This window comes from Streptomyces spinosisporus, assembly GCF_022698145.1.
Lineage (GTDB): Bacteria > Actinomycetota > Actinomycetes > Streptomycetales > Streptomycetaceae > Streptomyces > Streptomyces spinosisporus.
In genome coordinates this window covers 1-57260 of record NZ_JALDAX010000005.1, presented here as the reverse complement: position 1 = coordinate 57260, position 57260 = coordinate 1, and the positions used below count along the sequence as shown (strand labels likewise).

Here is a 57260-nt window from a genome sequence, read left to right as displayed (position 1 = left end):
TTGGTCGTCACCGAGAGGCCGACCGGCGACAGGCACAGCTCGCCGACGGTCTGGATGAAGTAGATGCCCACCAGCCACATCGGGCTGACCGCGGTGCCGTTCGCCGCCATGGCGAGCGGGATCAGGAAGAAGAAGAACGAGACGCCGATCAGCACCAGGCCCATCGAGAACTTCACGATGGTGCTGGGCTCCTTGTCCTTGCGGTTCAGCCAGACCCACACCCAGGCGAAGACCGGGGCCAGCGCCATGATGAACAGCGGGTTCAGCGACTGGTACCAGGAGGTCGGGAAGTCGAAGCCGAGCAGGGACGTCGACGCCTTGCCCTCACCGAAGGCCTGGACGGTGGACGCGCCCTGGTCGTAGATCATCCAGAACACGGCGGCCGCGACGAAGAACCAGATGTAGCCGGTCATTTTCGACTGCTCGGTGGACGTCAGCTCCTTGTCCCGCTTGATGCGCAGCAGCACACCCGCCGGGATGACCAGACCGATGACGGTGAGCGGGATCATCGCCCAGTTCAGCGTGAAGTGACCGGTGAAGCCGACGACGCCGTAGAAGACCGTAGCCGCGATCACCCAGAGCAGGCCCTTGCGCAGCCAGGACGCGCGCTCCTCGGCCGCCAGCGGCTTCGGGACGACGCTGGACTGCGGGCTCAGATTGCGGGTGCCGAGCAGGAACGCGGCCAGACCGATCGCCATGCCGACCGCGGCCATGCCGAAGCCGAGGTGCCAGCTGACCTTCTGGCCGACGGTGCCGATGGCCAGCGGGGCGAAGAAGGCACCGACGTTGATGCCCATGTAGAAGATCGTGAAGCCACCGTCGCGGCGCGGGTCGTCCGGGCCGTCGTAGAGGTGGCCCACCATCGTGGAGATGTTGGCCTTGAGCAGACCGGAACCGGCCGCGACCAGCGCCAGACCCGCGAAGAACGGTGCCTGACCGCCGGGCAGCGCCAGCGTGAGGTGACCCGCCATGATCGTGACGGCCGCGATGGCCACCGTCTTGCGGGGGCCCCAGACGCGGTCGCCGAGCCAGCCGCCCGGCATGGCGAGCAGATACACCATGGCCGAGTAGACGGACACGATCACCGTGGTGGTGGCCACGTCCATGGCCAGACCGCCGCCCATGCTGCCCTTGCCGGCGTCGACGCCGCCGGACAGCAGATAGACGGTGAGCAGGGCCTTCATGCCGTAGTAGGAGAACCGCTCCCACATCTCGGTCATGAAGAGGGTGGCCAGGCCGCGGGGGTGGCCGAAGAAGGTCTTCTCGGAGCCGGGGGTGCCCGGGCGGACCGAGTCCTTCGTCAAGCTGGACGCCATGGGTCGTTCCTTGCTGGTGGGGGTTTACCGCACACAAAAGAGACCTTCAGCGTCAAGTGGTCGCCAAAGGTCCCCGCAGTGCTACAGGCGTGCAGTCACCATACGGCAGGACACTGCCGGATATGGAAGGACCTGAGACGCGGATCACAGGTGAACGCGGAACCCGGCACGCGGTTTCCAAGGTCTCTACCAGGATCGCACCCCATAGACACAGGTTCGCCCCGCCGCCGTCAAAGGTAAGAATCACGCGCACCGATCACACCCCAGCACCTGTCGGGAGCGGACTACCATCACCTCATGACCCGTGTACTGCTCGCCGAGGACGACGCGTCCATCTCGGAGCCGCTGGCCCGCGCTCTGCGCAGGGAAGGTTACGAGGTCGAGGTGCGCGAGGACGGACCCACCGCGCTCGACGCCGGAATGCAGGGCGGCGTCGATCTGGTCGTGCTCGATCTCGGCCTGCCCGGCATGGACGGCCTCGAGGTGGCCCGCCGGCTGCGCGCCGAGGGGCACGCCGTGCCGATCCTCATCCTGACCGCGCGGGCCGACGAGGTGGACACCGTCGTCGGCCTCGACGCCGGAGCCGACGACTACGTCACCAAGCCGTTCCGGCTCGCCGAACTCCTCGCCCGCGTCCGGGCCCTGCTGCGGCGCGGTGCCGCCGAGCCCGCGCAGCCGCCCGCGACGCACGGCGTGCGCATCGACGTGGAGTCGCACCGCGCATGGATGGGCGACGAGGAACTCCAGTTGACCGCCAAGGAGTTCGACCTGTTGCGGGTCCTGGTGCGGGACGCCGGCCGGGTCGTCACCCGGGACCAGCTGATGCGCGAGGTCTGGGACACCACCTGGTGGTCGTCGACCAAGACGCTCGACATGCACATCTCCTGGCTGCGCAAGAAGCTCGGCGACGACGCGGCGAACCCCCGGTACATCGCCACCGTGCGTGGCGTCGGCTTCCGGTTCGAGAAGAGCTGAGCCACCACCCGTAGGCCGACCCAGGTACTGAGGACATGCGCCGCCGCCTGATCCAGTCCACGCTCGCCGTGGTGCTCGTCGTGATCGCTGTCTTCGGCGTGTCCCTCGTCATCGTCGAGACACGCACGATCAGCAACAGCGCCCAGGAGCGGGTGAGCTCCGAGGCGCAGCGGCTGGCCAGCATCGTGGACAGCCGGCTCATCGGCGCGGGCGCCGTCAGCGCCGACGTCCTCGAAAGGCAGGTCACCGGTGATCGCTACGCCGTGATCCGGGTCCCGGGACAGCCGGTCATCGAGGTCGGCACCAAACCCGAGGGCGAGGTCATCCGCGGCCGGGCCACGGGCGAGGAGGGCGAGCAGGTCACCGTCGAGGAGCCGCACTCGACCGTGAGCCGCGAGGTCGGCCGCACCCTGCTGATCATCGGCCTGGTCGCGCTGCTCGCCGTGGTGGCCGCCGTGGTGCTGGCGATCCGCCAGGCCAACCGGCTCGCCTCACCGCTCACCGACCTCGCCGAGACCGCCGAACGCCTCGGCTCCGGCGACCCGCGCCCCCGCCACAAGCGCTACGGCGTCCCGGAGCTGGACCGCGTCGCGGACGTCCTGGACGGCTCCGCCGAACGCATCGCCCGGATGCTCACCGCCGAGCGGCGGCTGGCCGCCGACGCCTCCCACCAGCTGCGCACCCCGCTGACCGCGCTGTCGATGCGGCTCGAGGAGATCACCCTCACCGACGACCCGGACACGGTGAAGGAGGAGGCCAATGTCGCGCTCACCCAGGTCGAGCGGCTGACGGACGTGGTGGAGCGGCTGCTCACCAACTCCCGCGACCCCCGGGCCGGCAACGCCGTCACCTTCGACCTCGACGAGGTCATCCAGCAGCAGCTCGCCGAGTGGCGCCCCGCCTACCGCAGCGCGGGCCGGGCGATCGTGAGCTCCGGCAAGCGGCATCTGCAGGCGGTCGGCACGCCGGGCGCGGTCGCCCAGGTGCTGGCCGCGCTGATCGAGAACTCCCTGATGCACGGCGGGGGCACGGTCGCGCTGCGCACCCGCGTGACCGGCAACCAGGCGGTCGTCGAGGTGACCGACGAGGGGTCCGGTGTCCCGGCCGACCTGGGCGCGCGGATCTTCGAGCGCACCATCAGCGGCCGCAACTCGACGGGCATCGGGCTGGCCGTGGCGCGCGACCTCGCGGAGGCGGACGGCGGACGGCTGGAGATGCTGCAGACGCAGCCGCCCGTCTTCGGCCTGTTCCTGTCCCGCACACCGCCGCTGAAGCGGTCGCAGACGGACGACGAGCCGACGGTCAGGTGACGCCGGGCCGCGAAGGGACAGGCGCGTGCGGCCTCAGCTGACCCGCTGCTTCGCCTTCGGCTGCTCGACCACGTTCTTGGCCCCGGTCTTGGTCCCGGTCGTGACCTCGGTCTGCACCTCGGCCTCCTCCAGGAACGATTCCGCGTCCGGGAGCGCCTCACGGGCGGGCAGCGCACGGAACACCCAGGAGCGGTAGGACCAGAACCGGAACAGCGTGCCGAGCCCGATGCCGACGACCTTGAAGATGTTGCGCTGCAGCGAGCTGTCCCAGCCGAAGCCGTAGATCGCGGCGTACAGCACGCCGTTCTCGATCACCAGGCCGACGGCGCTGAACGCCAGGAACAGCGAGAGTTCCCTGGTCCGCGCGCTCTTGTCGCGGTCCCGGTAGGTGAAGTAGCGAAAGCCCAGATAGTTGACGCAGATGGCGACGACGGTGGCGATCACATTGGCCCGCACCGCCTGCAGGCTGGTCAGATGCCACAGCATGTTGGAGACGCCGAAGTTCACCACCGTGCCGAGCGCACCCACCGCACCGAACTTGGCGATCTCATGTGCGAGCCTTCGCAGCCCTGAGGAACCCTGTTCCATGGTCCTGAAGGCCCCCGTCCGGTAGGTGCGTGGTCGTTCGCGTCAACTCAGCCATGCTAACCACCACCCTTCATAAACTCCTGTGGATGCGCTCACGGGTCGGAAACAGGTCGCAAAGAACACGGGAAGAGTGGCAAACGTCCGGATAGAACCCGGTAAGAGCTGCGGCAAACGGCCGGAAACGGGTGGCGCCGGCGCGGCCGATACCCTGGGTGCGTGACGTTCCCGGTAGTCGGCATGGTCGGCGGGGGCCAGCTCGCTCGTATGACACACGAAGCAGGCATCCCGCTGGGCATCCAGTTCAAGCTCCTCAGTGACACCCCTCAGGATTCCGCGGCGCAGGTCGTCGGCGATGTCGTCGTGGGCGACTACCGCGACCTCGACACGCTGCGCGCGTTCGCGAGGGGCTGTGACGTGATCACCTTCGACCACGAGCATGTGCCCACCGAGCACCTGCGGGCCCTGGAGGCGGACGGCATCCCCGTGCGCCCCGGCCCTGACGCGCTGGTGCACGCCCAGGACAAGGGCGTGATGCGCGCGCGGCTCGACGCGCTCGGCATCCCGTGCCCACGGCACCGGATCGTGAGCGACCCGGCCGACGTGGCCGCCTTCGCGGCCGAGGGCGACGGGTTCCCCGTGGTCCTCAAGACCGTCCGCGGCGGCTACGACGGCAAGGGCGTGTGGGTCGTCGACTCCGCCGAGGAGGCCGCCGACCCGTTCCGGGCGGGCGTGCCCGTCCTCGCCGAGGAGAAGGTCGACTACGTCCGCGAACTCGCCGCCAACGTGGTCCGCTCCCCGCACGGCCAGGCCGTCGCCTACCCGGTCGTCGAGTCCCGGCAGGTCAACGGCGTCTGCGACACCGTGATCGCACCGGCCCCCGGCCTGGACGAGTCCCTGGCGCTGCGGGCCGAGGAGATGGCCCTGACCATCGCCAAGGAGCTGGGCGTCGTCGGTCATCTCGCCGTCGAGCTGTTCGAGACCCGCGACGGACGCATCCTCGTCAACGAACTGGCGATGCGCCCGCACAACAGCGGCCACTGGAGCCAGGACGGCGCGATCACCAGCCAGTTCGCCAACCACGTCCGCGCGGTCCTCGACCTGCCCCTCGGCGACCCCCGCCCGCGCGCGAGGTGGACGGTCATGGTCAACGTCCTCGGCGGCGACTACCCGGACATGTACTCCGCGTATCTGCACTGCATGGCGCGCGACCCCCAGCTGAAGATCCACATGTACGGCAAGGACGTGAAGCCGGGCCGCAAGGTGGGCCACGTCAACACTTACGGCGAGGACCTGGACGACGTGCTGGAGCGCGCCCGTCACGCAGCCGGCTACCTGAGAGGCACCATCACAGAATGAGCCCTGTTGTAGGCATCGTCATGGGGTCGGACTCCGACTGGCCCGTCATGGAGGCCGCCGCCCAGGCCCTCGACGAGTTCGAGATCGACTACGAGGTGGACGTCGTCTCCGCGCACCGCATGCCGCGCGAGATGATCTCCTACGGCGAGCAGGCCGCCGAGCGCGGACTGAAGGTGATCATCGCGGGTGCGGGCGGCGCGGCCCACCTCCCGGGCATGCTGGCCTCCGTGACCCCGCTGCCGGTGATCGGCGTGCCCGTGCCGCTGAAGTACCTGGACGGCATGGACTCCCTCCTGTCGATCGTGCAGATGCCGGCCGGCGTCCCCGTCGCGACCGTCTCCGTCGCCGGCGCCCGCAACGCCGGACTGCTCGCGGCCCGTATCCTCGCCGCCCACGACGAGGACCTGCTGGCCCGCATGCGCGAGTTCCAGCAGGAGCTGAACGACCAGGCCACCGAGAAGGGCAAGCGCCTGCGGTCCAAGGTCGAGGGCTCGGGCGGCTTCGGCTTCGGCTCGGGGAAGTGACGCGGATGACCTCGCTGGAGGAGGCCCGCTCGCTGCTGCGCGAGTTCCCGGTCGTCGACGGGCACAACGACCTGCCCTGGGCGCTGCGCAAGACCGGCTACGACCTCGACGCCCGGGACATCGCCCAGCACCAGAACGCCCATCTGCACACCGACATCCCGCGGCTGCGTGAGGGCGGCGTCGGTGCGCAGTACTGGTCGGTGTACGTCCGCTCGGACCTGCCGGACGCGGTGCCGGCGACGCTCGAACAGATCGACTGCGTACGGCAGTTGCTGGCGCGTCATCCGGCGGACCTGGCGCCCGCGCTGACCGCCGCCGACATGGAGCGGGCCCGGCAGGACGGCCGTATCGCCTCGCTCATGGGGGCCGAGGGCGGCCACTCCATCAACTGCTCGCTCGGCACCCTGCGCGGGCTGTACGAGCTGGGCGTGCGCTACATGACGCTCACCCACAACGACAACAACCCCTGGGCGGACTCGGCGACCGACGAGCCGAACGTCGGCGGGCTGTCCGCGTTCGGGCGCGAGGTCGTGCGGGAGATGAACCGGCTCGGCATGCTCGTCGACCTCTCGCACGTGGCGGCGACGACGATGCGCGACGCGCTCGACGCCACGTCCGCGCCGGTGATCTTCTCCCACTCCTCGGCGCGCGCCGTGTGCGACCACCCCCGCAACATCCCGGACGACGTCCTGGAGCGCCTCCCCGGCAACGGCGGCGTCGCGATGGTGACGTTCGTGCCGAAGTTCGTGCTGCAGGCCGCCGTGGACTGGACGGCCGCGGCCGACGAGAACCTGCGCGCGCACGGCTTCCACCACCTGGACACCAGCGAGGAGGCGATGAAGCTCCACCGCGCCTTCGAGGAGCGCACCCCGCGCCCGGTCGCCACGGTCGCGACGGTCGCCGACCACCTGGACCACATGCGCGAGGTCGCCGGCGTCGACCACCTCGGCATCGGCGGCGACTACGACGGCACGGCCTTCACCCCCGACGGCCTCGGCGACGTCTCCGGCTATCCCAACCTCATCGCCGAACTGCTGGACCGCGGCTGGTCGAAGGCCGACCTGGCCAAGGTGACCTGGCAGAACTCGGTACGGGTGCTGGGCGCGGCCGAGGACGTGGCACGCGAGCTGCAGGCGACCCGCCCGGTGTCCAACGCCACGATCGAGTCGCTGGACGGCCGCGAGGGCTGAGCCGGGCGGCCCGGAAGTCCTGAGAGGTGCGGCGTACGCCCGAACGCCGCACCCACCAGGAAGCCCCCGCGCCGCCGTGCGACGGTGAGCCGTACCCCCCTGGGGAAGAACACGAGGTACGGAGCGCGCCATGGCAGACCTCCAGGACGAACTGCACACCACCGGTGGACTCGACGCGGTGCCCGACCTCTTCGAGGACGAGCCCCGCGCACCGGTCTCCGATCCGGACGGCACCCAGCTGGAGCGCGCCCGCGCCATCCTCACGGCCCACCCCGTGGCCGACGGCTACAGCGGACTGCCGTGGGCCCTGAGGCATCTGCACTGGTACGACCTGGAGCTCGGCGAGAGCTCCGTCGACACGGACGTGCCGCGGCTGCGCGCGGGCCACGTCGGTGCGCTGTTCTGGTCGCTGCACCTGCCGGAGGGCATCGTGCGGGACCGTGCCGTCGGCGCGACCCTGGAGCAGCTGGACCTGGTCAAGAGCGTCGTGGGGGCGCACCCCGACGGCCTGCGGCTGGTGTGCACGGCGGGGCAGGCCACCGACGCCCGGCACTGCGGCCGCATCGCCGTCCTGCTCGGCCCCGCCCAGGCCGCCGCCCTCGACGACTCCCTCGGTGTGCTGCGCGCCCTGCACTCGCTCGGCCTGCGGGTCCTGACGCTGTCCGGGGTGTCCTGGGCGGGCGAGACGGGGCTCACCCGGTTCGGCGAGGAGGTGGTGCGCGAGATGAACCGGCTCGGTGTCCTCGCCGACCTCTCCGGCGCCTCCACGGACACCGTCGCCCGCGTCCTCGCGGTCTCCCGGGCTCCGGTGCTGTTCACCCGCTCCGCAGCCCGCGCCCTGCGCCCCCACCCGGCCAACCTCCCCGACGACCTGCTCGCCGGACTCGGCGCCGCCAAGGGCCTGTGCATGGTGCCGCTCACCCCGGAGCAGACGGGGCCGTCCGTGCGGGCGGTCGCCGACCATCTCGACCATGTGCGCGAGGTGGCGGGACCGGAGTGCGTCGGCCTGTCCGGCACCTTCGACGCCGGCACCGCCCACCCCCAGGACCTCGCCGACGCCTCCCGCTATCCGCACCTCATCGCCGAACTGCTGCACCGCGGCTGGACCGAGTCCCACATCGCCCTGCTCACCTGGGGCAATGTCCAACGCGTCCTGCGCGGCGCCGACTTCACCGCCCGCGCGGCCCAGCAACGCCGCCGGCCGTCGACGGCGAACATCGCCGACCTGGACGGCTGAGGCGGCCCCGGCCCCTGCCTACGGTTCCTCGATCCGGCACAGGCAGAACGGGTGGCCGGCCGGGTCGGCGTAGACCTGGAAGTCCTTCTTCTCGCGGTCCTCCAGGTCCAGCGGGCGGGCGCCCAGCGCCAGCACCTTCTCGTGCGCCGCGTCGATCTCCTGCCAGGTGGAGCCGGCGTCGAAGTCGACGTGGAACTGCTGCGAGCGGTCCGGGCGGGGCCACTCGGGCGGGGTGAAGCCCTCCGCCCGCTGGAAGGCCGGCCGCGGCCCGTCCGGGACGCGGAGCACGACCCAGTCGTCGTCCTCCGCCTGAGGGGTGCCGCCGCCGACCGCGGCGTAGAACCCGGCGAGCGCGAGCGGATCGGGGCAGTCGATCACGACGGAGCGGAAGCGGGCGACGGGCATGGTGTCCTCCTGGATCGCGTCAGCAGGCGCAGAGGCAGAACGGGTGCCCAGCCGGGTCGGCGTACACGCGGAAGGTGCGTGAGCGGTCGTCGGTGTCCAGGGGTTTCGCGCCGAGGGCGAGGACGCCTTCCTCGGCCGCGTCCAGGTCGTCGACGGTCAGGTCCAGATGGAACTGCTGCGAGCGGTCCGGGGCGGGCCACTCCGGCGCCACATGGCCGGGGGCGGCCTGGAAGGCCAGCGCGCGGCCGTCGGGGGTGGTGAGGTCCGCCCACCCGTCCTCCGTCTCGACGGTGCCGCCCAGGATCCCGGCGTAGAACCCGGCCAGCGCGCCCGGGTCGGGACAGTCCAGGACGACGGCGCCCAGTTTGGCGAGAGCCATGACTTCCTCCTCGAGTGCGGTTACCCATAGAAGTCGGTAACCGGTAACGGTTACTGCATACTGGCGCATTGGAGGTAACGTCGCAAGCATGAGTGAGAGATCCGCCGCACCCGGCGGTCTGGCCCTCGTCGAGTCGCTGGTGAACACGCTGGACGTGGAGACGGGCGCCGACGCGCTGGACACGGCGGAGGGCCGGGCGCCCTTCGGACTCGCTCCGGACGAGCTGGAGCAGGCCCGCGAGCTGCGCGAGTCGCTGCGCGCGGCGCTGCTCGCCCATGCCGGCCACCCGCCGCACCGCGCGGTGACCCCGCTGGGCGAGCTGCTCGCGCGGGCACCGCTGGTGGTGACGGTCGACCAACGCGACGGCACGGCCGCCCTCGCCCCCGCGGACCACGGCCCCCTGCTCTCCCGCGTCGCGGCCGCCGTCGCCGGCGCCCTGGTCGAGGGCACCTGGGCCCGCCTCAAGGCCTGCGAGGCCGTCACCTGCCACTGGGCGTACTACGACCGCAGCCCGGCGGGCCGCGGCCGCTGGTGCTCGATGCAGGTGTGCGGGGCGCGCGAGAAGATGCGCCGCTACCGCGCGAAGTAGTTCCCCCGCGGCCTCACAGGCGGGTGGTGCAGAATGCAACGAGACGCCGGTTCGGCCGACTGAGCCTCGGCCGAACCGGCGTCGTCCCGTACGTGAGGATCAGGCCGTCGGGTGTACGACGGGGATCAGGCCGTCGGGCGGCCCATCGCCCGGTACGTCCACCCGGCCTTGCGCCACAGCTGGGGGTCGAGCGCGTTGCGCCCGTCCAGGATCAGCCGGGTCGCCGCGACCGCGCCCAGCTCCGCCGGGTCCAGCTCCCGGAACTCCCGCCACTCCGTCAGATGCAGTACGACATCGGCGCCGCGCACCGCCTCCGTCGCGCTCTGCGCGTAGCCGAGCGTCGGGAAGACTCGGCTGGCGTTCTCCATGCCCTTGGGGTCGTAGACGGTCACCTGGCCGCCCTGGAGGTGGATCTGCCCGGCGACGTTCAGCGCCGGGGAGTCGCGTACGTCGTCCGAGTCCGGCTTGAAGGTGGCACCGAGCACCGCGACCCGCTTGCCCAGGAAGGAACCGCCGCCGAGCGCCTCCCGGGCCAGCTCCACCATCTGGCCGCGCTGGCGCATGTTGATCGAGTCGATCTCGCGCAGGAAGGTCAGCGCCTGGTCGGCCCCGAGCTCACCGGCGCGCGCCATGAACGCCCGGATGTCCTTGGGCAGACAGCCGCCGCCGAAGCCGATGCCGGCCCGCAGGAACTTCCTGCCGATCCGGTCGTCGTACCCGATCGCCTCGGCGAGCTTGGCGACGTCGCCGCCGGAGGCCTCGCACATCTCGGCCATGGCGTTGATGAAGGAGATCTTGGTGGCGAGGAAGGAGTTCGCGGAGGTCTTCACCAGCTCGGCGGTCGGGAAGTCGGTGACGACGAACGGCGTCCCCTCGGACACCGGCGTCGCGTACACCTCGCGCAGCAGCTTCTCCGCCCGCTCGCTGCGCACGCCGACCACGATCCGGTCGGGGTGCAGGGTGTCGTCCACGGCGAAGCCCTCGCGCAGGAACTCCGGGTTCCAGGCCAGCTCGGCGTCCTGCCCGGCCGGCGCGTGCCCGGCGAGATAGGCGGCGAGCCGGTCCGCGGAGCCGACCGGCACGGTGGACTTGCCGACGACCAGCGCGGGGCCGGTCAGATGCGGGGCGAGCGAGGCGATCGCGGCGTCGACGTAGGACATGTCGCAGGCGTACTCGCCGTGCTTCTGCGGGGTGTTCACGCACACGAAGTGCACATCGCCGAAGGCGCCGACCTCCGCCCAGTCCTGGGTGAAGCGCAGCCGCCCGCTGGAGCCCTCGAACCCGGCCACGTGCTTGCGCAGCAGCTCCTCCAGGCCCGGCTCGAACATCGGCGCCTCGGCCCGCTGGAGCTTCTCGATCTTCTCCCGCACGACGTCCAGGGCGAGCACCTCGAAGCCCAGCTCGGCCATGGCCGCGGCGTGGGTGGCGCCGAGATAGCCGGTGCCGATCACGGTGATCTTGAGGCTCATGGATGCTCCATTGGGGGTACGGCGTTCGCTGCGGTGCCCGAGCATATCCGGGGCGTGCCGCGGCCCTTCGGTGGGCACATTTCCCGCTGTCGCCAAGCTCACGTATCACTGACGTGAGCCGCCCCCTAAAATTTGAGTTACTTAACGGTAATTAGCGTTATCACCACCGTTCGTCATCAAGCGTCCTTGGAGCGTGAGAGACCTTGGCCGGATCGGCTGACTTCGACCTGTACCGCCCGTCCGAGGAGCACGACATGCTCCGCGACGCGATCCGTTCACTGGCCGAGGCGAAGATCGCGCCGTACGCCGCCGCGGTGGACGAGGAGGCCCGCTTCCCGCAGGAGGCGCTCGACGCCCTCGTCGCGGGCGACCTGCACGCCGTGCACGTCCCCGAGGCGTTCGGCGGGGCGGGCGCGGACGCGCTGGCCACCGTGATCGTGATCGAGGAGGTGGCGCGCGTGTGCGTCTCCTCCTCCCTGATCCCGGCCGTGAACAAGCTGGGCTCGCTGCCCGTCATCCTCTCCGGCTCCGAGGAGCTGAAGAAGAAGTACATGACCCCGCTCGCCAAGGGCGAGGGCATGTTCTCCTACTGCCTGTCCGAGCCGGACGCCGGCTCCGACGCGGCCGGCATGAAGACGCGCGCGGTCCGCGACGGCGACTCCTGGGTCCTCAACGGCGTCAAGCGCTGGATCACCAACGCCGGCGTCAGCGAGTACTACACGGTCATGGCCGTGACCGACCCCACCAAGCGCTCCAAGGGCATCTCGGCCTTCGTCGTCGAGAAGTCCGACGAGGGCGTCTCCTTCGGTGCCCCGGAGAAGAAGCTCGGCATCAAGGGCTCCCCGACCCGCGAGGTCTACCTCGACAACGTCCGCATCCCGGCCGACCGCATGATCGGCGAGGAGGGCACGGGCTTCGCCACCGCGATGCAGACCCTGGACCACACCCGCATCACCATCGCCGCCCAGGCCCTCGGCGTCGCCCAGGGCGCCCTCGACTACGCCAAGGGCTACGTCCAGGAGCGCAAGCAGTTCGGCAAGCCGATCGCCGACTTCCAGGGCATCCAGTTCATGCTCGCCGACATGGCCATGAAGATCTCGGCCGCCCGCGCCCTGACCTACCAGGCCGCTGCCGCCTCCGAGCGCGGCGACAAGGACCTCACCTTCCAGGGCGCCGCCGCCAAGTGCTTCGCCTCGGACGTCGCGATGGAGGTCACCACGGACGCCGTCCAACTCCTCGGCGGCTACGGCTACACCCGTGACTACCCGGTGGAGCGCATGATGCGCGACGCCAAGATCACGCAGATCTACGAGGGCACCAACCAGGTCCAGCGCATCGTCATGGCGCGCAACCTGCCGTAACCCGCGGCCTCGTGGCGGGCGCGGGCAATTCGTAGGGGATTGTTCGTGTCCGCCCGATGGCGTCCGGTCCCGGGCGGGCGTAGGACGGAAGGGCACGGGGCCCACCCCGGGCCCTCTTCCTCCTTGGAGGAGCCATGACCCAGACCGGACCCATGAGCGCCATGAGCAAGGAGATGCAGGACTGCGTCGCGGCCTGCATGACGAGCCACAGCATGTGCGAGGAGACCATGAGCTCCTGCATGCAGAGCATGGGCGGCCAGGCGCAGATGCAGATCATGCGCGCGCTGATCGACTGCTCCGAGACGACCCGGATGTGCTCGGACATGATGATGCGCCGCTCGCCCATGTCGGCCGAGATGTGCGGGCTGTGCGCCAAGGCGTGTGACATGTGCGCCGAGGCGTGTATGTCCATGCCGGACGATCCGCAGATGATGCGCTGTGCCGAGGCGTGTCGCCGCTCGGCCGAGACCTGCCGGGCGATGGCGGGCGCGACCATGTGAGCACGGAACAACTCGGCTCCGCGGACCGGCGTTCAGGCGAACAGCGGCGCCAACGCCCGTTCCAGGTCCGCCGGTTCGCGGAAGTGCACGGCGCGCATGCCCAGGGCGGCCGCCGCCTCGACGTTGTCCTCGCCGTCGTCGACGAACAGACAGCGCTCGGGCGGGGTGCCCGCGAGCTCCGCCGCCAGCCGGTAGATGCGCGGGTCCGGCTTGGCGAGACCCACGCGGGCACTGTTGACGACATGGTCGGCGAGGTCGCTCAGACCCATGGAGTCGAGGTCGGACTCCAGCTCCAGGGCCGCGTTGGAGACGAGGACCAGCGGCACCCGGACGCGGGCGCGGCGCAGCAGGGCCACGACCTCCTCGTCGGCGTGGAAGGGCGATTCGATCAGGGCGAGAGCCAGGTCGTACGCCACCTGCTGTTCCGCCACCAGACCCGCGAGGCCCTCCGCGATGGCCTCCGCCCACTCCTGCGAGGTGATCTCGCCGAGCAGCAGCGGCTCGACCGTTTCCTGGGCGAACGCCACCTTCTGCGTGGTGCCCTCGGCGATCCCCGCGACGCGCTCCAGCGCCTGGAGGCGGGAGGAGTCGAAGGTCCGGATCACATTGTCCACATCGCACAGAACCGCCCCGTAGGGCGGTCTGCGGCCGTTGCTGCCGTCACTCACTCGAGACCGTGACCTTCTGGTCGTTGTTCAGTTCGTTCACCAGCGTCTTGACCTTGGCCTTGTCCCAGACGAGGTTGCCGCCGGTGGAGCCGGAGATCGGCATGTTCATCGAGACACCGTCACCGCCGCTGACGCCCTTCATCGCCCAGAACATCGAGGCCAGGTCCCACAGGCTCATGTCCTTGTCGACGATCAGGGAGTCCAGGCCCGCGCCCAGCGTGGGGTAGAGCTTGAAGGGGTTGAGGACCGTCGACGGGGTCGCCACCTGGTGTGCCAGCGCGGACAGGAACTTCTGCTGGTTCTTGGTGCGCTGCAGGTCGGACTGGGCGAAGGCGTGCCGGGTGCGGACGAAGGCGAGGGCCTGGTCGCCGTTGAGCTTCTGCTTGCCGGCCTTGAAGTCGGCGCCCGAGTACTTGTCCTTGAAGCCCTTGTCGATGTCGATGGTCACGCCGCCGACCGCGTCCACGATGTTCGCGAAGCCGGCGAAGCCGATCTCGACGTAGTGGTCGATGTGCAGGCCCATGTTGGCCTCGATCGTGCGGACCAGGAGGGTCGGGCCGTCCTCGGCGTACGCGGCGTTCAGCTTCGTCTGGCGGCCCGTGGCCGGGTAGGTCTTGCCGGAGGTCGAGCCCTTGTAGGAGGGGATCGTCACATTCGAGTCGCGCGGCAGCGAGATCAGGGTGTCGCCGTTGTCGCCGACGTGCAGGATCATCATCGAGTCCGTGCGCTTGCCCTCGGCGGAGCCGGTGTGCAGCTTCTTCTTGTCCTCCGCGGACAGTCCTTCGCGGCTGTCGGAGCCGACGATCAGGTAGTTCGTGCCGTCGCCGGTCGCCGGGCGGTCGATGACCTTGGACAGGTCGACGTCGCGGTTCAGCTTGGAGTCGGCCCAGAAGTAGGTGGCGACCGACGTCACGACCAGCACCGTGACCAGGGTGATCGCGGTCCACTTGATACGGCGCCGCCAGTTCGGCCGCGGCCGCATGTCCTGGCCGCCGGGGCCGCCCGGGCCGCCGGAGCCGCCGTAGACCTGGCCCGTGTTGTAGCCGCTGTCATAGCCGTCGTCGTAGCCGCCGTGTCCCTGGCCGTCGACGTAGGTGGGCTGCTGGGGGACACCGCCGTACGGCGGCGCGGACCGGCCGGGGCCGCCGTAGGCACCCGAGGCGGGCCGGCGGACCTGCCGCATCGCGCGGGCACCCTCGGGGTGCGCGCTCGCGCTGCCGCGTCCGTACCGGTTGCGGTTGTCGTCGGACCATGCCTCGGGCCAATCGTTCATGGGCCCCAGTGTGCAGGTAGCTGCGGTGCCCTTTACAAGGGTCGTCGGAAAATCAGGTCACGGCTGTTGCGAACCCAACACAAAGTCCGCAGATGTCACCTCGGCATAAGGTGGAGGCCATGACACACCAGGCCCCCGCCGTGGAAGCGGACACTCCGGAGATCCCGGGCAAGCCCACCTCGGCATCCCGGACCACGCTGAGCCACATCATGACCCACGCCGACACGAATCTTCTGGGCACGGTGCACGGCGGCGTGATCATGAAGCTGGTGGACGACGCGGCGGGCGCGGTGGCCGGGCGGCACAGCGGGGGGCCCGCCGTGACCGCCTCCATGGACGAGATGGCGTTCCTGGAGCCGGTCCGCGTCGGGGACCTCGTCCATGTGAAGGCCCAGGTCAACTGGACGGGCCGGACCTCCATGGAGGTCGGTGTACGGGTCCTCGCCGAACGCTGGAACGAGTCGACCCCGCCCACCCAGGTCGGCTCCGCGTACCTGGTCTTCGCCGCCGTCGACGCCGACGGCAAGCCCCGCCCGGTCCCCCCGGTCCTCCCCGAAACGGAAAAGGACCGACGCCGCTACCAGGAGGCCCAAATCCGCCGCACCCACCGCCTGGCCCGCCGCCGAGCAATCATGGAACTACGCGAACGACGCGTGGCGGAGGGCTTGGACGACTGAGCACGGCGCCGCCGGTGGCGGGTGCGGACGGTCGTGCCTCACGAGCACGCCACCTGGTCTCCCGTCACCACCCTGGGTGCCCCGAGGTCCGTGTTTTCGGCGTGTACCTTCTGTACTCCCTTGAAGTCGGTGCCGACGATGACCTTGAGCTGTGGGCCGAGGCCCTTGACCGGGCGTAGTTCGCTGCCGGGCAGGGCGGCTGCCAGGGACTTTGCGGAGCGGTCCCAGCCGGGGTCGTAGGCGACGACCGTCCGTTTCACCGTGCGGTCGTCGGCGTTGGCAGGCGTGCCGGTCGTCCGGAAGCCTGCTCCTGCCAGTGCCGCGTCCGCGCGCTTGCCGAGTCCCTCGGCGGCCGTGCCGTTCTCCACCTGGACGCGGATCTGCTGCGGGGCCACCTCGACCGGCACGGTGGCGGGCCGCGCCTCGTGCACGGTCAGCGGCTTGTCGTCGCGCAGTGACCTGAAGAGCCGGTCGGCCTTGGCGGTGTCCCACTTCAGCGTCTCGCCGAGGCCCTTGACGACGTACCCCATCTGCCCGATGGGCACGGTCGTGAACTCGGAGGACGCGGGGGAGAAGTTGCGCATCGCGCGGCCGAGATCGAGCAGCTCGTCGGTGCCGAAGCCCTTGTCGGCGCGCACCGACCCCAGCACCGCCCGCGTCACGTCCCGGAACTTCATCGGGTTCAGCAGGATCCCGGAGGACGTGGCCCGCTCCACGAGCGCCGCGAGGAAGCGCTGCTGACGCTTCATCCGGCCGAGGTCGGACGCCCCGTCGACATGCCGGGCGCGGACGTACTGCAGCGCCTGGCCGCCGGTGAGCTTGTGCGTTCCGGCCGGCAGGTCGAGTCCGGTGTACGAGTCCTTCAGCGGCGCGGCGGTGCAGATCTGCACCCCGCCGAGCACGTCCACGGTCCGCATGAAGCTGGTGAAGTCGACCTCCAGATAGTGGTCGATCTTCACATGGGTCATGTCCTCGACGGTCCGCACCGTGAGGTTCGGACCCCCCTCCGCGTACGCCGCGTTGATCTTGATGGCGTGCCCGGGGATCTGCTTGCCGGTCCGTTCGTCGGTGCGCGCGGGCGTCATCGCGAGCGAGTCGCGCGGCAGGCTCACCACGCTCGCCCGTTCCCGGTCCTCCGAGATGTGCACGATCATGATCGTGTCGGTGCAGTGGCAGGGGGCCCCGCCCAGGTGGTAGCGCCGGCGCTCCTGCGGGGTGATCCGGTCGCGCCCGTCCGTGCCGACCAGCAGCACGTTCATGCCGTGCCCGGCCTGCGGGCGGTTCTTCATGTCCTTGAAGGGATCGACACGTGCGATGCCCGCGTCGAGACTGCTGACCACCGCGTGCCCGATCCCGGCGGAGGCGAGGACGACCACGGAGAGGGTCGTGGCCGCGCGCATGGCCCAGCGCGGCTTCTTCCGCCGCACCGGCGGACGCGGCCCGCGCGGGTGCGGGGGGCCGGCGGGCCGGGGGCGGCGCTGCGGGGGAGCGGGCGCGGCGGACCGAGGCTGCGTGGGCAAGGGGGACACCTCCGGGCGACGGCCGTACGTGGGATCGTGAGCACCGTAGGCCCATACGATCTGTAGCCCGGGCCACCGCCCCGGCGGGGCGCAACGGTGTCCCCCATTCGCGGTAACGTAACGGGCGATGAACGCCAACCCCGACGTGCGACTCCCCGCCGTGTCTGTGATCATGCCGGTCCTCAACGAGGAGCGGCATCTGCGCGGAGCCGTCCAAGCGATCCTCGCGCAGGAGTACGCCGGCGAGATGGAGGTCGTGATCGCCCTCGGTCCGTCCACGGACCGCACGGACGAGATCGCCGCCGAGCTCGTCGCCGAAGACCCGCGCGTCCACACCGTCCCCAACCCGACGGGCCGTACGCCCGCCGCCCTCAACGCCGCGATCAAGGCCTCGCGCCACCCGATCGTCGTCCGCGTCGACGGCCACGGCATGCTCTCGCCCAACTACATCGCCACCGCCGTACGCCTCCTGGACGAGACCGGCGCGCAGAACGTCGGCGGCATCATGCACGCCGAGGGCGAGAACGACTGGGAGCACGCGGTCGCCGCCGCCATGACCTCGAAGATCGGGGTCGGCAACGCCGTCTTCCACACCGGCGGCGCCGCCTGCGAGGCCGAGACCGTCTACCTCGGGGTGTTCCGGCGCGAGGCACTGGAGCAACAGGGCGGCTACAACGAGGAGTTCATCCGCGCCCAGGACTGGGAGCTGAACTTCCGCATCCGCGAGGCCGGCGGCCTGATCTGGTTCTCGCCGGAGCTGAAGGTGTCCTACCGCCCGCGGCCGAGCATGCGCGCGCTGGCCAAGCAGTACAAGGACTACGGCCGCTGGCGGCACGTCGTCGCCCGCTTCCACGAGGGCTCCATCAACCTGCGCTACCTCGCCCCGCCGACGGCCCTGCTGGCGATCGCCGTCGGCATCGTGGTCGGCGCGGCCCTCACGCCCTGGGGCCTCGTGATCCCCGGCGGCTATCTCGCGGCGATCGTCCTCGGCTCCGTCCCGGCGGGCAAGGGGCTGCCGCTGAAGGCGCGGCTGCAGATCCCCGTGGCGCTCGCGACCATGCACATGTCGTGGGGCTGGGGCTTTTTGACCAGCCCCAGGTCCCTCGCGAAGAAGGTCATCGCCTCCCGGCGCCCCGCGGTGCTCGCCTCCAACTGAGCACCGGGGGCCGCCCGTTGACCCGGACTACCAGGTGTAGTTCGGGTTGACGTGCATGCACTGCTTCTTGTCGGAGCCGTTGATGACCTGCGCGGACGACGGCGTCTTGTCGTCCTCCGCCGGGGCCGTGTACGTGGTGCCTGAGCGCCAGTCCGCCCCGACGACCAGCGTGACCCCGCTGACGTCCGTCGACTTCTTCACCGAGGACAGCGGAACGCCGAGCGCCTTGGCCACCCGCTGCGCATCGCCCTCCAAATCTGCGCTCGGATAGCGGATCACCGTCTTCTCCACGCCGGAGTTCACCGAGGAGTCGGCCACCGCCTCGGTGAACCCCTTGCCGACGAGCAGTTCGGCGACCGCGTGCGCCCGTCCGGTCAGCGCGGCCCGGGTACTCGACCCGGTGCCGTTCTGCACCTGTACGGCGATCCGGTCGTCCGCGGCGGCCGGGTCCGCGGAGGCAGGCGTGTCCGCGGACTTCTTCTTGTCCTTGCCGTCCAGCGCGATGTCGTCGCGCACCAGCCGGAACAGCTTGTCCGCGTCACCCGGCTTCGGCACGACCCGGCCGCTGCTGGACGAGGAGTACTGCCAGGGCATCGTCGTCATGGTGATGCGCTTGGTGGGGACCTTCTTCAGCTCCTTGCTCAGGTCGTACAGCTTCGCCACGCTGCCGAGGCCCTCGTCGACGGTCAGCGCGCTGGTGGCCGTCTCCGCGAGCCGGCGCAGCTTGCCCGGGTTGCCGAGCGTGGCGTTCTCCCGCAGCTGGCGCACCATGGCGTTCATGTACTGGTGCTGCGCCTTGGCCCGGGCGATGTCCGTGTTGTCCTCGAAGCCGTAGCGCGTACGCAGCCACTGCAGGGCCTGGACGCCTTTGACGTACGTCGTGCCCTCCTTCAGCTTCAGACCGGAGCCGTGGCCGTCGGAGGACTTGGAGTAGATGTTGGCGTCCACGCAGACCGGTACGCCGCCGATGGCGTCCGCCATGGACACCACGCCCGCGAAGTCGATCATCATGAAGTGGTCGATGTGGATGTCGGTCAGCTTCTCCCAGGTCGCCACCGTGCAGCCCGGTCCGCCGCGGCCGAGGGAGTCGTTGGTGATCGTCGAGGTGAGCGCCCCGTAGACCTTGCCGGTGTCGGGGTCGGTGCACTTCGGGATGTCGACGAGGGTGTCGCGGGGCATGCTCACGACCGACATGTTGCTGCGGTCCGCCGAGAGGTGCAGCAGCATCTGGACGTCGGCGCGCGGCGCGGTGTTGAAGGTGTCCTTGGCTCCGCCGAGCTTCTGGTTCTCCTCGGAGTCCCGGGCGTCGGAGCCGATCAGCAGGATGTTCAGCGGGGTCTGCCCGGCCGCGTTGGCCTTCGACTCGGCGGCGCGGTCCTTCTCGTCGCCGATGTTGAGGTCGTCCTTCTTTATGTTGGCGTTGAGGTGCTGGTAGTAGAGATAGCCGGCCCCCGCCGTGCCGAGTATCACCACCGCCAGAACGATCGCCGACCAGCGCAGCACGCGCCGTCTGCGCCGTTTGCGGTCGCCGCCCGGCCTCCTGCAGCGGCTCGGCGCCGTCGCCCTTTCCTCCCTGGCCCTGCGGTGTGAGGGACATCGTGTCCTCGACCGCGGGCACCTCCCCGCGCACACAGCTCCGCCCCACCTGCTGACCTCCCACCCCTGTGTCCCGGCAACGGCCGTGGACGGTTCAGCCTCCCGGACACCCGTTTCCCCAAACGGAGTGAGCGAGAGGGCGGCGCCCCTGGTGTCCGTCGGACGTGAGCGCACCTCATCATTGTGCAGCCAGTTGGGAGTTTGCTGTGGGCCCCGGCGCAGCGGATGCCGCCGAGGCCCACGCCCCCGGGCCGCTACCAGCGGTAGGGCGCGTACACGTCCATGCACTGACCGCTGTCCGAGCCGTTGATCGCGTCGGCGCTGCCGGGCAGGGCGTCGGAGTCGGCGCCGGACTGCTTCGGATACGTCGTGCCCGTACGCCAGTCGGCGCCCACGACGAGTGTGACCCCGGAGACGTCCGTCGACTTCTGCACCGAACTCAGCGGAATCCCCAGCGACTTGGCGATGCGCTGGGCGTCACCCTCCAGTTCGGCGCTCGGGTAGCGCACGACGGTACGGTCCTCGACGAGCCCCGCCGTCGTGTCCTTCGACGCTCTGGCGAACCCCTTCTGCGCGAGTTCCGCGGCGATGGCGCCCGCGCGCCCGGGGACCGGGGCGAGGGTCGAGGTCCCGGTGGCGTTCTGCACCAGGACGCCGATCCTGTCGTCCGGTGTCGAAGGGGCCTTCGTCGCCGCCTGCTTCGGCTTCTTCTTCCCGCCCGACTCCTTGCCCTTGTCGTCGAAGGGCTCGTCGTCGCGGAGCATCTGCCACACCTTCGCCGCTCCCGCGCCGTCCGGCACCAGGTGGTTGGGGTCCTTGGGGTCCTCCACGTTCGGCATGGTCAGCGAGGTGATGCGGTCCGTCGGCACCGATTTGAGCTGCATCCCCAGGTCGTACAGCTTCTTCACGGTGCCGATCTCCTCGGAGACCTTCAGGGACTTCGTGGCCGCCTCCGCCAGATCGGTCAGCCGGCCCGTGTCGGTGAAGACGTTCTGCTTCTTCAGCGTGCGGATCATCGAGTTCAGATACATGTGCTGCGCGCGGGCCCGCATCGGGTCACTGCCCCAGGCGTGCCGGGTGCGCAGCCACTGCAGCGCCTGCTTGCCCTTGACCTTCTTGGTTCCCGCCGTCATCTTCAGCCCCGAGCCGCCGGGGACGGCTGCCGTCGGGTGGTCCCACACGTTCTGCTTCACACAGACCTCGACGCCCCCGATGGCGTCCGCCATCCGCACCACACCCGCGAAGTCGATCGTCATCCAGTGGTCGATGTAGACCCCGGTGAGGTTCTCCCAGGTGGCCAGCGTGCAGCCGGCTCCGCCGCGGGCCAGCGACGTGTTGATGATGTCGTTGACTGCCGGGTAGACCCGTCCGGTCTCGGGGTCCTTGCACTCGGGGATGTCGACCCGGGTGTCGCGCGGGATGCTGACCATCGCTGCGCTCTTGCGGTCGGCGGAGAGGTGGATGAGCATCTGCACGTCGCCGAGCGGCGGGTTGTCGCGGGTGTCCTTGCTGCCGCCCAGCTTCACGTTCTCGTCGGAAGCACGGCTGTCCGAGCCGATGAGCAGGATGTTCATCGGCGTCTGCCCGTCGGCGTTCGGCTGCGACTTCTGCGCCTTGGAGTCGCCGCTGCTGCGCTCGCCCTTCTGCAGATTGCCGTTCAGGTGCTGGTAGTAGAGGTATCCGGCGCCGGCCGTACCGAGTATCAGGACCGCGAGCGTGGTCGCGGACCATCGCAGCACCCGGTGTTTGCGCCGCGGTCCCCGGCGGCGGTGCCCGCCGTTGCCCGCGTCCCCGGTCTGCGGCGTGCCCCCGCCGCCGGAAGCGCGCCGAACGTCGTCCGGTCGTGGCGCCCTTTTGCGCACATCGCTCTGAGACATCCCCCGTCCTCCCCACCCTTGCGCCGCCAAATGGGCCTGCCCTGCGTCCTGTTAGACGCACGACAGGCCCCTCAGGTCACTTGGCGCACTCCACCTTGTCCGCCGTGGACTTGTCGACGTCCGGTGCCTTGGACGGTGCGGTGAGGGGTTCCCCGGCGGTCTCGAAGTCCTTGCCCAGGGTCAGCGTCATCGTCGGCAGGCCCTGCGCGTTGGTGACGCTCTTGCCGGGCTTCAGCGCCGAGCCGGACAGACCCATGATGTCGGCCAGCCGGCGCGCCTGGTCGGCCTGGTCGGGGGCGTACTCGAGCGTCGTCCTGCTGAGCTCCGCCTCCGCGTTGCCGGCGTTCTCGGACTTGGTGACGCCCGCCTCGTTCTGCAGGTACTCCAGCTCCGCCTGGGCGCTGCCCGCTGCGGCGCCGCCGTTCAGGATCCGTACGCGCACGTCCGACGCGGCCGACTTGGTGCCCTTGAGACGGGCCGCCGCGGCGTCCGCCTCCTTCTTCTTCTCCTGCTTGACCGCGGTGAAGGAGACGTCGTTCTTGATGGCCTGGAAGACCTCCGGGGCCTTCGACTCGTTGAGGACGACGGTCGCCTTGACCTTCTCGGCCGGGTTGTCGATCACCGGCACGGTGGTGAACGTCAGGTTCTTCGGGTTGAGCTTGCCGAGCTCCAGACCGAGGTCCTTCAGCTTGCCGATGCTGTCGAGGTTGGAGTCGACGGTCAGCGCCTTGGTGCCCGCCTCAGCCACCTTCACCATCTTCGCGGGGTTGGTGAGCGTGTCGTTCGACTTCAGCTTGCGCATCAGCGCGCTGAGGAACTGCTGCTGCAGCGCGATCCGGCTCAGGTCGCCGCCGAAGCCGACCGCGTGCCGGGTGCGCACGAAGGCGAGGGCCGTCTCGCCCTCGATGTGCCGCATGCCCTTCTTCAGATTCAGGTGCGAGTCAGGGTCGTTGATGTCCTTGCCGAGACATACGTCGACGCCGCCGACCGCCGTGGTCAGCGTCTTGACCGCGTTGAAGTCGGCGACCATGAAGTTGTCCGGCTTGATGCCGGTCAACTCCGTGACCGTGCGCGCGGTGCAGCTGGGCGTGCGGTCGTCCTGGCCCAGGCTGGTGTTGAACCGTACGCCGCTGGTGCCCGCGATGACCTTCTCGCTGCCGTCGTCCTGCTGGGTCGGGCAGTCCGGGATGTCGGTGATCAGGTCGCGCGGGATGCTCAACGCGGTCGCGTTCGAACGGTCCTTGGAGACATGCAGCAGGATCGTGGTGTCCGCGTGGCCGACACTGCCGGAGTCGCCGTACTTCGTGTTGCCCTCACCGGTGCGCTTGTCGGTGCCGATCAGCAGGATGTTGATCGCCTTGCCCTTGCTGAAGCCACCGGTGCTCGCGCCGTCGTCGGAGACGGACGTGATGTTGTCGTTGAGGTGCTTGATGTAGAGGTAGGCACCACCGGCGACGGCGAGCAGCACGAACGCCATGCTGCCGCCCGTCCACATCAGGGCCTTCTTCGCCTTCGACTTCTTCTTCGCCGGGCGTCGGCCGCGCCGGCCCGGCAACGGCTCCTCGGGTGCGCGGCGCCGCCGTTGCGGCGGTACGTCGCGGCCCGGGGCCTGCGGTGCCGCCGACCGGTTGCGGGTCGCGCCGCCCGCGTCACGGGGGGCTGCTCTGCGCGGGCCGGGAACCGCCGATCGCGGTGCGGAAGGAGTCAGTCGCAGTTCGTATTCGCCGGTGTTCGGATTGAGCACCCACTGGTCTGCGGGGTCGATGTCGTCCGCCCGCCCACGGCTTTGCGAGTCCACGGTTGTCCGAATCCTCCGTTTGGCCACGCGGCGCCTTCCCCCTCCAAGGCGCTCGGTCTGGTCTCGCAGTGCACGACCCCGGGAAGGACCACGCGATAAGTGCACCGGATCGCTCACACTATCCGCCCAGTTCGGCGTCAAGCGACGACGGTGACAAATTCCACGTCCCTACAACTGGGCAATCCGCCCATTTCACGGGACTTTCTTGCGGCGACTGTTCGTCGCCTTGGTGTTCGCTTTACGCGCAGGCGTCCTCGGCGGCGGTGTTCCCGCTGAACGTGGGGGCGGGCGAAACGGACGTCCCGGACCGGTCAGACCGCTTTTCGCCGTTGTTCCCCTCGCTCTTCGTGGTCGAATTGCGACTCTTTGCGGCGGATTCCCCGGGTGCTTCCCTCGCGACCGTCAACGGCGTGTCCCTGCGCAGCCGTTCGAAGAGCTTCCGCGCCTCGGGCTCCTCCAGCTGGTCGCGATTGGCGTTGTAGACGTACGACTCCCGCGGAACGGTCAGGAATTGCACGCGTTCGGCGGGGATGTCGCGCAGACCGCGCACGAGTTCGTACAAACCGCGCAGACTCGCCAGATCCGGGTCGGTGGTGAGGGACGACGTGGCGGCGTCCAGCACCGGATAGAGCTTCACGGGATTCAGCAGTACGTCATTGCTCTGCACCTTGTTGACGAGCGCCCCGAGAAATCGCTGCTGGCGCTCCATCCGGTCGGTGTCGCTGCCGTTGCCGAGGGACTTGCGGGCGCGGACGTAGCCGAGCGCCTGCTCGCCGTTGAGCGTGACCCGGCCCGCGGGCAGCTTCAGCTTGGCGGCCTTGTCGTCGATCGGCTTCTTCAGGCAGACCCGTACGCCGTCGACGGCGTCGACCATCTCCTTGAAGCCGTGGAAGTCGATGACCATGTGGTGGTCGATCCGGATGTCGGTGAGCTTCTCCACGGTCCGGATGGTGCAGGCCGAACCGCCCATCTGGAAGGCGTAGTTGAACATCGCGAACGTCGGCTCGGAGCGGGTGCCGTCGGGGCGCAGACAGGAGGGCACGTCCACCATGAGGTCACGGGGAAGGGACATCGCGGTGGCGGTGTGCCGGCCCTTGGACAGGTGCAGCAGGATCGTCGTGTCGGACCGCTCGGTGCCCGAGTCGCGCCCGTAGCGGGCGTTGCCGTCCCCGGAGCGCGAGTCCGAACCGATCACCAGGATGTTCTGCGCGTCCTTGACGAGCGAGGTGGGCCTTTCCTTCTCGTACCGCGCAAGCTCCCGGGCCGCCGCCTCGTCGGGCGTGATGTTCCCGTCCAGCTTCATGTACAGCACCCACCCACCCCCCACGGCCCCGGCGACCAGCACCGCAACGGCGATCCCCCCATACCGCACCCACCGCCGCCGCCCCCACCACAACGCCCGCCTAAGCCTTTCCACGTGCCCGCTCCACCCCTCACGGCGTACGAACATCCCGGCCATACGACCATGCCCCGGGGGAAGCACGGGGGCGCCCTGTTACTACGCCGTTCGGGTGAGGCAGGCTTTCTGCGACGGCGGTGACTGCAAGCTTTTAGGGGCGCGAGGGCACCGCAGGCTTACGAGGGCGCGGGCGCCGCGGGCTTCCGGGGGAGCGGGCGCCGCGGGCTTCCGGGGGCGCAGCTGACGCGCGCTTTCTGGGACGCGGGCGACTGCAAGCTTTTAGGGGCGCGGGGAACTGCGCGACAAGCCACGACGAACCCGCACCCGCACAACTGCCCGCCAAGGCCCCCCACTCTCAGCGGCGCACCACAGACACCCGCTCACTCTCAACCCGAGCCGCCACCGCATCCTCCCCAAGCCGCTCAAGATGCCGACACAACACCACCGACCCCCCACTCGCGAGCGGCCCGAACAACCCCACACTCAACCCCTCCCACGTGTCATACGACAGCCCGGACAACACCCGCACCCCACCCCCGCTCAATCCGAGCTCCCCCGCATCCGCGACCGCCCGCTCAACAACCTCCACCCCACTGAACTCCCGCCCGTCCACGACCAGCGCAACCTCCCCAGGATCCACCGCCGCAAAAGCCGCGAAGCGATCCCCCTGCCCCGGCACCTCCACCGCGTAGTCGACAAACCCCTCCGGCGGCTGCGGAAACCGCCCCCCGAGCGGCCGCAACGCAAGGGCAACCCGCTCCCCCCGACAGGCCCGCGCCGACTCCAACGACTCCGGCCCACTCACCACCACATCGGCGGCAGCCGCATCCCCGCCGACATCGGCAACCACCCCCACCGACGCACACGCCAGCACCCACACGGCCGTCTGCCAGTGCGCGGGCAGCAGCAGCGCCACCCGGTCGCCGGGTCCGGCGGCCAGGTCGCCCTGGAGGAGGTTGGCGGTCTTGGTCACCCAATTGGCGAAGGTGGCCACGGACAGTTCGACGCGCTCGCCCGTGGCGTCGTCGTAGAAGGTCACCAGCGGTCGTGCGGGGTCCGTGGCGAGCGCGGAACTGAGCAGGTCGGCAGGGGTGCGGTCGGTGGCGTTCATCCGCGCAAGGGTACGCGGACGGCCGCTCGCGCACGCTGCGGCGGGGCCACCGGTTCGGAGGAACGCCAGCCGACGGTCCGTCAGTTCCCGGATGGGCAGATATGTCTGACTATGTCCAGGATCGGCAGCATGCGTCGACTCCTTGCTTCCTCGATCGCCGCCTCGGTCGGCGTCGCCTGCGCGGGCGCCCTCGCCCTTCCGTTGACCCTGCCCGCCGCAGCGGCGTCAAAGGCGCCCGCCGCCGGAGCCGCCGGCGCCGCCGGCTCGGTCCCGGACGCCGGGTCCGACCTCCCCGGCAGCACCCACTCGCTGCCCCTCGTCCCCCTCGTCCACGTCGCCCCGCCCGCCCGCGACCGCGCCGTGGACTCCCGGCCCGCCGGTGAAGTGGGCCTGACCCGGCGGGACGTACGGCACTTCTCGATGGTCGGGGTCATCTGGGACGACCCGGGCACCGAACTGCACGGACGCGTCCAGGTCCGCACCCGCGCCACCGACACGGGCGTCTGGTCCGGCTGGCAGAACCTGGAGACGGACAACGACGACGCGGCCGACCCCGCCACCGCCGAGCGCACCTCGGGCCGTGTGCACGGCTCCACCGCACCGCTGTGGGTCGGCGACTCGGACGGGGTGGAGGTCCGGGTCCGGGCCGAGGAGCCTCCCCGCACCGAGGGCGCCGCCCCGAACACGCGCGCCGTCGTACCCGGCGCCGCCCTCCCCTCGGGCCTGCGTCTGGAACTCGTGGACCCCGGCGAGGAGTCAGCGGCAGGGAGCGGGTCGCCCGCCACGCCGCACGGCATGCCGGCCGGCGCCCCGCGCACCGGCGCCCTCGGCACCGAGTCGGCCGAGGCCCTGGCCGCCACCGCCGCCAACGCGGCCCTCGTCCCGCTCGGCGCCACCGAGATCCCCGCGCTCAGCCGCAGCGCCACCGAACGGGAGCTACGGACCCTGTCCGGCATCGAACTGACGGCAAGTCAGCGGGCGAAGCCGCACATCGGACCGCGGCCCCGCATCGTCACGCGCCGCGGCTGGGGCGCGAACGAGAAGCTGCGCGAGAAGGGCTTCGTCTACACCAAGAAGGTCAAGGCGGCGTTCGTCCACCACACCTCGTCCGGCAACGGATACCGCTGCTCGCAGGCCCCCTCCGTCATCCGCGGTATCTACCGCTACCACGTCAAGAGCATGGGCTGGCGCGACATCGGCTACAACTTCCTCATCGACAAGTGCGGCACCATCTACGAGGGGCGCGCCGGGGGAGTGGCGAAGGCGGTCCTCGGCGCCCACACCCTCGGCTTCAACACCAACAGCATGGGCGTCGCCGTCCTCGGCAGCTTCGGCTCCCACAAGCCGCCCGCCGCCGCACTGCGGGCCATCTCACGGCTCACCGCCTGGAAACTCGGCCTCTACGGTGCGAATCCGCGTGGAAAGACATATCTGAAGTCGGGGGGTGGCAATCTCTACCGAAAGGGAAAGAACGTACGTCTGAATGTGATCTCCGGCCACCGTGACGGCTATGCCACGGCGTGCCCGGGCACGCAGCTCTACCGCAAACTCGGCACGGCCCGCTCCACCGCGGCCCGCTACCAAGGCCGTTAGGGCCGCACCGGGCGAAAGAAAGGGGCCGGACGGAGGACGCATTCACGCCATCGGGGGACCCCGGGTGGAACCGCACCACACCGCACGGCCGTCGAAGGCGCCGCACAACGATCTGCATACACTGGCCGGCCGAAAGACAGTTCGGCCGGTCCCGGCAGGAAGCAGAGACGACAGGTGACAGAAGCGATCCTCCTGGTCGGCGGCAAGGGCACCCGGCTGCGGCCCCTCACGGTCCACACGCCGAAGCCCATGGTCCGGGCGGCCGGCGTCCCGTTCCTCACACACCAGCTGGCGAGAGCCAGAGCCGCGGGCGTGGAGCACATCGTCCTGGCCACGTCCTATCTGGCCGAGGTCTTCGAGCCCTACTTCGGCGACGGCTCGTCCCTCGGCCTCCACCTCGAGTACGTCACCGAGGAGGAGCCCCTCGGCACCGGCGGCGCCATCCGCAACGTCGCCTCCCGGCTGCACTCGGGCCCCGACGAACCGGTCCTGATCTTCAACGGCGACATCCTGACCGGGCTGAACATCCGCGCCCTGGTCGACACCCACGACAAGAGCGGCGCCGACGTCTCCCTGCACCTGACCAAGGTCACCGACCCGCGCGCCTACGGCCTGGTCCCCACCGACGAGACGGGCCGCGTCCTCGCCTTCCTGGAGAAGCCGCAGACCCCCGAGGAGATCGTCACCGACCAGATCAACGCGGGCGCGTACGTCTTCCGCCGCTCGGTCATCGACGCGATCCCGGTGGGCCGGCCGGTCTCGGTGGAGCGGGAGACCTTCCCCGGTCTGCTCGCGGCCGGCGCCCATCTGCAGGGCATGGTCGACTCGACGTACTGGCTGGACCTCGGCACCCCGGCGGCCTTCGTGCGCGGCTCCGCCGACCTCGTGCTCGGTCGCGCCCCGTCCCCCGCCGTGCCCGGCCGCTGCGGCGACCGGCTGATCCTGCCGACGGCGCAGGTCGCCCCCGACGCCAAGCTCACGGGCGGCACGGTGGTGGGCGAGGGCGCGTTCGTGGCGGAGGGCGCCCGGGTCTTCGGCTCCACGATCCTGCCCGGCGCCGTCATCGAACCGGGCGCCGTCATCACCGACTCCCTCATCGGCACCCGCGCCCGCGTGGGCGAGCGGTCCGTGCTGACCGGCACGGTCATCGGCGACGGCGCGGTCGTCGGGGCCGACAACGAACTGCGCGACGGCGTACGGGTGTGGTGCGACGCCCGGATCCCGGCGGGCTCGGTGCGCTTCTCGTCGGACCAGTAGGCGCGCTTCAGGGGGCGCCCCGCCCGGGTCTCACACGCGCGGCGCCCCCGTCACCGACATCACCAGCGAGTACAGCGAGGTGGTGGCCGTGATGAACAGTCGGTTGTTCTTCGGGCCGCCGAAGGCGATGTTGGAGACCGGTTCGGGCACCCGGAGCCGGCCGATGAGGGTGCCGTCGGGGTCGTAGCAGTGCACCCCGTCGGCGAGTGCGGCGGCCCACAGCCGGCCCTCGTCGTCGAAGCGGATGTTGTCGTAGTGGACGCCGTCCGCGGCCGAGGCGAAGACCTTCCCGCCGGACAGCGTGCCGTCGTCGCCGACGTCGAAGACGCGGATCCGGGCGGCCCGGCTGTCGGAGACGTACAACTGCCGTTCGTCCGGGGAGAGGATGACGCCGTTGGGCCCCTCGAACCCGTCGGCGGCGAGGTGCACCCGCCCGCTGACCGGGTCGATCCGGTACACGTTGCACGCGCCGATCTCCGACGGCGCGCGATGGCCCTCGTAGTCGGTGACGATGCCGAAGTCCGGGTCGGAGAACCAGATTGTGCCGTCGGAGCGTACGACGGAGTCGTTCGGGCTGTTGAGGCGCTTGCCGTCGTAGCGGTCGGCGAGGACGGTGAGCGAACCGTCGGGCTCGGTGCGGGTGACGCGGCGGTTGCCCTGTTCGCAGCTGACCAGACGGCCCTGCCGGTCGAGCGTGTTGCCGTTGACGTGACCGGCCGGGGTGCGGAAGACGGAGACGGCGCCCGTGGCCTCGTCCCAGCGCAGCAGGCGGTCGTTCGGGATGTCGCTCCAGACCAGCTGACGCCAGGCGGGCAGATACAGCGGACCCTCGGCCCAGCGGCAGCCGTCGTACAACACCTCGAGCCGGCTGTCGCCGTTCGTGCACCGCCCCGTACGGAAGCGGTCGTCCAGGATCTCGTACAGCTCGTCGCCGGCACTGCCTGACATGGTTCCCCCACAGAGATGTCGAACAGAACGGCATTCAACGTAACAGCCGGTGCGCGGCGTCAGAGGCGGCCGATGTCGCCCTTCGGCATCCGCGGTGCCCGCCGCGGTGGGGTGCGGCCGCTGAGCAGGATGAGCCGGGCCGCGCGATGCCGCTGCCCGGCATACGGCTCCAGCAGCTCCAGCATCACGTCGTCGTCCGCGTCCCGGTCCCCGGCGAGCGCCCACCCCACGATGCCCGGCAGATGCAGATCCCCGACGGTCACGGCGTCCGGCGCGCCATGGCTGCGCTGCACGGTCTCCGCGGACGTCCACGGGCCGATCCCCGGCACGAGCTCCAACCGCGCCTGCGCGGCCGCCGGTTCCATCCGGGCCGCCTCCTCCAGCCGCGCGGCGACCCGCACGGCCCGCAGGATGGTCGAGGCCCGCTTGTTGTCGACGCCGGCCCGGTGCCACTCCCACGAGGGGATCAGCGCCCAGGTCCGCGGGGCCGGCATCACCCACAGCCGCCCGCCCGCCGCGGGCCCCGGCGCCGGCTCGCCGTACTTGCGCACGAGCAGCCGCCACGCCTGGTACGCCTCCAGCGTCGTGACCTTCTGCTCCAGGACCGAGGGGATCAGCGACTCCAGCACCAGCCCGGTGCGCGTCAGCCGCAGCCCGGGCCGCCGGTGCCGTGCGAGCGCCACCAGCTGGTGCCGGGGCGCGAAGGCGTCCGGTTCGTCCGCGGCCCCGAGCAGGTCGGGCAGCTGCTCCAGCAGCCACTCGGCCCCCGGGCCCCAGGCCTCGCCCCGTACGACCGAGCCCTTCGCGCAGACCCGCAGCGTCCCCGGCCCCGCCGGGGTCAGGCTCGCCCGCCACACCGACCCGTCGGGCGTCGCCCGGAACGTCGGATCGCCCGGCCCGCGCCGCAGCGGCCCCAGCACCAGCCCGAGGTCGAGCGGCCCCTCGGGCACCACCGTCCGCACCCGCCCCGGCGCCGCGCTCTGCCGCGGCACCGCACCGCCCGCAGGCACGCCGACATGCCCACCGCGCACGGTCGTACGGGTGGGCCGCGGAGCGAACCGTCCTGCCATGAGTGAAGTCCCAGGAGACGAGAGGAACCCTGTGGGGCACAGGGAGGGCCCTACGAGATTAGGCGCACACGCGCGTGCCTCACCGCACCTCTATGAAGCTCCCCGCGTCCCGCTCGGGCCTGGGCCGCGGTTCCTCGGCCGGATGCCCGACCGCCACGGCCCCCATCGGATCCCAGTCCTCGGGCAGCCCCAGCACCTCGCGCACGACGTCGCGGCAGAACATCGTGGACGACACCCACGCGGACCCCAGCCGCTCCCCGGCCAGGGCGACCAGGAAGTTCTGCACGCCGGCGCCCGCGGCGACCACGAACATCTCCCGCTCGGCGGCGTCCCGCCGCGCGTCCCCGTACGTGTGCGAGCCGTCCATGACGAGACACGGCACCACCAGATACGGCGCGTTGCGCAGGACGTCGCCGCGGCGCACCCGCTTGGCGATGGACTCCTCGCTCTTGCCGTCCCGGCGCAGATCGGCGATCCAGGCGTCGCGCATGGCGTCCAGCAGCGCGGTCCTGGCCTCTTCGGACTCCAGCAGCACGAACCGCCACGGTGTGGTGTGGTGCGGTGCCGGAGCCGTCACGGCCGCGGCGACCGCCCGCCGCACGGCACCGGGGTCGACCGGCTCGCCGGTGAAGGCCCGCACCGTGCGGCGCTGTGTCACCGCCGTACGCACGGCCTCGGACGTCCCGAGGCGGAACATGTCGTCCCGTCCGCCGCGCACCATGGCCCGCGCCCCCTCCCCGTCGTCCCCGCCCACCACGTGCGCCAGCCCGCGCACCACGGCGACCGGCAGTCCGGCGGCCTTGCCCTTGACCAGGTCGCCGGCCGCGGCCAGCTCGTCCGCCGTCGCCACGACCGTCGCGCTGAGCGGATTGCCGTGCGCGTCCGTGCCGCCGCGCAGATCGTCGAGCACCCGCACACCGGCGGCACCGATCGCGACATCCGTGAGCCCCGAGCGCCAGGGGCGCCCGAAGGTGTCGGTGACCACGACGCCGACCTCGACACCGAGGGCGTCGCGCAGTCCGTCCCGGATCGCCCGGGCCGAGGCGTCCGGGTCCACGGGCAGCAACAGCACGGTGCCGGAAGGGGTGTTGGAGGCGTCGACGCCGGCCGCCGCCATCACCAGCCCCTGACGGTTCTCGACGATCCGCAGCGTCCCGCGCCGCGCCACGACCCGCACCGTCTCCGCGTCGATCGCGGCCTCCCGGTCGTCGGCCGCGACGATCCGCCCCTCCGCCTTGGACACGATCTTCGACGTGACGAGCACGACGTCCCCGTCGGCCAGGGCGGGCTCGGCGGCGGCGATCAGCTTGGCCACGTCGTCGCCGGGTGCGACCTCGGGCAGTCCGGGCACGGCCCAGACGCGGTAACCGGACGTGTCGCGGGCGTCGTCGGCGCCCCGGGAAGTGCTGTCGCTCAAGACGCCCGCACCTCCTGCGCCAGCGTCAGCGCCTCCTGTGCCATCCGGGTGGTCGCGTCGAGGTCGGTCATCATCAGAGGGACGGCCCGGCAGCGGATCCCGGCGCTCTCGACCCGCTCCACCACGGACGCGTCCACGGTGTCGACGAGCCAGCCGTCGAGCAGCCCCGAGCCGTAGTGCTCGGCCACCGCCGCGGCCGTCGACTCCACGCCGACCGCCGCGAGCACCTTGTCGGCCATCCCGCGCACGGGCGCGTCCCCGACGATGGGGGAGAGGCCGACGACCGGCACACCGGCGTCGGCGATCGCCTCGCGGATGCCGGGCACGGCGAGGATCGTGCCGATGGACACGACCGGGTTCGACGGCGGGAACAGCACGAGGTCCGCCTCCGCGATCGCCTCCAGCACACCCGGCGCCGGCTTCGCCTGGTCGGCCCCGACGGGCAGGACCGCCTCGGCCGGCACCGAGGCGCGCAGCCGCACCCAGTACTCCTGGAAGTGCACCGCCTTGCGCTCGCCGTCGACCTCGACGGCCACATGCGTCTCGACCCGGTCGTCCGTCATGGGGATCAGCCGCACGCCCGGCTGCCACCGGTCGCACAGCGCCTCCGTCACCGCGCTGAGCGGATAGCCGGCGCCGATCATCTGCGTCCGCACGATGTGCGTGGCGAAGTCCCGGTCGCCGAGGCCGAACCACTCCGGCCCCACGCCGTAGGCCGCGAGCTCCTCCTTGAGGTGGAAGGTCTCCTCGGCCCGCCCCCAGCCCTGCTCCTCGTTGATGCCTCCGCCGAGCGTGTACATCACCGTGTCGAGGTCCGGGCAGACCTTCAGCCCGAAGAGGTGGATGTCGTCCCCGGTGTTGCCGATGACGGTGATGTCCGTGTCCGGCGCGGCCTGCTTCAGACCGCGCAGGAACCGGGCACCACCGATGCCGCCTGCCAGAACCACAATGCGCATGGGGCAAGTCTTGCAGGCGGGTACGACAACGCGTCAGGCGGTTGCCGCGCCGACCTCGTCGTGCGCCCCCTCGGCGGCCGTGCACGCGGAGTGCATCGGCATCTGCGTGAGCCCGGGGTAGTAGATGTGCAGACTGACCGCCGGCTCCAGCGCGTCGTTGACCACCTCGTGCACGTACCCCGGCGCGAACACCCTCTGCGCGCCCGCTCGCAACGCGCGCGTGCCGCGCCCGGTCCGCTCGGTCAGTGTGCCCTCCAGGACAGTCAGCACGCCGGAGGAGCGGCCGTGGTCGTGCGGTCCGCTGCCCTGTCCGGGCACCCAGGACAGCAGCCACACCTCGTAGCCGGGCCCGGTGCGCAGCCGGTGGTACCAGCGCGTCGTGGCGTCGTACTCCACGAGGTGCTCCCACTGCGCGCGGTCGGCGGCGACGGAGCGCGCGAGGCCCGCGAACTCGGCGACGGTGGCCGGGTGCTCGCGCGGGGGCTGGAGAAGGTGCAGGACTTCGAGGATGTCGCCGGCGATCTGGAGGTCGTTGTCGCTGTTCATGGGGTGCGGTGGTTCCTCGGCGAAGAGTGGGGCTGGCTGGGGTCGCGGTTCGTCCGCCCGCGGCAGCGGGCGCAGCGGATGCCCTGCGCGGGCGTCGGGAAAGGGAACAGCAGCCGAGTCGGGACGGACTCAGAGGCAGCCGGAGCGGGCTCGGCTCAACAGCTGGAACAGCAACAACAGCTACAGCGAGCGCGGGCAGCACCGAGGGACCCGGTCGTGCGGGTCGAGGTGAGTGCCAAGTTCGCGAGCATGCCCACAAGAACACCGGGTCACACCTTCACTGTCAACTCGGCGCCCGGAATGTGGGACCTGGTTCACCTCATCCGGTTCATCTGCAAGGCGAAAGGTTTGTGCACCCGCCACCCGGGACACATGGCGCACAACCGGGCGCACAAGCCTCGTTGCGATCCCGTGATCCGACCGTGATCCGGTTTGCAATGAGGGCGCGTGGAACGAGATCGGATCTACGGGCGTCCTTCCCCGTACAGGCTCTGCGCGGAGCCGGAGGCCCTTCCGGGCCCTGTCTGCGTGTCAAGGTTTATGCCGATTTGAACACTTTCCGCATGGCCTTGGTTCCGCAGAGTGAATAAGGGGCCCAATAGCAGATCTCGGCTTGACTCGCCCGGAGCAGCACACTTGTAATTTCACTCGTGTCGTTCAGCCGGGAACGGTAACGGCTACATCACGGGGACGCGAAAGACAGACGAGGGGCGCACATGACCGAGCTGGTGCAGCAACTGCTGGTCGACGACGCGGACGAGGAACTCGGCTGGCAGGAGCGCGCGCTGTGCGCCCAGACCGACCCCGAGTCCTTCTTCCCCGAGAAGGGCGGCTCCACCCGGGAGGCCAAGAAGGTCTGTCTCGCCTGTGAAGTCCGCTCCGAGTGCCTCGAGTACGCCCTCGCCAACGACGAGCGATTCGGCATCTGGGGCGGTCTGTCCGAGCGGGAGCGACGGCGTCTGAAAAAGGCCGCCGTCTGAGCCACGTATCCGACTGAACCGCATATTCGATCCGATTCGATCCGAACGGCCCGTCGCAGGTGGGTTATCCACAGGCGGCGGGCCGCCGTCATGCCCAGCCGATAGTGTGGGCGCTCGTCCGAGACGCCTCGCTGCCCCCAGGGGGCACAGGTGTCCACCGCAGTCCATCGAACCGGGGCCCGTACCTCGATGTCCGTGCACAGCCACTCGGCAGCCCAGCAAGGCCTCGCTGCCGCACCAGAGTTTCCGCGTCACGTGGTGACGGCGGTGATCGTCTCCCATGACGGCGCCCGCTGGCTGCCCGACGCGCTCGCCGGGCTGCTCGGCCAGGAGCGTCCCGTCCAGGCCGCGATGGCGGCCGACACCGGCAGTGCGGACGACTCCGCCCGGCTGGTCACCGACGCCCTCGGCGCCGACCGCGTCCTGCACCTTGCCCGGCGCACCGGCTTCGGCCAGGCCGTCGAGGAGGCGGCCCGCACCGCCCCCGTCCTGACGCCCGAGGAGCTGCCCTACCTGAAGCGGCCGAGCGGCTGGGACCCGGTCACGCGCACCTGGCGCGACGACGCCTACGACCTGCCGGAACTGCCGTACGGCGAGCCGGTCCAGTGGCTCTGGCTGCTGCACGACGACTGCGCCCCCGAACCCGACGCACTGGCCCAGCTGCTGCGCGTCGTGGACAACGAGATGGAGCTCGGCCGCGACGACGTGGCCGTCGTCGGCCCCAAGCTCCGCGGCTGGTACGACCGCCGCCAGCTCCTGGAGGTCGGCGTCTCCATCGCCAACTCCGGCCGCCGCTGGACGGGTCTGGACCGCCGGGAGCAGGACCAGGGACAGCACGACCACGTCCGGACCGTGCTGTCGGTGTCCACCGCCGGCATGCTGATCCGCCGCGACGTCTTCGAACAGCTCGGTGGCTTCGACCGCCGGCTGCCCCTGATGCGTGACGACGTCGACCTGTGCTGGCGCGCCCACGCCGCCGGCCATCGCGTCCTGATCGCCCCGGACGCGGTCGTGCGGCACGCGGAGGCCGCCTCCCGCGAGCGCCGCACCGTCGACTGCGTCGGCCGCACCGCCGCCTCCCCGCACAAGGTCGACAAGGCCGGCGCCGTCCACACCCTCCTGGTCAACACGCGTACGGCCGCGCTGCCCTGGGTGCTGTTGCGCCTGGTGGTCGGCACGCTCCTGCGCACCCTCGCCTACCTCGTCGGCAAGGTCCCGGGGCAGGCCGTCGACGAGATCCGCGGCCTGCTGAGCACCCTGCTGCGGCCCGAGCGGATCATCGCAGGGCGGCGCATGCGCGGCCGCCCCCAGATCGACAAGGACGAGCTGCGCGCCCTGTTCCCGCCGCCGGGAGCGACCGTGCGGGCCACCGTCGAGCAGGTCGCGGGCAACCTCGTCGGCCGCTCCGACCCCGAGGTGACCACCGGAGCCGGACGGCACGGCGGCGCGGTCGAGTCCGGGCCCGGCGGCGACGACGCCGACTTCCTGGAGATCGAGCAGTTCGCCCGCCTCAAGCGCATCGGCCGCAAGCCCGGCCCGATGCTCTTCCTGGTGCTGCTGTTCGTCTCACTGGTCGCCTGCAGGCAACTGTTCGGCGGAGGCGCGCTCGCGGGCGGCGCCCTGCTGCCCGCCCCGGCCGACGCCGGTGACCTGTGGTCGCGCTACGGCGACGCCTGGCACGCCGTCGGCGCCGGCGGCACCCCCTCCGCGCCGCCGTATCTGGCGATCGTGGCATTGCTGTCCTCCGTGCTGTTCGGCTCGACCGGGTTCGCGGTCACGGTCCTGCTCGTGGGCTCCGTGCCGCTGGCAGGCGTCACCGCGTACTTCGCCTCCCGCCCGCTCGTCGAGTCGCGCCTGCTGCGCGCGTGGGCGGCCGTCGTCTACGCCTTCCTGCCCGCCGCCACGGGCGCCCTCGCGGGCGGCCGCATCGGCACGGCGGTCCTGGCCGTCCTGCTGCCGCTCATGGCACGCGCGGGCGTCGCGGCCGGCGGATTGACGAACGCCCAGGGAGCGCGCGGCAGTTGGCGCGCCACCTGGGCGTACGCACTGCTGCTGACGGTCGCCACGGCGTTCACGCCGATCGTGTGGCCGATCGCGCTGATCCTCGGCATCGCGCTGCTGGTGCTGCGCCGCGACGACCTCACCGCCCACGGCCTGCGCCTGCTGGCCCAGTTCGGCACCCCGCTGCTGGTCCTCGCGCCCTGGTCGCTGTCGCTGCTCCCGTTCGGCTTCTTCAAGGAGGCCGGGCTGGAGTACGGCTCGTCGGCCGCCTCCGCCCTCGACCTGCTCGGCGTCAGCCCCGGAGGCCCCGGCACGGTCAGCGGAGTGATGCTCATCGGCATCGTCCTGGCCGCACTGGCCGCCCTGCTGCGCTCGGAGCGCCAGTTCGGCATCTGGGCCGCCTGGGCGGTCGCCCTGGTGGGCCTCGTCTTCGCGGTCCTGTCCAACCAGTCGACCTGGGCGGGCCCGGCAACCCTCGTCTACGGCCTCGCGCTGCTGGCCGCCGCCGTCCTCGGTGCCGACGGCGCACGCACGCGCGTGGCCGAGCAGAGCTTCGGCTGGCGCCAGCCGGTGGCCGCGCTGATCGCCTTCGCCGCGGTCGTCGGCCCTCTGGTCATCGCCGTCGGCTGGATGATCCGCGGCGCCGACGGGCCGGTCGAGCGGCAGGACCCCGTGCAGGTGCCCGCGTTCGTCGCCGAGGAGAGCGGCACCCGTGACCAGGCCCGCACGCTCGTGCTCGACAGCGACTCCACGGCCCGCGTCGGCTACTCACTGGTGCGCGGCTCCGGCGCCCGTCTCGGCGACGCCGAGGACGCGGCGGCCGACGGCGAGAACGCCAGGCTCGACAAGGTCGTCGCCAACCTCGTCGCCGGCTCCGGCGCCGACCAGGCCGACCAGCTGGGCAAGTTCGCCGTCCGCTACGTCCTGGTCCACAAGGGCGCGCCCCGCGAGGTCACGCGCGTGCTGGACGCCACCCCGGGCCTCTCCCGGCTGAGCCAGCAGGGCGGCAGCGCGCTGTGGCGGGTCGACCAGGAGGTCGCGCGCGCCACCATCGTGCCCGCCTCCGGTTCCGGTACGGCGGTGCCGGTCGCCGCCGGACCCGTCGAGATCCACACCACGGTCCCGGCCGGTCCGGACGGCCGCGTCCTGCGCCTGGCCGACACCGCCGCGGACGGCTGGACGGCCACGCTCGACGGCCGGCCGCTCACCCGCACGACGGTCGACGGCTGGGCCCAGGGCTTCGAACTACCCACCTCCGGCGGCACGCTGGACGTCACCTACGACGACCCGTTCACCCACACCGCATGGCTGTGGCTGCAGGGCTTCCTCGCCGTCGTCCTGGTCGTGATGGCCCTTCCCGGCCGGCGCCGCCACATCGACGACGACCTCCCCGAGGAGCCGGTCGTCCCCGCCCAGGCCATGGCCGGCGAGGGCCGCCGGGCCCGCCGGCTGCGCGCCCAGGCCGAGGCCGAGGAGACCGCCCCCGCCGAGGACTTCCCGCCTCCTCCTGCGGAGGAGGCACCGGCCGCCGTCCCGCAGCAGCAGTCCTACGACGAGTGGGAACAGGCGAGTTACGCGGGAGCCCAGTACAACGGCTACGACGAGCAGTACCAGGGCGCGCAGCAGTACCAGACCGGTGCGTACGACCAGACGTACCAGGCGGACCCGTACCAGGGCGGCCAGTACGACCCGTACGGCTACGGCAACGCCCCCCAGGGGACGTACGACCAGAGCGCCTACGACCCGTCGTACCAGCAGCAGGGCTACGACCCGGCGTACGACCCGGCGCAGCAGCAACCGCACGCCCCTGAGCGCCCCGATGGGAGTCAGCAGTGAGCCGCACCACCCTCTCCCTGATCGCGGGCGCCACCGCGCTCGTCGCCGTCACGGGCCTCGCCGCGCTGACCGCGCCGGACGCCTCCGGCGCGCACCCCGCCGAGGCGGCCGCCGAACTGCCGGTGGAGCGCACCAGCCTGCTCTGCCCGGTGCCCAGCACCTCCGACCTCGCCGACACGTCGTACACCTCGTACACACCCGTCACGAAGGGCGCGGGGAGCGAGGGCAAGGGCGAACTGCGGTCCGCCTCCGAGGAGTCGGAGGACGGTTCCGGCGACAGCGGCACGTCGGACGGCAAGAAGGACGCGAAGAAGGACGGCGAGTCCGACGACAAGAAGACCGGCAAGTCCGGCAGCACGGACAAGGCCGTGAAGCCGGTCCTCACGCCGAAGGCGCCCGGCAAGCCCGTCACGGGCGACGCCTCCGGTTCGGACACGCCGGCGTTCGTCGGCACGGCCGAGGGCGGCTTCGCTCCCGGCTGGACGGTGCAGGAGACCACCGAGGTCGCCGCGGGCACCGGGCGCGGCCTCCAGGGCGTCAACTGCACGGCGCCGGACACGGAGTTCTGGTTCCCGGGCGCCAGCACGGACACCGGCCGCACCGACTACGTCCATCTGACCAACCCGGACGACTCCGCCGCCGTCGTGGACATCGAGCTCTACGGCAAGGACGGCACCATCGAGTCGACGGTGGGGGAGGGGATCACCGTCGCCCCGCACTCCACCGACCCGGTCCTGCTGTCGACGCTCACCGACGAGAAGCAGACCAACCTCACCGTGCACGTGAACGTCCGCAGCGGGCGTGTGGGCGCCGCCGTGCAGGCCCTCGACGACAAGCTGGGCGGCGACTGGCTGGCCGCGTCCACGGACCCGGCGGGCAGCCTCGTCCTGCCCGGCATCCCCAAGGACGCCACGTCCGTGCGCCTGATCGCCTTCACCCCCGGCGACGCGGACGCCGACCTGAAGGTTCGGCTCGCCTCGCCGTCCGGCCGGATCACACCCGCCGGCAACGAGACGCTGCACGTGAAGGCGGGCATGACCAGCGCCGTCGACCTCGGCGCCGTCACGCGCGGCGAGGCGGGCTCCCTGGTCCTCACGCCCACCGACGACTCCGTGCCGGTCGTCGCGGCGCTGCGGGTCGTGCGGGGCAAGGGCGACAAGCAGGAGACGGCGTTCATCCCGGCCACCGGCCCGGTCGGCACGCGCGCGACGGCCGCCGACAACAGCGGCAAGGGCTCGACCCTGTCGGTGGCCGCGCCCACCCGCACCTCTCGCATCAAGGTCACCGCCTCCGCGGGCAGCGAGGGCGGCACGGCGGCGTCCAAGACGTACACGATCAAGGCGGGCACCACCCAGGACATCGAGGCCCCCGTCCCGAGCGGTCTGAAGGGCACCTACGCCCTGACGGTCGAGACGCTCTCCGGTGGCCCGGTCTACGCCTCGCGCACCCTCGCGGCCACGGAGGAGGGCGTCCCGGGCTTCACCATCCAGACCCTGCCGGACGACCGCGGGATGGTGGCGGTGCCGCAGGCGGACCAGGATCTGTCGGTGCTGCAGAAGTAGGCACAAGCAGCCGGAGCCGCCAATGGCCGCGTCGGCGGGCGGGGACGACGGGCCGCGCTCAGTCCTCGCCGTAGCGCGGATCCACCGTCTCCGGGGTCAGTCCCAGCAGCTCGGCCACCTGCTCGACGACGACCTCGTGCACGAGCGCCGCCCGCTCGTCGCGGCCCTTCGTGCGGATCTCCACGGGGCGGCGGTACACGACCACCCTGGCCGGCCGTCCCTCCCTGGAGGGAATCGTGCCGCCCAGGGGCACCGCCTCGTCGTTCCAGGCCTGGCCGGGCCCGTCCAGACGCGGCACCTCGAGGACGAGGAAATCGATGTCGGAGAGCTGCGGCCACCGCCGTTCCAGCCGCTCCACGGAGTCCTGCACCAGGTCCGCGAACGCGTCGGCCCGGCTCGCGGAGAGCGGTACCTGGGGTGGCGCGATGGGGCCGCGCATGCCCCGGCCGTGGCGATCACGACGGCGGGGCCCGGGGCCGGCGACACGGTGCGGTACGGGGTTGTCCATCACTGACGAAGCGTAGTCCCCGCCGCGACCGCACGCCGCGCTCCACACGGGTGTACCGGGCGGCCCGGCCCCCTCGGGACCGCATGTCACAGGATGACCATTCCGGCCAAGGTTGGGCTCGATTTCGTATCTCTCCCGGACCGGCGATCTCGACGCAAATGACGGTCTTTGTATGGATTGTTGATCGAAAGGCGGGGTGCACTTCGTCCTGTGAATGAACGTTCGTGCAGGTCAGCCGAGTGGGTCCGAGGAGGGGCGTGGGGCGATTCACACCACGACACGGTGGGGTGACCTGGGGGAGAGTCGTCGCGGCCCGCTCAAGAGTGCGGTACCGTCCAACGTCGTGAGCCCTGTACGTCGCTGTTCGCGCACCGCTTGCGGCCGTCCCGCCGTCGCGACGCTGACGTACGTCTACGCCGACTCGACCGCGGTCCTCGGCCCGCTCGCCACCTACGCCGAACCCCACTGCTACGACCTGTGCGCCGAGCACTCCGAGCGCCTGACCGCCCCGCGCGGCTGGGAGGTCGTCAGGCTGCTGGACGGCTCGGCCCCGGCCCGCCCGAGCGGCGACGACCTGGAAGCGCTTGCGAACGCGGTGCGTGAGGCGGCGCGTCCCCAGGAGCGCGCCGCGGGCGCCGGCGGCGGAGGACGTTCGGCGGACCCCATGGAGGTCGCGCGGCGCGGACACCTCCGTGTGCTGCGCTCGCCCGACAACTGACGCCGTTCCAAGGCGTCCACCCCGTTCTCGTGTGCGTTCCGTGCAACTTTCACTCAGTGATGCACGGGCATTGACGCCCCCTTGTCGCGGACACGACCATTCCGTACCGGCGGGAAATCGCTTTCCGCATGCCGGAATCCGGGGAGGCTCCCGTGTACGTCCAGGAACTGGAACCCGTCGCCGATTCACTCGGCCTGTCCGCCCTCGTCGCCGCCCTGCCCCTGCTGATCGTTCTGGTGCTGCTCGGCGGCGTGCGCATGAAGGCGCATCTGGCGGGCCTGACAGGGCTTCTGGCGGCCGTTCTGGTCGCCTGGCTCGCGTACGGCATGCCGCTCGACCAGACGGTCTCCAGCGGCGTCCAGGGGGCCGTCTTCGGCCTCTTCCCGATCATGTGGATCGTCGTCAACGCCCTGTGGGTGTACCGGATGACCGTCCGCACCCGGCACTTCGACATCCTGCGCCGCTCCTTCGGGCGGCTGTCCGACGACCCGCGCGTGCAGGCGCTCGTGGTCGCCTTCTGCTTCGGCGCGCTCCTGGAAGCGCTCGCCGGCTTCGGCGCGCCGGTCGCGATCTGCTCGGTGATGCTCGTCGCCCTCGGCTTCGACCCGGTGCGCGCGGCCGTCGTCTCCCTGGTGGCCAACACCGCGCCGGTCGCCTTCGGCGCGATGGGCACACCGGTCGTCACACTCGCGCAGGTGTCGGGCCTGCCGCTGGACGACGTGGCCTCCGTGGTGGGCCGTCAGACACCGCTGCTCGCCCTCGTCGTACCGCTCATCCTGGTCTTTCTCGTGGACGGCCGGCGCGGGCTGCGCGAGACCTGGGTGCCCGCCCTGGTGTGCGGAGTCGCCTTCGGTGTCGCCCAGTTCGTCGCCTCCAACTACGTCTCCGCGCAACTCGCCGACATCTGCGCCTCCCTGGTGGGCGCGGCCGCACTGGTCGCCGTACCGCACGCGCGCGTGCCCGCCACCGAGTCGGTACGCGCGTCCGTGCTGACCGGCACGCGCAGCGAGGAACTGGACGAGGAGGACCCGCGGCGCGAGGTCCTGCGCGCGTACTCCCCGTACGCGCTGATCGTCGTGGTCTTCTCCGTCGCGCAGATCCCGGCGGTCAAGGACTGGCTGGCGAAGACGACACAGAGCTACGACTGGCCGTTCCTGGACGTGGCGGGGCCCGACGGGAAGCCGGTCGGCGGCAATGTCTTCAGCTGGCCGATCGTGTCGACGGGCGGCACGCTCGTGCTGATCGCCGGCGTGATCACGGCGGTCGTGCTCGGCATGCACGCGCGCGTGGCGGTCAAGGAATGGATCGCGACCGTGCACGAGCTGAGGTTCGCGATCCTGACCGTGACGTCCGTGCTGGCGCTCGCCTACGTCATGAACCTCTCCGGGCAGGCGGGCACGATCGGCCACTTCGTGGCGGCGGCCGGCGCGGGGCTCGCGTTCCTGTCGCCGGTGCTCGGCTGGTTCGGCGTGGCCGTCTCCGGCTCGGACACCTCCGCCAACGCGCTGTTCGGCGCCCTGCAGGTGACCGCCGCGCGCGAGTCCGGCCTGTCGCCCGAACTCCTTGCCGCCGCCAACAGTTCGGGCGGCGTCCTCGGCAAGATGATCTCGCCGCAGAACCTCACCATCGCGTGCGCGGCCGTGGGCCTTGCGGGACGTGAGGGCGATCTGCTGCGCAAGGTGCTGCCGTGGAGCGTGGGCCTGTTGCTGGTGATGTGCCTGATCGTGGTGGGCCAGAGCTCTCCGGTCCTGAGCTGGATGCTGCCCTGACCTGAGGTTACGGCGCGAACGCCTCCTGAGGGTCCACACGGCGCACAGACATCCGGTACGGGTAGTTTGGGGCGACCGACAGGACGTTCAGGAGGGTTGGCCGTGGCTGCTGATCTGTCACAGATCGTGAAGGCGTACGACGTGCGCGGGGTGGTCCCGGACCAGTGGGACGAGTCACTGGCCGAACTCTTCGGCGCCGCCTTCGTCCAGGTGACCGCGGCCGACGCGATCGTGGTCGGGCACGACATGCGGCCGTCGTCGCCCGGCCTGACGCGTGCCTTCGCGCGCGGGGCGGCCGCGCAGGGCGCCGACGTGACCGAGATCGGGCTGTGCTCGACCGACCAGCTGTACTACGCCTCGGGCGCGCTGAACCTGCCGGGCGCGATGTTCACGGCCTCGCACAACCCCGCGCAGTACAACGGCATCAAGATGTGCCGCGCGGGCGCGGCGCCGGTGGGCCAGGACACCGGCCTGACGCAGATCCGCGAACTGGCCGAGAAGTGGATCGGATCGGGGGCTCCGCAGCCGGCCGCGAAGCGGGGAACGATCACGCAGCGCGAGACGTTGTCGGACTACGCGGCCCACCTCCGCTCCCTCGTCGACCTGACCTCCATCCGCCCGCTGAAGGTCGTGGTCGACGCGGGCAACGGCATGGGCGGCCACACCGTCCCCACGGTGTTCGAGGGCCTGCCCCTGACCCTCGTCCCGATGTACTTCGAACTCGACGGCACGTTCCCGAACCACGAGGCGAACCCCCTGGACCCGGCGAACCTCGTCGACCTGCAGCAGCGCGTCCGCGAGGAGGGCGCCGACCTCGGCCTCGCCTTCGACGGCGACGCGGACCGCTGCTTCGTGGTCGACGAGCACGGCGACCCGGTGTCCCCGTCCGCGATCACGGCACTGGTGGCCGCGCGTGAACTCGCGCGCAACGGCGGCGAGGGCGTGATCATCCACAACCTGATCACGTCGTGGTCCGTCCCGGAGGTCGTCAAGGAGCACGGCGGCACGCCGGTCCGCACCCGCGTCGGCCACTCCTTCATCAAGGCGGAGATGGCGAGTTCGGGCGCGATCTTCGGCGGCGAGCACTCGGCCCACTACTACTTCAGGGACTTCTGGAACGCCGACACGGGCATGCTGGCCGCCCTCCACGTCCTCGCGGCCCTCGGCGGCCAGAGCGGCCCGCTGTCCGCGCTCACCGCCGAGTACGACCGCTACGTCGGCTCCGGCGAGATCAACTCCACGGTCGCCGACCAGGCCGCACGCCTGGCCGCCCTCAAGTCGGCGTACGGCACCCGCGAGGACGTCACCCTCGACGAACTGGACGGCCTCACCGTCACCTCCACCGACTGGTGGTTCAACGTCCGCCCGTCCAACACCGAACCCCTCCTCCGCCTGAACGCCGAGGCCCGCGACGAAACCACCATGACCAAGATCCGCGACGAGGCACTGGCGGTGATTCGGGCTTGAACCGGGGGCGGGCCGTCATGGTTGAGCTGGGCACGGACGGCGCTTCGGGCCTGGGCGCCGCCGTCATCGGGCCTGACACCACCACCGACGACGCCGACGCTCCCCACGGCGGGCACCCCGCGGGGGTGCCCGCACCGACCTTCCCCAACCCCGGCACCCCGTTCCCCACGGCGGTACGCTGACCAGGCACATCCGCACAGGCCCACGCCGAAGCAAGCGCACACGTACACGCGTTCCCCGAAGGGACACCTCATGCCGCTCGAAGCCGCCCTCCTGGAGATCCTCGCCTGCCCGGCGTGCCACGCCCCCCTCAAGGAGCAGGAGTCCGAGCTGATCTGCACCGGCGCCGACTGCGGCCTGGCCTACCCCGTCCGGGACGGCATCCCCGTGCTGCTCGTGGACGAGGCCCGCCGCCCCGCGTAACGCCGAGCCCCGCCACCGCGAAACGCCGGGCCCGCTCCCCGCGCACCGGGTCCCGGCGGGCGTACGACCCCGGCGCACACACAGATCCCCGGCGATCGGAGGCTGCCGCCCATGCTCGACGAATCGTTGCTCGACGCCCCCGAGGCACTCGCGGAGGCCGACCGGCGCGGCCTGCTCCGCGGCGCCGCCGAGGCGGGCGCCCGTGTCCGCATGGCCGCGCGGCACGCCGCCGAGGCAGGCGTCGGCGACCTCAAGCCCGACGGCCGCCCTCGCGCCGTCCTCATCGCAGGACCCGGCGCCGCCGCCATCTGCGCCGCCGACCTCCTCGGCACGCTCGCCGGACCCGGCAGCCCCGTCATCCGGCTCGCCCCCACCGGTGTCGCCCCCGCTGCGGGCGCCCTGCGCTGGGAGCTCCCGGGCTGGGCCGGTTCCGTCGACCTGCTCCTGATCACCACCCCCGACGGCACCGAACCGGGCCTGTCCCTGCTCGCCGACGCCGCCTACCGCCGCGGCTGCACGGTCGTCGCGGTCGCCCCCGCCCGCACTCCCCTCAGCGAAGCGGTCGAAGGCGCCCACAGCTTCTTCGTGCCGATGGCGACAGCCCCGTACGAGAACGACGACCAGGAACTCGCCGCGTCCGCCCCCGGCGTCCTGTGGGCCCTGCTCACCCCGCTGCTCGCCCTCATGGACCGCACCGGTCTGCTCTCCGCCCCGCCGGAGGCCGTCGCGAAGGTGGCCGACCGCCTCGACCACATCGCCGAGCGCTGCGGGCCCGCCATCGCGACCTACAGCAACCCCGCCAAGACGCTCGCCGCCGAACTCGCGGACGCGCTGCCGGTCGTCTGGACCGAAGGCGTCTCGGCGGGCCCCGCCGGCCGCCGTTTCGCGGCCGCCCTCGCCGAACTCTCCGGCCGCCCCGCGGTGGTGGCCGAGCTGCCGGAGGCGCTCGCCGCGCACAGCGCCCTGCTGGCGGGCCCGCTCGCCGCCAGCGCCGACCCGGACGACTTCTTCCGCGACCGCGTCGAGGAAGCGCCCGCCCTGCACGCGCGCGTGGTGCTGCTCCGCGACCGTCCCATCGGCGGCCTCACCGCCGCCCCCGCCGCCCGTGACCTGGCCCTCAGCCACGACACACCGATCAGCGAACTGGAGCCGGAGGCCGGCGGCGAACTGGAGACCCTGGCCGAGCTGATCGCCATCACGGATTTCGCCGCCGTTTACCTGGCGCTCGCCTCGGGGGCCTGATCTTGACGCCGACGCCGTGACCGCCGTACGCCACACGAAGACGAAGACGAAGACGAACGCAAACACAAGCACGCGCGCGAGGACGAGCGCGAGCGCATACGCCACGCCAGGACGACGTCGCCGTACACACCACAACACCGGCCGCCGTACACACCACAACACCGGCCGCCGTACACACCACAACACCGGCCGCCGCACGCACCACGAACCGGCAGAAGGAACCCCATCCGCATGGACCGCCTGGACAACACCATCCGCCCCTACGCCTGGGGCTCCACCACCGCCATCCCCGCCCTCCTCGGCGTCGAACCGAGCGGTGAGCCGCAGGCGGAGATGTGGATGGGCGCCCACCCGGGCGCGCCCTCGCGCACCGCGCGCGGCACGCTCGTGGAGGTCGTCGACGCGGACCCGGAGCGGGAGCTCGGCGCGGCGGCCGTCGCCAAGTTCGGCCCCCGGCTGCCCTTCCTGCTCAAGATCCTCGCCGCCGGCGCCCCCCTCTCCCTCCAGGTGCACCCCAACCTGCAGCAGGCCAAGGAGGGTTACGAGGACGAGCAGCGCCGCGGCATCCCCGTCGACGCCCCGCACCGCAACTACAAGGACGCCAATCACAAGCCCGAACTGATCTGCGCGCTCACCGAGTTCGACGGCCTGTGCGGCTTCCGCGACCCGCTCCAGGCGGCCGAGCTGCTGGCCGGCCTCGGCGTGGACTCCCTCAAGCCGTACGTCGACCTGCTGCACGCCCACCCCGAGGACGCCGCCCTGCGCGAGGTCCTCACCGCGATCCTCACCGCCGACCCGGAGGAGATGCAGCACACGGTCGCCGCGGCCGCCACCGCCTGCACCCGCCTCGGCGGCGCCTACGCCCCCTACGCGGACATCGCCCACCACTACCCGGGCGACCCCGGCGTCATCGCCGCCATGCTCCTCAACCACGTCCGCCTGCAGCCCGGCGAGGCCCTGTTCCTCGGCGCGGGCATCCCGCACGCGTACCTGAACGGCCTCGGCGTCGAGATCATGGCCAACTCCGACAACGTCCTGCGCTGCGGCCTGACCCCCAAGCACGTCGACGTCCCCGAACTCCTGCGCATCGTCCGCTTCGAGGCGAGCGACCCGGGCGTGCTGCGCCCCGAGGCCTCCCCGGAGGGCGAGGAGGTCTACGACACCCCTATCGACGAGTTCCGGCTGTCGCGGTACGTCCTGCCCGAGGGCGGAGCCCTCCACGACCTCACCCGCGACACGCCGCAGATCCTGCTCTGCACGGCCGGTACGGTGCGGGCGGACGGACAGGAACTGCTCCCCGGCCAGTCGGTCTTCGTCCCGGCGGGCGAGAAGGCCGAGGTGTCCGGAGCGGGCACGATCTTCCGGGCCACTGTGATCGTATGACCGGGGTTGTGGATACCTGAGGGGTCGTTGCCGGGCGGTGCTGCAAGAATGGCCCTCCGGCAAAGGACAGGCAAAGGCGGCGGGCGAGGGCCCGGCCCGCGCAGGTACGTAGGCGATACGTAGGCGAAGGGACAACGCGGACACATGAGCGCGTCAGGCGGCACCAGGGCGATCGTGGCAGCACTCGGCGCCAACCTCGCGATCGCGGCATCGAAGTTCGTGGCGTTCGCGTTCAGCGGTTCGTCGTCGATGCTCGCCGAGGGCGTTCACTCGCTCGCCGACTCCGGGAACCAGTTCCTGCTGCTGATCGGCGGCAAGAAGGCCCAGCGCGAGGCAACCCCGCAGCACCCCTTCGGCTACGGCCGGGAGCGGTACATCTACGCCTTCCTGGTCTCCATCGTCCTGTTCTCCGTGGGCGGCATGTTCGCCATCTACGAGGGCTACGAGAAGATCAGGCACCCGCACGAGATCGAGCACTGGTACTGGCCGGTGGGCGTCCTCGCCTTCGCGATCATCGCCGAGGGCTTCTCCTTCAGAACGGCCATCAAGGAGTCGAACGAACTGCGGGGCAAGCTCTCCTGGTCGCAGTTCATCCGGCGCGCCAAGGCACCCGAGCTGCCCGTCGTCCTCCTGGAGGACTTCGGCGCGCTCATCGGTCTGGTCCTCGCGCTCGGCGGCGTCGGCCTGGCCCTGATCACCGACGACGGCGTGTGGGACGGCATCGGCACCGTCTGCATCGGCGTCCTGCTCGTCCTGATCGCCCTCGTCCTGGCCTCCGAGACCAAGTCCCTGCTGCTCGGCGAGTCCGCGGGCACCGAGGAGGTCAAGCGGATCGAGGCCGCCATCGTCGACGGCGACACGGTCACCGGCATCATCCACATGCGCACGCTCCACCTCGGCCCCGAGGAACTGCTGATCGCCGCCAAGATCGCCGTGCAGCACGACGACACCGCCGCCGAGGTGGCCTCCGCCATCGACGCCGCCGAGGCACGTATCCGCGAGGCCGTCCCCATCGCGCGCGTGATCTACCTCGAGCCGGACATCTACAGCGAGGCGGAGGCGGCCAAGGGCCCCGACCGCGAGGCCACGCCCGGCGGACCGACACCGCACCCCGCCGGCCACTGACCCCAGTCGCCGTACGGCTGCTCGGCTCCGTTACACCTGCACGGCCCAGGGCGGGGGCGGAGGCACGACGACCCGCTTGCGTACGGCCACTGCGGCGATCCCCAGCCCGAACCCGGTGAGTGTCAGCAGCAGCCCCACCAGCGCGCCCACCCCGAGCAGCGCCGGCACGGCGTAGTCGTCCGTCACCCGGCCCCGCACCGCGCTCACGGGCACGGTCCCGTCGTGGTCGGCGGCGAAGAACCGCGAGTCCATCGAGTTGGTCCGGTGATCACCCAGCACGAAGAGCCGCCCCCTCGGCACCTGCACGTCGTACCGCCGGCCCACCCCGTCCGCGATGCCGTCCGCGACGTACGGCTCGTCGAGCGGCTTGCCGTTGACGGTCAGCCGCTCCTTCCCGCCCTGGCCCGTGCAGCACACGACGTGGTCGCCGCCCACACCGATGACGCGCTGCATCAGGGGCGCACCGAAGCCGTAGCGGTCCGGCGCGGAGTAGAGCACCACATCGCCGCGCCGGACCTCGGTGCCGTTCACCCGCTCGTAGATCAACTGCTGCCCGCGCTTGTACGTCGGCGACATGCTGGTGCTCGACACCGTGCTCCCGTGGAAACCGGTCCACAGCGCCACCACGGCCCCGACCGCCAGCACCACCCCCAGCGGCCCCAGCACCCCCGCCCATATGCCGAGCTTGCGCGCCCTGCTCATCGCCACTCCCTCCCCACGCGGCACATCCGCGCCGCGCAGAGGGTAGCTGCCGGTCGCGACGGGACTGCGCGGGCCCGCGCCCTCGCGTGGACGCGGGCCCGCTCAGCCGCCTAGCGGATCTCGCTGAGCACGCCGAGAACCGCCCGCTCGTCGTCGGCCGCCAACAGCCGCTCCCGGAACCCGGCATCCATCAACTTCCGCGACAGCAGCGCCAGAATCCGCAGATGCTCGTCGCCCGCGGCCGCCTCCGGTACGGCGATCATGAACACCAACCGCGCCTTCGTACCGTCCATCGAGCCCCACTCGACGCCTCCGACGGACCGGGCGAAGCCGACGACCGGTGCGGTCACCGCATCCGTCTTGGCATGCGGAATCGCGATCTCCTCACCAAGGCCGGTGGTGCCCTGCTCCTCGCGCCGCAGCGCCGTGCTCACGAGCTCGTCGACATCCGCCACGTCGCCACTGCGGGCCAGGAGCTCCGCCATCTCCCGAATGGCCGCCTCCTTCTCCTGCGCGTCGAGCCGGACCTTGACGGTCCGTTCGGTGAGGTATCCGGAGAGGACGTCGCCGGAGGGGTCGGCGGGTTCGGCGGGTTCTTCGTCGGGCCGCGTGGGCTCGGCGGGCTCGGCCGGAACGGTCCCGTCGGCCTCAGGAGCCGACCCGCCCCCGGATGCCGAGCCCGAGGCGGACGGCGTCGATCCGCCCGCTCCCTGTGCGGAGACGGCAGCAGCCGCGTCCGAGCCCACGGCCGACGCCCCCGCTCCCGCCGGGACCAGCGCCAGCTCGGCACCGTCCACGCCCGCGACGGCCGCCACCGGGGCACCCCGGCGCCCGCGCTCGCTGATGTCGATCAGAGCAACGGTCGCCAGCGCCGTCACCACCGAGCCGATCACCACCGCCACGAAGAACATCGGTACGCCGCTGACCGCACCCAGCACGGCCACGATCGGCCCGCCGTGCGGCACCGCGTCCTTCACCCCGGCCATGCCGGCGACCGCACCGGCCACCGCGCCGCCGAGCATATTGGCCGGAATGACCTGCGCGGGCCGCGCCGCCGCGAACGGGATCGCGCCCTCGGAAATGCCGAAACACCCCATGAACAGGGACGCGAGACCGGTCTCCCGCTCCTGCTCGTCGTAGAGCCGCTTGCGTATCAGCGTCGCCAGCCCCTGTCCCAGCGGCATGACCGGGATCGCGGCGGCGCACATGCCCATGACCGTCTGGTTGCCGGTCGCGATGAGCCCCGCGCCGAAGAGGAACGCCGTCTTGTTGACCGGCCCGCCCATGTCGAACGCGATCATCAGGCCCAGGATCGTGCCGAGCAGGATGGCACTCGTGCCGGTCATCCCGCCGAGCCAGCTGGTCAGATGCTCGAACACCCAGGAGATCGGCTTGCCGATGACGTAGATGAAGAACATCCCGAGCACCGTCGTCGCCACGATCGGGATCACGATGATCGGCATGATCGGGTGTACGAACTTCGGGACCTTGACCTTCTTGATCCACAGCACCAGATACCCGGCGAGGAACCCGGTCACGATCGCGCCGATGAAGCCCGCGCCCGCCTTGGAGTCGTACAGCGACCCGGTGTTCGCGATCCAGCCACCGATCATGCCCGGCACCAGCGCGGGCCGGTCCCCGATGGCGTAGGCGATGTACCCGGACAGGATCGGCACCATCAGCGTGAAGCCGATGACACCGATGTTGTTCACGTCCATCCAGAAGGAGTCCTTCGGGATGACCAGACCACCGGAGGGGTCGGTGTGTCCGCCGAGCGAGAGCGAGATCGCGATCAGCAGACCGCCGACCACCACGAACGGGATCATGTAACTGACGCCGTTCATCAGCGCTTTGTACGTCGCGCTGCGCTCCCTGCCGCCGCCCGCGGGTGAGGCCGCCGCGGCGCCGCCGGGTTCGTGCACGGGTGCGGACCGCACCTGCTCGATCAGCTGCTCGGGGTGGCGGATGCCTTCGGCCACGCCGACCTTGAGGACCCGCTTGCCCGCGAAACGGCTCAGGTCCACGTCCTTGTCCGCGGCGATGATCACGCCGTCCGCGGTGTTGACATCGTTGTCGGACAGTACGTTTTCAGCCCCGATCGATCCCTGGGTCTCCACCTTCATGTCGATGCCACGGCTCTCGGCCGCCTGCGCGAGCTTCTCCGCGGCCATGTATGTGTGTGCGATGCCGGTCGGGCATGCGGTCACCGCGAGCAGCTTCAGCCGCTTCTGCTCGGTGCCACCGGTGCCCGTGGGGGGAGGGCCGGCCGGACTGGTCACGTCGATCTCCTAACGCATTCGTCGTGCGAAGCGCCGTCCCGGACGCCCCGCAGAATCGATCGGGCGCCACCCGACCTCCGAGGCATCCTGCATCACTCGACGCCCGCCGCATAGATGCAAAAGTCCCAGTTCGTACTGGTCTGTAGGCTCCTGTCCTCCCGTTCGTAGGTGTCCTGTTATCGCGCTCCCCACCCGCTCCCGGCCCGCCCGGCCCTCACCCGCCACCCGCCGTCATCGACGCGATGTGTTCGTAGGTGGACTGGGGACGCCCGGGCCGACCGGTGTAGCTTGGAGGGGAGCCAGACGTCGCTGCTGATGGCGGTCGGGCGGTCCTGTGCGGACCGACCGAGGGAGAGAGGGCCTCCGACGGACTGCGCTGCGCGTACGCGGGCATGCCTGTGTCCTCTTCGGACACCCCTGTGTCCGCCGCCGCGCAGACCAGCCGTATCCACCTCGCCCCGATCCCGAGGAGCAGCTCGCAATGACGACTGTCGACACCCGACAGGACTTCAAGGTCGCCGACCTCTCGCTGGCCGAGTTCGGCCGCAAGGAGATCACCCTCGCCGAGCACGAGATGCCCGGCCTGATGGCGATCCGCAAGGAGTACGCCGAGGCCCAGCCGCTGGCCGGCGCCCGCATCACCGGCTCCCTGCACATGACCGTGCAGACCGCCGTCCTCATCGAGACGCTGGCCGCCCTGGGCGCGCAGGTCCGCTGGGCCTCATGCAACATCTTCTCCACCCAGGACCACGCGGCCGCCGCCATCGCCGTCGGCCCGAACGGCACGCCCGACAACCCCCAGGGCATCCCGGTCTTCGCCTGGAAGGGCGAGACCCTGGAGGAGTACTGGTGGTGCACGGAGCAGGCACTGACCTGGCCGAACACCCCCACCGGCGGCCCGAACATGATCCTCGACGACGGCGGTGACGCCACCCTCCTCGTCCACAAGGGCGTCGAGTACGAGAAGGACGGCAAGGTCCCCTCCGTCGACACCGCCGAGTCCGACGAGCACCGCGTCATCCTCGAACTCCTGCACCGCACCATTTCCGACGGCTCGCAGAAGTGGACCCAGCTCGCCTCGGAGATCCGCGGCGTGACCGAGGAGACCACCACCGGCGTCCACCGCCTGTACGAGATGCAGCGCGACGGCGTCCTCCTGTTCCCGGCGATCAACGTGAACGACGCCGTCACCAAGTCGAAGTTCGACAACAAGTACGGCTGCCGCCACTCCCTGATCGACGGCATCAACCGCGCCACCGACGTCCTCATCGGCGGCAAGACCGCGGTCGTCTGCGGCTACGGCGACGTGGGCAAGGGCTGCGCGGAGTCCCTGCGCGGACAGGGCGCCCGCGTGATCATCACCGAGATCGACCCGATCTGCGCGCTCCAGGCGGCCATGGACGGCTACCAGGTCACGACGCTCGACGAGGTCATCGACAAGGCCGACATCTTCGTCACCACGACCGGCAACAAGGACATCATCATGGCCTCCGACATGGCCAAGATGAAGCACCAGGCCATCGTCGGGAACATCGGCCACTTCGACAACGAGATCGACATGGCCGGCCTCGCCAAGATCCCCGGCATCGTCAAGGACGAGGTCAAGCCGCAGGTCCACACCTGGACCTTCCCCGACGGCAAGAAGATCATCGTCCTGTCCGAGGGCCGCCTGCTGAACCTGGGCAACGCCACCGGCCACCCGTCGTTCGTGATGTCCAACAGCTTCGCGAACCAGACGATCGCCCAGATCGAGCTGTTCACCAAGACCGACGCGTACCCGGTCGGCGTCTACGTGCTGCCCAAGCACCTCGACGAGAAGGTCGCCCGCCTCCACCTGGACGCGCTCGGCGTGAAGCTGACCACGCTCCGCCCCGAGCAGGCCGCGTACATCGGCGTGCAGGTCGAGGGCCCGTACAAGCCGGACCACTACCGCTACTGAGCGGCTCGGCTCCGCCCCTGGTGGGCGCGTCGGTGCGCTGACACGCTCACCAGCAGCAGTACCTCCGAGGCAGGCCCCCGCACCCCCGTGCCGGGGGCCTGCCCCTTTGGCCGCTGTGCCCGGACCAGCCCGTCAAGACCCAGGACCCTCATGCCCCGCGGCCGTTATTCGCTTCACGATCCGCACGATCACACCCCCGTCGCTGAAGAGCACTTCCAGTGCGCCCCCGGCCCGACCGGCTGGCGCTATGTCTCCCGGCTGACCGACCCCTCGGGCAGCCAGACCGGCTCCGTCGACCTCGCCCTCGACGAACTCGGCCGTCCCATCCGCCTGGAGCTCCATGCCGCGGACTGGCAGGTCCGTGGCGCCGCCATCGACGGCGTCACCTGGGTCCGCACCGACTCCACCGGGACTCATGCCACCGAAGGCAACGTGCGCGCCCACGCCTTCACCGGCACATCCCCCGCGTTCCTCATCGCCACCGCCCGTCTCCTGCGCCTCACCCCTTCCGCCGCGGCAACCCGCGTACGCCTTGTCGCCTTCACCGACCCCGTCCTCGCCCCGCGCACCGTGGACCAGTCCTGGGCTCTGGTGAACAGCGAAACACACGCCACTGACAACGCCCCCCTGACCGTGGACGAATACCAGGTCACAGCCCTGGACACGGGCGAACAGCACGTCGTGCACATCGCCGGCGACGTGGTGCTCGCGGCGCCCGGCATCGAGCTGGAAGACCTCGAATCACCGCCGTCGACGTTCGCGTGAGCCGGTCCGCCCGGGTGAGAGGGGCGAACTACGCCGGCGGTGCGAACCCGGTGGACGCCTCGGACTCGGCGGAGCCGTCCGCCTCGACCGTGCCGCTCGCTGCGTCGGAGGGGTGGCCGACCGGGGCCCCGTTCTGCGGCGAGGTCGGTGTCGGGGTTCCGTAAACAGGAGCCGCGTACGACGGCGCACCGCCCTGAGGCCCGACGGGAGTCGGCCGCGCGACGTCAGCGGCCGACGGCGGCACCGGGGGAGACCAGGCCGGAGGCCCGTACGAGCCCGGCGCACCAGCAGACGGACTCCCGGCCGCCGAACCGTTCGCGTACGCCCGCCGTACCTCCCGAGCCTGCCGCTCCTGCACCACAGCCGCCAGAAACGCCGCCGGCGGAACGCCCTGCGGAATCGGCGCCCCCGTACGATCCGCGAGATCCGAGGCAAGCCGCTCCGCCATGGCCCAGCCGACCTGGGGGTCCAGCTGCTGCATCCGCGTCAGGTACTGACGGACGGCGAGCCACAACCCGTCGGGAACGGCGGACAGATCGAGCTCCGAGAACCTCCCGGCCAGCCAGGGCGGCGGTGGAGGCAGAAACCCCGTCCGCCCGACCGGCACCCTCTCCCGTACGACGAGAGTCCCGGCGAACACATCACCCAGCCGTCGACCGCGGGCCGACACCAGGGATGCGATACAGGCGACGACCCCGAACGTCATCAGGATCTCGACGACACCGATCCCACCGCGCACCAGCGCATGCCGGAATCGGATCGGCCCACCGTCGTCCAGCACCACCCGCAGCCCACAGGCCAGCTTCCCCAGGGACCGCCCATGGCTGAGCGTCTCGACCGCGATGGGCCCGCCCACCAGCACCAGTACGAAGCCGGCGATCGACACCGCGATCTGCGCCGCATCGTCCAGCGAGGCCGTGGAGGCGACGAGCGCGATGGTCAGAACGATGTAGACCACCATGGCCACGCCCAGATCCAGCAACACGGCAAGCGCCCTGCTGGGCAGCCTCGCGGGGCGCAACTCCAGCGCCACCGCCTCGCCCGTCACCAGCTCGCTCACGCCCGTCGTCCTTCCTCCGGCCTGCCTCTTGAACGGTCAGTCTGCCAAGCTGTGGGCGCATCGCGCCCCAGTACGACAAGCTGACACCACGATGAGCCGCCGACGAACAGCCGAGGAGCAGGAAGAACGATGGACCTCGACGTCATCGTCACGACCCATCGAGCCGAGTGGGACCGCCTCGACGCACTCCTCAAGCGCCAGCGCCGCCTCACCGGTGCCGAGGCCGACGAACTCGTCGCGCTCTACCAGCGCACGGCCACCCATCTCTCACTGATCCAGTCCAGCGCCCCCGACCCCCAGCTGACCGGACGCCTCAGCCAACTCGTGGCACGCGCGCGTAGTGCCGTTACAGGGACCCGACGCGCCTCCTGGCGAGACGTCACACGCTTCCTGGCGTACGGATTCCCCGCGGCGGTCTACCGATCACGCCGCTGGTGGGTTCCCACCGCGCTCCTGTCCACGGTCGTGGCCATCATCCTGGGGTGGTGGATAGGCACGCACCCCGAGGTGCAGGCCACCATCGCGGCCCCCAGCGAGCTGCGCGAACTCACCCGGCCAGGCGGCCAGTACGAGACGTACTACTCGAGCCATCCCGCGGCCTCCTTCGCCGCCCAGGTCTGGACGAACAACGCCTGGGCCGCCGCGCAGTGCCTGATCCTCGGCGTCTTCCTCGGACTGCCCGTCCTGTGGATCCTCTTCCAGAACATGCTCAACCTCGGAGTCGGCTTCGGCCTCATGTCCTCAGCCGGCCGACTCGACACCTTCCTCGGCCTGGTCCTCCCGCACGGCCTGCTCGAACTGACCGCGGTGTTCGTCGCTGCCGGTACAGGACTCCGCCTCGGGTGGACCCTCATCGACCCTGGCCTCCGCTCCCGGCGCACCGCTCTCGCCGAGGAGGGCCGCGCGGCCGTCGGCATGGCGATCGGCCTGGCGCTCGTCCTCTTCGTCTCCGGCGCCATCGAGGGCTTCGTGACCCCGTCAGGCCTGCCCACCTGGGCCCGCATCGGCATCGGGATAGCCGCCGAGCTCGCCTTCCTCGCCTACGTCTTCGTCCTGGGCGGCCGTGCCGCACGAGCCGGAGAGACCGGCGACGTCGCGGCAGTCGAGCGCAGCGCCACGGTGCCCACGGCCGCCTGATGTGCGGACACGCCCACTGAGCTGTTAGTCTCTCCATCGCCCCACAGGAGCCGTTGACACGGCACCAACGGGGAGGTAGATTCGAACAGTTGCCTAGAAACGGGTTCATCCCCGTCGGCAGCGGTGAGTGTCTGTCTGCTTCATGGAAGCACTGATTCCAAAGAAGCCCTTCCCGATGAATCGGAAATGAGTGGCCGGTCAGTCCGGCTCGAAAGTTCTGATAAAGTCGGGTCCGCCGGAAAGGGAAACGCGCAAGCGGAAACCTGGAAAGCGCCGAGGAAATCGGATCGGAAAACGGTCTGG

At 70.9% G+C, this 57260-nt stretch carries 49 protein-coding genes (1 of these 49 running past the window's edge); 27 read left to right on the top strand and 22 right to left on the bottom strand.

From position 1 onward, the window contains the following. A protein-coding gene (locus MQN93_RS14795; RefSeq protein WP_016436347.1) for a peptide MFS transporter crosses the window boundary here: on the bottom strand, positions 1-1316 show its 5' portion. It extends 223 nt beyond the left edge of the window; the window shows 1316 of its 1539 coding nt (coding positions 1-1316); its start codon is at positions 1314-1316; its stop codon lies beyond the left edge, outside the window. Positions 1317-1613: 297 nt separating this feature from the next. On the opposite strand from MQN93_RS14795, the gene MQN93_RS14790 reads away from it, so the two are divergent. Together MQN93_RS14790 and MQN93_RS14785 are read left to right on the top strand one after the other, a co-directional pair. Continuing rightward, on the top strand, positions 1614-2291 hold the full coding sequence (locus MQN93_RS14790; RefSeq protein WP_016436346.1) for a response regulator transcription factor: 678 nt from the start codon (positions 1614-1616) through the stop codon (positions 2289-2291). 35 nt (positions 2292-2326) lie between these two features. Then, entirely contained in the window at positions 2327-3601 is a 1275-nt protein-coding gene (locus tag MQN93_RS14785; protein WP_016436345.1) for a sensor histidine kinase, read from the top strand. 33 nt (positions 3602-3634) lie between these two features. On the opposite strand, the gene MQN93_RS14780 is transcribed toward MQN93_RS14785, so the two are convergent. Next, positions 3635-4189 carry a GtrA family protein gene (locus MQN93_RS14780; protein WP_242709839.1) on the bottom strand — a complete coding sequence of 185 codons (555 nt, stop codon included), beginning with the start codon at positions 4187-4189 and terminating at the stop codon, positions 3635-3637. Between the two features lie 216 nt (positions 4190-4405). On the opposite strand from MQN93_RS14780, the gene MQN93_RS14775 reads away from it, so the two are divergent. The 4 genes from MQN93_RS14775 to MQN93_RS14760 all read left to right on the top strand — a co-directional run bounded on the left by MQN93_RS14775 (position 4406) and on the right by MQN93_RS14760 (position 8496). Beyond that, a complete protein-coding gene (locus tag MQN93_RS14775) occupies positions 4406-5545 on the top strand; it encodes a 5-(carboxyamino)imidazole ribonucleotide synthase (RefSeq protein WP_242709838.1) in 1140 nt (379 codons plus the stop codon). After that, positions 5542-6069, top strand: a complete 528-nt coding sequence (purE, locus tag MQN93_RS14770; RefSeq protein ID WP_234024451.1) for a 5-(carboxyamino)imidazole ribonucleotide mutase — start codon at positions 5542-5544, stop codon at positions 6067-6069. The genes MQN93_RS14775 and purE overlap by 4 nt, the downstream gene beginning before the upstream one ends. A gap of 5 nt (positions 6070-6074) precedes the next feature. After that, positions 6075-7259 carry a dipeptidase gene (locus MQN93_RS14765; RefSeq protein ID WP_016436341.1) on the top strand — a complete coding sequence of 395 codons (1185 nt, stop codon included), beginning with the start codon at positions 6075-6077 and terminating at the stop codon, positions 7257-7259. A 130-nt stretch (positions 7260-7389) separates the two neighbouring features. Beyond that, the gene (locus tag MQN93_RS14760) at positions 7390-8496 is read left to right on the top strand and encodes a dipeptidase (protein WP_016436340.1); all 1107 of its coding nucleotides are present in this window, start codon (positions 7390-7392) and stop codon (positions 8494-8496) included. 18 nt (positions 8497-8514) lie between these two features. On the opposite strand, the gene MQN93_RS14755 is transcribed toward MQN93_RS14760, so the two are convergent. Further along, a complete protein-coding gene (locus tag MQN93_RS14755; RefSeq protein WP_016436339.1) occupies positions 8515-8901 on the bottom strand; it encodes a VOC family protein in 387 nt (128 codons plus the stop codon). 19 nt (positions 8902-8920) lie between these two features. Next, the gene (locus MQN93_RS14750) at positions 8921-9280 is read right to left on the bottom strand and encodes a VOC family protein (RefSeq protein WP_016436338.1); all 360 of its coding nucleotides are present in this window, start codon (positions 9278-9280) and stop codon (positions 8921-8923) included. 88 nt (positions 9281-9368) lie between these two features. Between MQN93_RS14750 and MQN93_RS14745 the strand changes: the two genes are divergently transcribed. After that, positions 9369-9869: a CGNR zinc finger domain-containing protein gene (locus tag MQN93_RS14745; RefSeq protein WP_016436337.1), complete on the top strand. Its 501-nt coding sequence runs from the start codon at positions 9369-9371 to the stop codon at positions 9867-9869. A 125-nt stretch (positions 9870-9994) separates the two neighbouring features. On the opposite strand, the gene MQN93_RS14740 is transcribed toward MQN93_RS14745, so the two are convergent. Continuing rightward, positions 9995-11338, bottom strand: a complete 1344-nt coding sequence (locus tag MQN93_RS14740) for a UDP-glucose dehydrogenase family protein (RefSeq protein WP_242709837.1) — start codon at positions 11336-11338, stop codon at positions 9995-9997. Between the two features lie 203 nt (positions 11339-11541). On the opposite strand from MQN93_RS14740, the gene MQN93_RS14735 reads away from it, so the two are divergent. Together MQN93_RS14735 and MQN93_RS14730 are read left to right on the top strand one after the other, a co-directional pair. Then, a complete protein-coding gene (locus tag MQN93_RS14735) occupies positions 11542-12699 on the top strand; it encodes an acyl-CoA dehydrogenase family protein (protein WP_242709836.1) in 1158 nt (385 codons plus the stop codon). 134 nt (positions 12700-12833) lie between these two features. Beyond that, positions 12834-13199 (top strand): four-helix bundle copper-binding protein, encoded by a 366-nt coding sequence (locus tag MQN93_RS14730; protein ID WP_242709835.1) that lies wholly within the window; start codon positions 12834-12836, stop codon positions 13197-13199. Between the two features lie 32 nt (positions 13200-13231). Here MQN93_RS14730 and MQN93_RS14725 read toward each other — a convergent pair whose 3' ends face one another. Beyond that, on the bottom strand, positions 13232-13867 hold the full coding sequence (locus MQN93_RS14725; RefSeq protein WP_016436333.1) for an HAD family hydrolase: 636 nt from the start codon (positions 13865-13867) through the stop codon (positions 13232-13234). Next, positions 13860-15140 (bottom strand): LCP family protein, encoded by a 1281-nt coding sequence (locus MQN93_RS14720; RefSeq protein WP_016436332.1) that lies wholly within the window; start codon positions 15138-15140, stop codon positions 13860-13862. The genes MQN93_RS14725 and MQN93_RS14720 overlap by 8 nt, the downstream gene beginning before the upstream one ends. A gap of 119 nt (positions 15141-15259) precedes the next feature. On the opposite strand from MQN93_RS14720, the gene MQN93_RS14715 reads away from it, so the two are divergent. Beyond that, complete coding sequence (locus MQN93_RS14715) at positions 15260-15817, top strand: acyl-CoA thioesterase (protein ID WP_242709834.1); 558 nt, start codon at positions 15260-15262, stop codon at positions 15815-15817. A gap of 38 nt (positions 15818-15855) precedes the next feature. Here MQN93_RS14715 and MQN93_RS14710 read toward each other — a convergent pair whose 3' ends face one another. Continuing rightward, complete coding sequence (locus MQN93_RS14710; RefSeq protein WP_443744613.1) at positions 15856-17337, bottom strand: LCP family protein; 1482 nt, start codon at positions 17335-17337, stop codon at positions 15856-15858. 127 nt (positions 17338-17464) lie between these two features. On the opposite strand from MQN93_RS14710, the gene MQN93_RS14705 reads away from it, so the two are divergent. Beyond that, positions 17465-18493, top strand: a complete 1029-nt coding sequence (locus tag MQN93_RS14705) for a glycosyltransferase family 2 protein (RefSeq protein ID WP_242709833.1) — start codon at positions 17465-17467, stop codon at positions 18491-18493. A 27-nt stretch (positions 18494-18520) separates the two neighbouring features. Here MQN93_RS14705 and MQN93_RS14700 read toward each other — a convergent pair whose 3' ends face one another. The 5 genes from MQN93_RS14700 to MQN93_RS14680 all read right to left on the bottom strand — a co-directional run bounded on the left by MQN93_RS14700 (position 18521) and on the right by MQN93_RS14680 (position 26274). Then, the gene (locus tag MQN93_RS14700; protein WP_372504359.1) at positions 18521-19966 is read right to left on the bottom strand and encodes an LCP family protein; all 1446 of its coding nucleotides are present in this window, start codon (positions 19964-19966) and stop codon (positions 18521-18523) included. A gap of 377 nt (positions 19967-20343) precedes the next feature. Further along, on the bottom strand, positions 20344-21966 hold the full coding sequence (locus MQN93_RS14695) for an LCP family protein (RefSeq protein WP_242709831.1): 1623 nt from the start codon (positions 21964-21966) through the stop codon (positions 20344-20346). 76 nt (positions 21967-22042) lie between these two features. Next, positions 22043-23764: an LCP family protein gene (locus tag MQN93_RS14690; protein ID WP_016436326.1), complete on the bottom strand. Its 1722-nt coding sequence runs from the start codon at positions 23762-23764 to the stop codon at positions 22043-22045. 238 nt (positions 23765-24002) lie between these two features. Continuing rightward, the gene (locus MQN93_RS14685) at positions 24003-25223 is read right to left on the bottom strand and encodes an LCP family protein (protein ID WP_443744612.1); all 1221 of its coding nucleotides are present in this window, start codon (positions 25221-25223) and stop codon (positions 24003-24005) included. Between the two features lie 295 nt (positions 25224-25518). Beyond that, on the bottom strand, positions 25519-26274 hold the full coding sequence (locus tag MQN93_RS14680) for a TIGR03089 family protein (RefSeq protein WP_242709829.1): 756 nt from the start codon (positions 26272-26274) through the stop codon (positions 25519-25521). 129 nt (positions 26275-26403) lie between these two features. On the opposite strand from MQN93_RS14680, the gene MQN93_RS14675 reads away from it, so the two are divergent. Then, a complete protein-coding gene (locus tag MQN93_RS14675; protein WP_242709828.1) occupies positions 26404-27867 on the top strand; it encodes a peptidoglycan recognition protein family protein in 1464 nt (487 codons plus the stop codon). 174 nt (positions 27868-28041) lie between these two features. Beyond that, entirely contained in the window at positions 28042-29124 is a 1083-nt protein-coding gene (gene manB, locus MQN93_RS14670) for a mannose-1-phosphate guanylyltransferase (protein ID WP_242709827.1), read from the top strand. 30 nt (positions 29125-29154) lie between these two features. Here manB and MQN93_RS14665 read toward each other — a convergent pair whose 3' ends face one another. The 5 genes from MQN93_RS14665 to MQN93_RS14645 form a co-directional block, all read right to left on the bottom strand. Then, on the bottom strand, positions 29155-30072 hold the full coding sequence (locus MQN93_RS14665; RefSeq protein WP_242709826.1) for an SMP-30/gluconolactonase/LRE family protein: 918 nt from the start codon (positions 30070-30072) through the stop codon (positions 29155-29157). A 59-nt stretch (positions 30073-30131) separates the two neighbouring features. Beyond that, on the bottom strand, positions 30132-31142 hold the full coding sequence (locus tag MQN93_RS14660) for a DNA-3-methyladenine glycosylase family protein (protein WP_242709825.1): 1011 nt from the start codon (positions 31140-31142) through the stop codon (positions 30132-30134). 79 nt (positions 31143-31221) lie between these two features. Then, positions 31222-32559, bottom strand: a complete 1338-nt coding sequence (locus MQN93_RS14655; RefSeq protein ID WP_242709824.1) for a coenzyme F420-0:L-glutamate ligase — start codon at positions 32557-32559, stop codon at positions 31222-31224. After that, positions 32556-33515: a 2-phospho-L-lactate transferase gene (gene cofD / locus MQN93_RS14650; RefSeq protein ID WP_242709823.1), complete on the bottom strand. Its 960-nt coding sequence runs from the start codon at positions 33513-33515 to the stop codon at positions 32556-32558. Before cofD ends, MQN93_RS14655 begins: the two co-directional genes overlap by 4 nt. A 33-nt stretch (positions 33516-33548) precedes the next feature. Beyond that, positions 33549-34061: a cysteine dioxygenase gene (locus tag MQN93_RS14645; protein ID WP_242709822.1), complete on the bottom strand. Its 513-nt coding sequence runs from the start codon at positions 34059-34061 to the stop codon at positions 33549-33551. A gap of 716 nt (positions 34062-34777) precedes the next feature. Here MQN93_RS14645 and MQN93_RS14640 point away from each other — a divergent pair. The 3 genes from MQN93_RS14640 to MQN93_RS14630 all read left to right on the top strand — a co-directional run bounded on the left by MQN93_RS14640 (position 34778) and on the right by MQN93_RS14630 (position 40440). Next, positions 34778-35041, top strand: coding sequence for a WhiB family transcriptional regulator (locus MQN93_RS14640; protein WP_003975777.1), 264 nt, complete (start codon positions 34778-34780; stop codon positions 35039-35041). 189 nt (positions 35042-35230) lie between these two features. After that, a complete protein-coding gene (locus tag MQN93_RS14635) occupies positions 35231-38878 on the top strand; it encodes a glycosyltransferase (protein ID WP_242709821.1) in 3648 nt (1215 codons plus the stop codon). Beyond that, positions 38875-40440 carry a DUF5719 family protein gene (locus MQN93_RS14630; protein ID WP_242709820.1) on the top strand — a complete coding sequence of 522 codons (1566 nt, stop codon included), beginning with the start codon at positions 38875-38877 and terminating at the stop codon, positions 40438-40440. Before MQN93_RS14635 ends, MQN93_RS14630 begins: the two co-directional genes overlap by 4 nt. Before the next feature lie 58 nt (positions 40441-40498). On the opposite strand, the gene MQN93_RS14625 is transcribed toward MQN93_RS14630, so the two are convergent. Further along, positions 40499-40948, bottom strand: a complete 450-nt coding sequence (locus tag MQN93_RS14625) for a metallopeptidase family protein (RefSeq protein WP_106964533.1) — start codon at positions 40946-40948, stop codon at positions 40499-40501. A gap of 292 nt (positions 40949-41240) precedes the next feature. Between MQN93_RS14625 and MQN93_RS14620 the strand changes: the two genes are divergently transcribed. The 8 genes from MQN93_RS14620 (at position 41241) to MQN93_RS14585 (ending at position 49075) form a co-directional block, all read left to right on the top strand. After that, positions 41241-41666, top strand: coding sequence for a DUF3499 domain-containing protein (locus MQN93_RS14620; protein WP_078516722.1), 426 nt, complete (start codon positions 41241-41243; stop codon positions 41664-41666). A 152-nt stretch (positions 41667-41818) separates the two neighbouring features. After that, entirely contained in the window at positions 41819-43435 is a 1617-nt protein-coding gene (locus MQN93_RS14615) for an L-lactate permease (protein WP_242709819.1), read from the top strand. Between the two features lie 102 nt (positions 43436-43537). Beyond that, the gene (locus MQN93_RS14610) at positions 43538-44902 is read left to right on the top strand and encodes a phosphomannomutase/phosphoglucomutase (RefSeq protein WP_242709818.1); all 1365 of its coding nucleotides are present in this window, start codon (positions 43538-43540) and stop codon (positions 44900-44902) included. Between the two features lie 17 nt (positions 44903-44919). Beyond that, positions 44920-45084, top strand: a complete 165-nt coding sequence (locus MQN93_RS14605) for a hypothetical protein (RefSeq protein ID WP_242709817.1) — start codon at positions 44920-44922, stop codon at positions 45082-45084. Positions 45085-45154: 70 nt separating this feature from the next. After that, entirely contained in the window at positions 45155-45325 is a 171-nt protein-coding gene (locus MQN93_RS14600; protein ID WP_016436309.1) for a Trm112 family protein, read from the top strand. 111 nt (positions 45326-45436) lie between these two features. Next, positions 45437-46567: an SIS domain-containing protein gene (locus tag MQN93_RS14595; protein ID WP_242709816.1), complete on the top strand. Its 1131-nt coding sequence runs from the start codon at positions 45437-45439 to the stop codon at positions 46565-46567. 231 nt (positions 46568-46798) lie between these two features. After that, a complete protein-coding gene (manA, locus tag MQN93_RS14590; RefSeq protein ID WP_242709815.1) occupies positions 46799-47950 on the top strand; it encodes a mannose-6-phosphate isomerase, class I in 1152 nt (383 codons plus the stop codon). A gap of 144 nt (positions 47951-48094) precedes the next feature. Further along, positions 48095-49075, top strand: coding sequence for a cation diffusion facilitator family transporter (locus MQN93_RS14585; RefSeq protein ID WP_016436306.1), 981 nt, complete (start codon positions 48095-48097; stop codon positions 49073-49075). 30 nt (positions 49076-49105) lie between these two features. On the opposite strand, the gene lepB is transcribed toward MQN93_RS14585, so the two are convergent. Both lepB and MQN93_RS14575 read right to left on the bottom strand, forming a co-directional pair. Continuing rightward, the gene (lepB, locus tag MQN93_RS14580) at positions 49106-49777 is read right to left on the bottom strand and encodes a signal peptidase I (RefSeq protein WP_242709814.1); all 672 of its coding nucleotides are present in this window, start codon (positions 49775-49777) and stop codon (positions 49106-49108) included. Between the two features lie 110 nt (positions 49778-49887). Continuing rightward, positions 49888-52056 carry a fructose-specific PTS transporter subunit EIIC gene (locus MQN93_RS14575; protein WP_242709813.1) on the bottom strand — a complete coding sequence of 723 codons (2169 nt, stop codon included), beginning with the start codon at positions 52054-52056 and terminating at the stop codon, positions 49888-49890. A gap of 481 nt (positions 52057-52537) precedes the next feature. Here MQN93_RS14575 and ahcY point away from each other — a divergent pair, with 481 nt between their 5' ends. After that, positions 52538-53995, top strand: coding sequence for an adenosylhomocysteinase (gene ahcY / locus MQN93_RS14570; RefSeq protein WP_242709812.1), 1458 nt, complete (start codon positions 52538-52540; stop codon positions 53993-53995). 150 nt (positions 53996-54145) lie between these two features. After that, complete coding sequence (locus MQN93_RS14565; RefSeq protein WP_242709811.1) at positions 54146-54760, top strand: hypothetical protein; 615 nt, start codon at positions 54146-54148, stop codon at positions 54758-54760. A gap of 28 nt (positions 54761-54788) precedes the next feature. Here the strand turns inward: MQN93_RS14565 and MQN93_RS14560 are convergent, their stop codons facing one another. Further along, positions 54789-55820 carry an RDD family protein gene (locus tag MQN93_RS14560; RefSeq protein WP_242709810.1) on the bottom strand — a complete coding sequence of 344 codons (1032 nt, stop codon included), beginning with the start codon at positions 55818-55820 and terminating at the stop codon, positions 54789-54791. Positions 55821-55949: 129 nt separating this feature from the next. Between MQN93_RS14560 and MQN93_RS14555 the strand changes: the two genes are divergently transcribed. Further along, positions 55950-56957: a stage II sporulation protein M gene (locus MQN93_RS14555; RefSeq protein WP_242709809.1), complete on the top strand. Its 1008-nt coding sequence runs from the start codon at positions 55950-55952 to the stop codon at positions 56955-56957. The last annotated feature ends 303 nt before the right edge of the window (positions 56958-57260 follow it).

What these genes read in the sequence shown, in the direction of transcription:
- MQN93_RS14625 (WP_106964533.1), bottom strand. Translation starts at nt 40,948, where the DNA reads ATGGACAACCCCGTACCGCACCGTGTCGCCGGCCCCGGGCCCCGCCGT.
- lepB (WP_242709814.1), bottom strand. Translation starts at nt 49,777, where the DNA reads ATGAGCAGGGCGCGCAAGCTCGGCATATGGGCGGGGGTGCTGGGGCCG.
- MQN93_RS14635 (WP_242709821.1), top strand. Translation starts at nt 35,231, where the DNA reads ATGTCCGTGCACAGCCACTCGGCAGCCCAGCAAGGCCTCGCTGCCGCA.
- cofD (WP_242709823.1), bottom strand. Translation starts at nt 33,515, where the DNA reads ATGCGCATTGTGGTTCTGGCAGGCGGCATCGGTGGTGCCCGGTTCCTG.
- manA (WP_242709815.1), top strand. Translation starts at nt 46,799, where the DNA reads ATGGACCGCCTGGACAACACCATCCGCCCCTACGCCTGGGGCTCCACC.
- MQN93_RS14730 (WP_242709835.1), top strand. Translation starts at nt 12,834, where the DNA reads ATGACCCAGACCGGACCCATGAGCGCCATGAGCAAGGAGATGCAGGAC.
- MQN93_RS14780 (WP_242709839.1), bottom strand. Translation starts at nt 4,189, where the DNA reads ATGGAACAGGGTTCCTCAGGGCTGCGAAGGCTCGCACATGAGATCGCC.
- MQN93_RS14750 (WP_016436338.1), bottom strand. Translation starts at nt 9,280, where the DNA reads ATGGCTCTCGCCAAACTGGGCGCCGTCGTCCTGGACTGTCCCGACCCG.
- MQN93_RS14605 (WP_242709817.1), top strand. Translation starts at nt 44,920, where the DNA reads ATGGTTGAGCTGGGCACGGACGGCGCTTCGGGCCTGGGCGCCGCCGTC.
- MQN93_RS14755 (WP_016436339.1), bottom strand. Translation starts at nt 8,901, where the DNA reads ATGCCCGTCGCCCGCTTCCGCTCCGTCGTGATCGACTGCCCCGATCCG.
- MQN93_RS14675 (WP_242709828.1), top strand. Translation starts at nt 26,404, where the DNA reads ATGCGTCGACTCCTTGCTTCCTCGATCGCCGCCTCGGTCGGCGTCGCC.
- MQN93_RS14745 (WP_016436337.1), top strand. Translation starts at nt 9,369, where the DNA reads ATGAGTGAGAGATCCGCCGCACCCGGCGGTCTGGCCCTCGTCGAGTCG.
- MQN93_RS14600 (WP_016436309.1), top strand. Translation starts at nt 45,155, where the DNA reads ATGCCGCTCGAAGCCGCCCTCCTGGAGATCCTCGCCTGCCCGGCGTGC.
- MQN93_RS14715 (WP_242709834.1), top strand. Translation starts at nt 15,260, where the DNA reads ATGACACACCAGGCCCCCGCCGTGGAAGCGGACACTCCGGAGATCCCG.
- MQN93_RS14705 (WP_242709833.1), top strand. Translation starts at nt 17,465, where the DNA reads ATGAACGCCAACCCCGACGTGCGACTCCCCGCCGTGTCTGTGATCATG.
- MQN93_RS14660 (WP_242709825.1), bottom strand. Translation starts at nt 31,142, where the DNA reads ATGGCAGGACGGTTCGCTCCGCGGCCCACCCGTACGACCGTGCGCGGT.
- MQN93_RS14720 (WP_016436332.1), bottom strand. Translation starts at nt 15,140, where the DNA reads ATGAACGATTGGCCCGAGGCATGGTCCGACGACAACCGCAACCGGTAC.
- MQN93_RS14790 (WP_016436346.1), top strand. Translation starts at nt 1,614, where the DNA reads ATGACCCGTGTACTGCTCGCCGAGGACGACGCGTCCATCTCGGAGCCG.
- purE (WP_234024451.1), top strand. Translation starts at nt 5,542, where the DNA reads ATGAGCCCTGTTGTAGGCATCGTCATGGGGTCGGACTCCGACTGGCCC.
- MQN93_RS14760 (WP_016436340.1), top strand. Translation starts at nt 7,390, where the DNA reads ATGGCAGACCTCCAGGACGAACTGCACACCACCGGTGGACTCGACGCG.
- MQN93_RS14585 (WP_016436306.1), top strand. Translation starts at nt 48,095, where the DNA reads ATGAGCGCGTCAGGCGGCACCAGGGCGATCGTGGCAGCACTCGGCGCC.
- ahcY (WP_242709812.1), top strand. Translation starts at nt 52,538, where the DNA reads ATGACGACTGTCGACACCCGACAGGACTTCAAGGTCGCCGACCTCTCG.
- MQN93_RS14785 (WP_016436345.1), top strand. Translation starts at nt 2,327, where the DNA reads ATGCGCCGCCGCCTGATCCAGTCCACGCTCGCCGTGGTGCTCGTCGTG.
- MQN93_RS14645 (WP_242709822.1), bottom strand. Translation starts at nt 34,061, where the DNA reads ATGAACAGCGACAACGACCTCCAGATCGCCGGCGACATCCTCGAAGTC.
- MQN93_RS14555 (WP_242709809.1), top strand. Translation starts at nt 55,950, where the DNA reads ATGGACCTCGACGTCATCGTCACGACCCATCGAGCCGAGTGGGACCGC.
- MQN93_RS14640 (WP_003975777.1), top strand. Translation starts at nt 34,778, where the DNA reads ATGACCGAGCTGGTGCAGCAACTGCTGGTCGACGACGCGGACGAGGAA.
- MQN93_RS14685 (WP_443744612.1), bottom strand. Translation starts at nt 25,223, where the DNA reads ATGGCCGGGATGTTCGTACGCCGTGAGGGGTGGAGCGGGCACGTGGAA.
- MQN93_RS14595 (WP_242709816.1), top strand. Translation starts at nt 45,437, where the DNA reads ATGCTCGACGAATCGTTGCTCGACGCCCCCGAGGCACTCGCGGAGGCC.
- MQN93_RS14665 (WP_242709826.1), bottom strand. Translation starts at nt 30,072, where the DNA reads ATGTCAGGCAGTGCCGGCGACGAGCTGTACGAGATCCTGGACGACCGC.
- MQN93_RS14565 (WP_242709811.1), top strand. Translation starts at nt 54,146, where the DNA reads ATGCCCCGCGGCCGTTATTCGCTTCACGATCCGCACGATCACACCCCC.
- MQN93_RS14695 (WP_242709831.1), bottom strand. Translation starts at nt 21,966, where the DNA reads ATGTCTCAGAGCGATGTGCGCAAAAGGGCGCCACGACCGGACGACGTT.
- MQN93_RS14740 (WP_242709837.1), bottom strand. Translation starts at nt 11,338, where the DNA reads ATGAGCCTCAAGATCACCGTGATCGGCACCGGCTATCTCGGCGCCACC.
- MQN93_RS14680 (WP_242709829.1), bottom strand. Translation starts at nt 26,274, where the DNA reads ATGAACGCCACCGACCGCACCCCTGCCGACCTGCTCAGTTCCGCGCTC.
- MQN93_RS14765 (WP_016436341.1), top strand. Translation starts at nt 6,075, where the DNA reads ATGACCTCGCTGGAGGAGGCCCGCTCGCTGCTGCGCGAGTTCCCGGTC.